General features: G+C 45.6%; 43 protein-coding genes, 6 tRNA genes and 1 riboswitch (2 of these 50 only partly in view). Of the genes, 14 read left to right on the top strand and 35 right to left on the bottom strand.

The genetic code is table 11. The features are described 5' to 3' along the window. The 19 genes from rpoC to DW205_RS04375 form a co-directional block, all read right to left on the bottom strand. Positions 1-737, bottom strand: partial view of a DNA-directed RNA polymerase subunit beta' gene (gene rpoC / locus DW205_RS04465; protein WP_005867246.1) — the start only. 3559 nt of this gene lie to the left of the window's left edge; the window shows 737 of its 4296 coding nt (coding positions 1-737); it begins with the start codon at positions 735-737; its stop codon lies beyond the left edge, outside the window. Between the two features lie 76 nt (positions 738-813). Then, a complete protein-coding gene (gene rpoB / locus DW205_RS04460) occupies positions 814-4626 on the bottom strand; it encodes a DNA-directed RNA polymerase subunit beta (protein ID WP_005854221.1) in 3813 nt (1270 codons plus the stop codon). A gap of 107 nt (positions 4627-4733) precedes the next feature. Further along, complete coding sequence (gene rplL / locus DW205_RS04455; protein ID WP_005854220.1) at positions 4734-5111, bottom strand: 50S ribosomal protein L7/L12; 378 nt, start codon at positions 5109-5111, stop codon at positions 4734-4736. A 50-nt stretch (positions 5112-5161) separates the two neighbouring features. Further along, positions 5162-5692: a 50S ribosomal protein L10 gene (gene rplJ, locus DW205_RS04450; RefSeq protein WP_005867245.1), complete on the bottom strand. Its 531-nt coding sequence runs from the start codon at positions 5690-5692 to the stop codon at positions 5162-5164. 14 nt (positions 5693-5706) lie between these two features. Continuing rightward, the gene (gene rplA, locus DW205_RS04445; protein WP_005854218.1) at positions 5707-6405 is read right to left on the bottom strand and encodes a 50S ribosomal protein L1; all 699 of its coding nucleotides are present in this window, start codon (positions 6403-6405) and stop codon (positions 5707-5709) included. 15 nt (positions 6406-6420) lie between these two features. Next, positions 6421-6864 carry a 50S ribosomal protein L11 gene (gene rplK / locus DW205_RS04440; RefSeq protein WP_005867244.1) on the bottom strand — a complete coding sequence of 148 codons (444 nt, stop codon included), beginning with the start codon at positions 6862-6864 and terminating at the stop codon, positions 6421-6423. Positions 6865-6931: 67 nt separating this feature from the next. Further along, complete coding sequence (gene nusG, locus DW205_RS04435; protein ID WP_005854213.1) at positions 6932-7474, bottom strand: transcription termination/antitermination protein NusG; 543 nt, start codon at positions 7472-7474, stop codon at positions 6932-6934. 11 nt (positions 7475-7485) lie between these two features. Then, the gene (gene secE / locus DW205_RS04430) at positions 7486-7680 is read right to left on the bottom strand and encodes a preprotein translocase subunit SecE (protein ID WP_005854211.1); all 195 of its coding nucleotides are present in this window, start codon (positions 7678-7680) and stop codon (positions 7486-7488) included. An 18-nt stretch (positions 7681-7698) separates the two neighbouring features. Next, positions 7699-7771: transfer RNA gene (locus DW205_RS04425), tRNA-Trp, on the bottom strand. 52 nt (positions 7772-7823) lie between these two features. Next, positions 7824-9011 carry an elongation factor Tu gene (gene tuf, locus DW205_RS04420; RefSeq protein ID WP_005854209.1) on the bottom strand — a complete coding sequence of 396 codons (1188 nt, stop codon included), beginning with the start codon at positions 9009-9011 and terminating at the stop codon, positions 7824-7826. Between the two features lie 49 nt (positions 9012-9060). Beyond that, positions 9061-9132: transfer RNA gene (locus DW205_RS04415), tRNA-Thr, on the bottom strand. Positions 9133-9142: 10 nt separating this feature from the next. Then, positions 9143-9215, bottom strand: a tRNA-Gly gene (locus tag DW205_RS04410). A 44-nt stretch (positions 9216-9259) separates the two neighbouring features. Then, positions 9260-9342 (bottom strand) — tRNA-Tyr (locus DW205_RS04405). 19 nt (positions 9343-9361) lie between these two features. After that, positions 9362-9435, bottom strand: a tRNA-Thr gene (locus tag DW205_RS04400). Positions 9436-9528: 93 nt separating this feature from the next. Further along, a complete protein-coding gene (hpf, locus tag DW205_RS04395; RefSeq protein ID WP_008778704.1) occupies positions 9529-9828 on the bottom strand; it encodes a ribosome hibernation-promoting factor, HPF/YfiA family in 300 nt (99 codons plus the stop codon). Next, positions 9818-10726: a tyrosine-type recombinase/integrase gene (locus DW205_RS04390; protein ID WP_005854176.1), complete on the bottom strand. Its 909-nt coding sequence runs from the start codon at positions 10724-10726 to the stop codon at positions 9818-9820. The genes hpf and DW205_RS04390 overlap by 11 nt, the downstream gene beginning before the upstream one ends. 73 nt (positions 10727-10799) lie before the next feature. After that, a complete protein-coding gene (gene rpsU, locus DW205_RS04385) occupies positions 10800-10991 on the bottom strand; it encodes a 30S ribosomal protein S21 (protein ID WP_005854174.1) in 192 nt (63 codons plus the stop codon). Between the two features lie 84 nt (positions 10992-11075). Next, complete coding sequence (mtnA, locus tag DW205_RS04380; RefSeq protein WP_005867240.1) at positions 11076-12113, bottom strand: S-methyl-5-thioribose-1-phosphate isomerase; 1038 nt, start codon at positions 12111-12113, stop codon at positions 11076-11078. Between the two features lie 14 nt (positions 12114-12127). Next, positions 12128-12985 carry a hypothetical protein gene (locus tag DW205_RS04375; RefSeq protein ID WP_005867238.1) on the bottom strand — a complete coding sequence of 286 codons (858 nt, stop codon included), beginning with the start codon at positions 12983-12985 and terminating at the stop codon, positions 12128-12130. Between the two features lie 401 nt (positions 12986-13386). On the opposite strand from DW205_RS04375, the gene DW205_RS04370 reads away from it, so the two are divergent. The 6 genes from DW205_RS04370 to DW205_RS04345 all read left to right on the top strand — a co-directional run bounded on the left by DW205_RS04370 (position 13387) and on the right by DW205_RS04345 (position 20317). After that, positions 13387-14022: an HU family DNA-binding protein gene (locus tag DW205_RS04370; RefSeq protein ID WP_005867237.1), complete on the top strand. Its 636-nt coding sequence runs from the start codon at positions 13387-13389 to the stop codon at positions 14020-14022. 44 nt (positions 14023-14066) lie between these two features. Continuing rightward, the gene (locus DW205_RS04365) at positions 14067-15854 is read left to right on the top strand and encodes an aminopeptidase P family protein (RefSeq protein ID WP_005867236.1); all 1788 of its coding nucleotides are present in this window, start codon (positions 14067-14069) and stop codon (positions 15852-15854) included. Positions 15855-15864: 10 nt separating this feature from the next. Beyond that, positions 15865-16380: a gamma carbonic anhydrase family protein gene (locus DW205_RS04360; RefSeq protein WP_005854163.1), complete on the top strand. Its 516-nt coding sequence runs from the start codon at positions 15865-15867 to the stop codon at positions 16378-16380. A gap of 157 nt (positions 16381-16537) precedes the next feature. Further along, positions 16538-17731, top strand: a complete 1194-nt coding sequence (locus tag DW205_RS04355; RefSeq protein ID WP_005867235.1) for a serine hydrolase — start codon at positions 16538-16540, stop codon at positions 17729-17731. 36 nt (positions 17732-17767) lie between these two features. Further along, positions 17768-18886, top strand: coding sequence for a carbohydrate-binding family 9-like protein (locus DW205_RS04350; RefSeq protein WP_005867234.1), 1119 nt, complete (start codon positions 17768-17770; stop codon positions 18884-18886). 27 nt (positions 18887-18913) lie between these two features. After that, positions 18914-20317: a C1 family peptidase gene (locus tag DW205_RS04345; RefSeq protein ID WP_005867233.1), complete on the top strand. Its 1404-nt coding sequence runs from the start codon at positions 18914-18916 to the stop codon at positions 20315-20317. A 134-nt stretch (positions 20318-20451) separates the two neighbouring features. On the opposite strand, the gene DW205_RS04340 is transcribed toward DW205_RS04345, so the two are convergent. Together DW205_RS04340 and gltX are read right to left on the bottom strand one after the other, a co-directional pair. After that, positions 20452-21687: a 3-deoxy-D-manno-octulosonic acid transferase gene (locus tag DW205_RS04340; RefSeq protein WP_121963060.1), complete on the bottom strand. Its 1236-nt coding sequence runs from the start codon at positions 21685-21687 to the stop codon at positions 20452-20454. 2 nt (positions 21688-21689) lie between these two features. Beyond that, positions 21690-23207 carry a glutamate--tRNA ligase gene (gene gltX / locus DW205_RS04335; RefSeq protein WP_005867230.1) on the bottom strand — a complete coding sequence of 506 codons (1518 nt, stop codon included), beginning with the start codon at positions 23205-23207 and terminating at the stop codon, positions 21690-21692. Between the two features lie 95 nt (positions 23208-23302). Between gltX and DW205_RS04330 the strand changes: the two genes are divergently transcribed. Continuing rightward, positions 23303-25342 (top strand): HD family phosphohydrolase, encoded by a 2040-nt coding sequence (locus tag DW205_RS04330; protein ID WP_005867228.1) that lies wholly within the window; start codon positions 23303-23305, stop codon positions 25340-25342. A 106-nt stretch (positions 25343-25448) separates the two neighbouring features. Here the strand turns inward: DW205_RS04330 and DW205_RS04325 are convergent, their stop codons facing one another. The 6 genes from DW205_RS04325 to mutA all read right to left on the bottom strand — a co-directional run bounded on the left by DW205_RS04325 (position 25449) and on the right by mutA (position 34676). After that, a complete protein-coding gene (locus tag DW205_RS04325; protein WP_005867226.1) occupies positions 25449-25940 on the bottom strand; it encodes a low molecular weight protein-tyrosine-phosphatase in 492 nt (163 codons plus the stop codon). A 59-nt stretch (positions 25941-25999) separates the two neighbouring features. Continuing rightward, on the bottom strand, positions 26000-28462 hold the full coding sequence (priA, locus tag DW205_RS04320) for a primosomal protein N' (RefSeq protein ID WP_005867224.1): 2463 nt from the start codon (positions 28460-28462) through the stop codon (positions 26000-26002). Between the two features lie 87 nt (positions 28463-28549). After that, on the bottom strand, positions 28550-29158 hold the full coding sequence (locus DW205_RS04315; RefSeq protein ID WP_005867222.1) for a porin family protein: 609 nt from the start codon (positions 29156-29158) through the stop codon (positions 28550-28552). Between the two features lie 291 nt (positions 29159-29449). Next, positions 29450-29653, bottom strand: a riboswitch (cobalamin riboswitch). Positions 29654-29672: 19 nt separating this feature from the next. Beyond that, positions 29673-30527 carry a type II pantothenate kinase gene (coaW, locus tag DW205_RS04310; protein WP_005867220.1) on the bottom strand — a complete coding sequence of 285 codons (855 nt, stop codon included), beginning with the start codon at positions 30525-30527 and terminating at the stop codon, positions 29673-29675. Positions 30528-30656: 129 nt separating this feature from the next. Further along, positions 30657-32804, bottom strand: coding sequence for a methylmalonyl-CoA mutase (gene scpA, locus DW205_RS04305; RefSeq protein WP_005854126.1), 2148 nt, complete (start codon positions 32802-32804; stop codon positions 30657-30659). A 12-nt stretch (positions 32805-32816) separates the two neighbouring features. After that, positions 32817-34676: a methylmalonyl-CoA mutase small subunit gene (gene mutA, locus DW205_RS04300; RefSeq protein ID WP_005867218.1), complete on the bottom strand. Its 1860-nt coding sequence runs from the start codon at positions 34674-34676 to the stop codon at positions 32817-32819. Between the two features lie 271 nt (positions 34677-34947). Between mutA and DW205_RS04295 the strand changes: the two genes are divergently transcribed. The 4 genes from DW205_RS04295 to DW205_RS04280 all read left to right on the top strand — a co-directional run bounded on the left by DW205_RS04295 (position 34948) and on the right by DW205_RS04280 (position 37903). Continuing rightward, positions 34948-35019 (top strand) — tRNA-Glu (locus tag DW205_RS04295). Between the two features lie 94 nt (positions 35020-35113). Continuing rightward, a complete protein-coding gene (locus tag DW205_RS04290; protein WP_005867216.1) occupies positions 35114-36607 on the top strand; it encodes an NAD(P)-dependent oxidoreductase in 1494 nt (497 codons plus the stop codon). Between the two features lie 126 nt (positions 36608-36733). Further along, a complete protein-coding gene (locus DW205_RS04285; protein ID WP_005854120.1) occupies positions 36734-36949 on the top strand; it encodes a winged helix-turn-helix domain-containing protein in 216 nt (71 codons plus the stop codon). A 105-nt stretch (positions 36950-37054) separates the two neighbouring features. Then, positions 37055-37903, top strand: coding sequence for a sugar phosphate isomerase/epimerase (locus DW205_RS04280; RefSeq protein ID WP_008778708.1), 849 nt, complete (start codon positions 37055-37057; stop codon positions 37901-37903). An 87-nt stretch (positions 37904-37990) separates the two neighbouring features. Here DW205_RS04280 and DW205_RS04275 read toward each other — a convergent pair whose 3' ends face one another. After that, positions 37991-39196: an ectonucleotide pyrophosphatase/phosphodiesterase gene (locus tag DW205_RS04275; RefSeq protein ID WP_005867211.1), complete on the bottom strand. Its 1206-nt coding sequence runs from the start codon at positions 39194-39196 to the stop codon at positions 37991-37993. An 81-nt stretch (positions 39197-39277) separates the two neighbouring features. Continuing rightward, positions 39278-42631 (bottom strand): TonB-dependent receptor domain-containing protein, encoded by a 3354-nt coding sequence (locus DW205_RS04270; protein ID WP_005867209.1) that lies wholly within the window; start codon positions 42629-42631, stop codon positions 39278-39280. Positions 42632-43067: 436 nt separating this feature from the next. Between DW205_RS04270 and DW205_RS04265 the strand changes: the two genes are divergently transcribed. Next, on the top strand, positions 43068-46358 hold the full coding sequence (locus DW205_RS04265; protein WP_005867207.1) for a TonB-dependent receptor domain-containing protein: 3291 nt from the start codon (positions 43068-43070) through the stop codon (positions 46356-46358). A 60-nt stretch (positions 46359-46418) separates the two neighbouring features. On the opposite strand, the gene DW205_RS04260 is transcribed toward DW205_RS04265, so the two are convergent. Continuing rightward, entirely contained in the window at positions 46419-48422 is a 2004-nt protein-coding gene (locus tag DW205_RS04260) for a tetratricopeptide repeat protein (RefSeq protein WP_005867205.1), read from the bottom strand. Between the two features lie 135 nt (positions 48423-48557). On the opposite strand from DW205_RS04260, the gene DW205_RS04255 reads away from it, so the two are divergent. Further along, a complete protein-coding gene (locus DW205_RS04255) occupies positions 48558-49508 on the top strand; it encodes an SPFH domain-containing protein (RefSeq protein ID WP_121963059.1) in 951 nt (316 codons plus the stop codon). A gap of 28 nt (positions 49509-49536) precedes the next feature. Further along, positions 49537-49737 carry an Arc family DNA-binding protein gene (locus tag DW205_RS04250; protein ID WP_005854106.1) on the top strand — a complete coding sequence of 67 codons (201 nt, stop codon included), beginning with the start codon at positions 49537-49539 and terminating at the stop codon, positions 49735-49737. A gap of 33 nt (positions 49738-49770) precedes the next feature. Here the strand turns inward: DW205_RS04250 and DW205_RS04245 are convergent, their stop codons facing one another. The 5 genes from DW205_RS04245 to DW205_RS04225 form a co-directional block, all read right to left on the bottom strand. Then, a complete protein-coding gene (locus DW205_RS04245) occupies positions 49771-50814 on the bottom strand; it encodes an SPOR domain-containing protein (RefSeq protein ID WP_005867201.1) in 1044 nt (347 codons plus the stop codon). A 90-nt stretch (positions 50815-50904) separates the two neighbouring features. Next, positions 50905-52437 (bottom strand): SusD/RagB family nutrient-binding outer membrane lipoprotein, encoded by a 1533-nt coding sequence (locus DW205_RS04240; RefSeq protein WP_005867199.1) that lies wholly within the window; start codon positions 52435-52437, stop codon positions 50905-50907. A gap of 11 nt (positions 52438-52448) precedes the next feature. After that, positions 52449-55826, bottom strand: a complete 3378-nt coding sequence (locus DW205_RS04235; RefSeq protein ID WP_005867197.1) for a SusC/RagA family TonB-linked outer membrane protein — start codon at positions 55824-55826, stop codon at positions 52449-52451. Between the two features lie 134 nt (positions 55827-55960). Further along, positions 55961-57040 carry a FecR family protein gene (locus DW205_RS04230; protein WP_005867195.1) on the bottom strand — a complete coding sequence of 360 codons (1080 nt, stop codon included), beginning with the start codon at positions 57038-57040 and terminating at the stop codon, positions 55961-55963. Positions 57041-57239: 199 nt separating this feature from the next. Continuing rightward, positions 57240-57671, bottom strand: partial view of an RNA polymerase sigma factor gene (locus DW205_RS04225; RefSeq protein WP_227793804.1) — the 3' portion only. The gene runs 150 nt beyond the window's last position; 432 of the gene's 582 nt are visible here — the last part of the coding sequence; the start codon falls outside the window, past its right edge; its stop codon occupies positions 57240-57242.

The following is a 57671-nucleotide window of genomic DNA, read 5'->3' as shown; positions in this document are numbered from 1 at the left end:
CATTCCGGTTTGTTACGACCTCTGGACGCACGAAAAGACTCAACCACCTGAAGGCGTTTCAAGGCCTCGTTCTTTCTCTGTTGAGATGTGTCCGTGTTCGCACGGTGACGCAACTCATAAGAAAGAGAATCCAAGTCCAAGCGAGCCAACAGATCATAAACAGCCTCAGCGCCGATCTTAGCGATGAACTTATTCGGATCCGTATCCTCTAGCAATTGATTTTCTCTTGGAAGGCTATCCAAAATATCCAGATATTCCTCCTCAGATAATAGGTCTAACTCACCGACCGTGTCTACGCAACCCGGCTGGATCACGACGTAGCGTTCGTAATAGATGATGGAATCCAGTTTCTTGGTAGGAAGACCTAGCAAGTAACCGATTTTATTAGGCAAAGAACGGAAATACCAAATATGGGCAACAGGAACCACCAAATGGATGTGTCCCATACGTTCACGACGAACTTTCTTTTCCGTAACTTCCACTCCACAACGATCGCAGACAATACCTTTGTAACGGATACGCTTGTACTTACCGCAATGGCACTCATAGTCCTTGATCGGACCAAAGATACGCTCACAGAACAAACCGTCACGCTCAGGCTTATACGTACGATAGTTAATTGTTTCCGGTTTCAAAACCTCACCGCTGGAGTTCTCTAGGATCTCCTCAGGGGATGCCAGACCGATGGTTATTTTTGAAAAGTTACTCTTTATCTTGTTTTCTTTTCTAAAGGCCATATTATTTATTTATAAAGAGTTATCAATAGATAAAGTAGACGGGCCGTAGCCCACCTACTTCTTTATTGTTATTGAATTAATCCAGAGTGAAACTCAAACCAAGTCCTCTCAACTCGTGCAATAATACATTCAGAGATTCAGGAATACCCGGCTGTGGCATCGGATCACCCTTCACGATCGCCTCATAAGCCTTCGAACGTCCTACAACGTCATCAGACTTAATCGTAAGAATTTCCTGAAGAACATGAGCGGCACCGAAGGCTTCCAGTGCCCAAACCTCCATCTCTCCGAAACGCTGACCACCGAACTGTGCCTTACCACCTAACGGCTGTTGCGTAATCAAAGAGTACGGACCGATTGAACGGGCATGCATCTTATCGTCAACCATGTGGCCCAACTTCAAGAAGTAAGTCACACCCACCGTAGCAGGTTGGTCGAAACGCTCACCAGTACCACCATCATACAAGTAAGACTTACCGTAGCGAGGAATACCAGCTTTGTCTGTCCATTCGTTCAAATCATCCAAAGTCGCGCCATCGAAGATCGGAGTAGCGAACTTAACGTCCAGCTCACGTCCGGCCCAACCCAACACGGCCTCAAAAATCTGTCCCAAGTTCATACGAGAAGGCACACCCAGCGGGTTCAAGCAGATATCCACCGGAGTACCGTCTTCCAAGAACGGCATATCCTCCTGACGAACGATCTTTGATACGATACCCTTGTTACCGTGGCGACCGGCCATCTTATCACCTACCTGAATCTTACGTTTCTTGGCGATATAAACCTTAGCCATCTGTACGATACCTGTCGGCAGCTCATCACCGATCGTCAAGTCGAACTTCTTACGTCTCAACTCAGCGTCAAGCTCCTTGTACTTCTTCAAATAATTCAAGATAACCTGCTTGATCAACTCATTTTTCTGAGCGTCTGCCGTCCACTTGCTTACTTGGATGGAGTTATAATCCAATTCTTCCAGAGATTTGCGGGTAAACTTAGCACCCTTAGCGATAATCTCCGTATTCATATAGTCTTTAACACCTTGAGAAACCTTGCCGTTTGTAAGCACTAACAACTTATCAACTAACAAAGTCTTCAAGCTAGCCATCTTTTCTTCGTATTCCTCGTCCAACTTCGGCAAGATCGCCTTATCAGTCAATCTGGATTTACGTTTCTTGACAGCCTTCGAGAACAAAGCGGTCTCGATAACCACACCGCGCAAAGACGGAGTAGCCTTCAAGGAAGCATCCTTCACATCACCCGCCTTATCACCGAAGATAGCACGCAACAACTTTTCCTCCGGAGATGGATCAGACTCACCTTTCGGAGTGATCTTACCAATCAAGATATCACCCGGCTCGATGCGAGCACCTACACGAACGATACCTCTCTCATCCAAATCCTTGGTAGCCTCTTCGCTGACGTTAGGGATATCGGAAGTCAATTCCTCCATACCACGCTTTGTCTCACGTACCTCAAGGATATACTCGTCAACGTGAACAGACGTAAAGAAGTCCTCGCGAACCATACGCTCGTTCAACACGATAGCATCCTCATAGTTATAACCCTTCCAAGGCATGTAAGCCACCTTCACGTTACGTCCCAAAGCAAGCTCGCCTTTCTGGGTTGAGTAACCCTCGGTAAGGATATCGCCGGCTTTCACACGTTGTCCGCGATGACAGGTCGGTTTCAAATCGACTGTCGTACTTTGGTTGGTCTTACGCCATTTCGGGATATTATATGTCTTAACCGCATCCTCGAAGCTAACGAATTCCTCGTCCTCCGTGCGGTCATATTTAATCTTGATACAAGTAGCATCAACGAACACAACCTCGCCCTCACGCTCAGCCATAATCTGAGTACGAGAGTCACGAGCAACCTGCGCCTCGATACCGGTACCAACGATCGGAGCGTCCGTACGCAACAAAGGAACCGCCTGACGCATCATGTTAGATCCCATCAACGCACGGTTAGCGTCATCATGTTCCAAGAACGGGATCAGTGAAGCCGCGATAGAAGCGATCTGCTGCGGAGCCACGTCCATCAAGTCAATCTCAGAAGGAGGGACAACAGGGAAGTCAGCCTCGAAACGAGCCTTCACCTTATCGCGGATAAACTTACCGTTATCATCCAATGGAGCATTACCTTGAGCGATTGTCAACTCTTCCTCTTCCTCCGCCGTGTAGTATTGCAAGCCTTCCTCAGAGAAGTCGACCTTTCCATCTGCCACCTTACGGTACGGAGTCGAGATGAAACCAAGATCGTTGATCTTAGCGTATACACATAAAGAAGAGATCAAACCAATGTTCGGACCTTCCGGGGTCTCAATCGGACAAAGACGACCATAGTGCGTATAGTGAACGTCACGAACCTCGAATCCGGCACGCTCTCTAGACAAACCTCCCGGACCTAGGGCTGATAAACGACGCTTGTGCGTGATCTCCGCCAACGGGTTCGTCTGGTCCATGAACTGAGACAAGGCATTCGTTCCGAAGAAAGAGTTAACCACGGAAGAAATCGTCTTCGCATTGATCAAATCAATCGGAGTAAACACCTCATTATCGCGAACGTTCATACGTTCACGAACTGTACGTGACATACGAGCCAAACCAATACCGAACTGGTTATACAATTGCTCGCCAACCGTACGTACACGACGGTTGCTTAAGTGGTCGATATCATCCACGATAGCCTTCGAGTTGATCAACTCGATCAGGTACTTGATGATCTCGATAATATCTTCTTTAGTCAAGACCTTAACATCAGCGCTTGTAGTAAGGCCTAACTTCTTGTTGATTCTGTAACGTCCCACCTCACCCAGATCATAACGTTTCTCTGAGAAGAACAGGTTCGTGATAACCTCGCGTGCGCTAGCCTCATCAGCCGGTTCCGCATTTCTCAACTGTCTGTAGATATACAACACAGCTTCCTTCTCGGAGTTACTCGGGTCTTTCTGGAGCGTATTATATATGATAGCATAGTCGGACAGATTCTGGTCCTCACGATGCAACAAGATATTTTGCGTGCCTGAATCCAAGATAGCCTCGATATTGTCACTATCCAATACAGACTCACGGTCGATGATTACATCGTTACGTTCAATAGAAACCACCTCACCAGTATCCTCATCTACGAAATCCTCCACCCAAGTCTTCAAAACACGAGCGGCCAGCTTACGTCCGATAAACTTCTTCAGGTTTGCTTTCGTTACCTTCACCTCTTCCGCAAGGTTGAAGATTTCAAGAATATCTCTATCGCTTTCAAAACCAATAGCTCTCAAAAGAGTAGTTACAGGCAATTTCTTTTTACGGTCGATGTAAGCGTACATCACATTGTTGATGTCCGTAGCGAACTCGATCCATGACCCCTTGAACGGGATAATACGTGCGGAGTACAACTTCGTTCCGTTTGCGTGCGTGCTTTGTCCGAAGAATACGCCCGGAGAACGGTGCAGCTGAGACACGACAACACGCTCGGCGCCGTTGATCACGAAAGTACCTCTGTCCGTCATATACGGGATCGGACCTAAGTATACATCTTGGATCACCGTATCGAAGTCCTCATGATCCGGGTCCGTACAGTACAGTTTTAACTTCGCTTTTAAAGGCACGCTATAGGTTAACCCGCGAGCGATACACTCATCGATACAGTAACGAGGCGGATCTATATAGTAATCTAAGAACTCCAACACAAAATTGTTACGGGTATCCGCAATCGGGAAATTCTCGGCAAATACCTTATACAATCCCTCCTTCTTTCTCTTTTCAGGAGGAGTGTCAAGTTGAAGAAAGTCTTGGAACGACTTCAATTGAACTTCGAGAAAGTCCGGATACGGGAACTGATTCTTTATCGAAGCAAAATTAACTCTTTGGTTTTCAGCTGTTGAAGACATCTAGTAAGGAATTTATTGAACTTATTGAAATTATAGACACAAAAAGGTTAAGAGTCTTCGTAGTCGGAGACTCTTAACCAAATCACCTGGAAACCAGGTTATAAATACTATTTAAGCTCAACTTCAGCTCCAGCCTCTTCCAACTGTTTCTTCAATGCCTCAGCATCAGCTTTAGCGATACCTTCCTTGATTGCACTAGGAGCGCTATCTACCATATCCTTAGCCTCTTTCAAGCCAAGACCTGTTAATTCTTTAACTAACTTAACGATAGCTAATTTATTAGCACCAGCTGCTTTCAATACAACATCGAAAGAAGTCTTCTCTTCTGCAGCGGCAGCAGCACCACCAGCAGCAGGACCAGCAACAGCAACAGCTGCAGCAGCAGGTTCGATACCGTACTCTTCTTTAAGGATAGTAGCTAATTCGCTAACTTCTTTAACGGTCAAGTTTACTAATTGTTCTGCAAAAGCTTTCAAATCTGCCATTTTTGTATGATTTAAATGATTATTTATCTGTGTAATGTTTTAATGAAAAATTATCTTTCTTCCAAAGTCTTCAACAGACCATGGATAGTTTGTCCTGATGACTGAAGAGCAGAGATAACGTTCTTCGCCGGAGATTCCAACAATGCGATAACATCGGCAATAAGTTCGTTTTTGCTCTTGATATTTACTAATGCCTCAAGATTCTCAGCACCTACGTAGAAGCTTTCTTGTACGTAAGCAGCCTTCAAAGCCGGTTTAACGACTACACCTTTTTTAGCGTCCTTAGTAAAATCCTTAATCAGGCGAGCGGGAGCATTAGCGACTTGTGAGAACATCACAGCCGTATTGCCTTTCAAAGCTACGTTAAGATCAGAGAAGTCACCCTCAATGTTCTCCAACGCTTTCTTAAGCAAGTTATTCTTTACAACGACTAACTTAACCTCACGCTTGAAACACTCTCTTCTCAATTTGCTGGTTTTCTCAGCGTCCAACGCCTCGATATCCGTCAAATAGAAATTAGGATATTCCTTTAATGTTTCAGTTAATTGACCTATAACAGTTCCTTTATCTTCCTTTCTCATTGTTCAATTGTTTTTTAGTTTTCTTCAACTGATTTGGGGTCAATTTTAATACCCGCACTCATAGTACTAGAAAGATAAATACTCTTTATATACGCACCTTTAGCCGCAGTAGGTTTCAACTTGATCAAAGTTGAAATAAACTCCTTAGCATTGTCACGAATCTGTTCCGGAGTGAAAGACACCTTACCAACAGATGTGTGAACGATACCGCTCTTATCTACCTTAAAGTCGATCTTACCTTGCTTAACCTCCTTCACCGCATTTCCGATCTCATTGGTAACCGTACCACTCTTTGGGTTAGGCATCAAACCACGAGGGCCTAATACGCGACCAAGAGCACCGATCTTACCCATGATAGAAGGCATAGTGATGATAACATCAATGTCAGTCCAACCGCCTTTAATCTTATTAATATACTCATCCAATCCAACATAGTCAGCTCCAGCGGCAGTAGCTTCAGCTTCCTTGTCCGGAGTACATAATGCGAGAACCCTAACCTGCTTACCAGTTCCGTGAGGCAATGAAACCACGCCTCTCACCATTTGATTGGCCTTACGGGGGTCAACACCTAAACGGACATCAACATCTACGGATGCGTCAAACTTAGTTGTAGTAATTTCCTTCACTAAAGCTGAAGCTTCTTTCAATGTATATGCTTTCCCAGCTTCAATCTTGCCCAAAGCCAACTTTTGATTCTTTGTAAGTTTACTCATCTCAATTGAAGTTTATTAATTATTACCCGGGAATGTCCCTTTAACAGTGATACCCATACTTCTGGCTGTTCCCGCAACCATTCTCATGGCTGACTCGACAGTAAAGCAGTTTAGATCGACTAATTTGTCTTCAGCGATAGCTTTCACCTGCTCCCATGTGATCTCAGCGATCTTAGCACGGTTAGGTTGAGCGGAACCGCTCTTCTTCTTAGTAGCTTCCAACAACTGGATTGCCACAGGAGGAGTTTTAACGACAAAGTCGAAAGACTTATCGGCATAGTAAGTAATTACAACAGGTAATATCTTACCAGCCTTGTCTTGGGTCTTGGCATTAAATTGCTTGCAAAACTCCATAATGTTAATACCCTTAGAACCCAAAGCAGGTCCTACTGGGGGAGAAGGGTTTGCTGCTCCTCCTTTAATCTGCAATTTGATTTGTCCAGCAACTTCTTTAGCCATTGTTTCTAAAATTTTTTAGATATATAACATCAATAACAGAAAGGTAGCACTTTTCGTAACCAGAGTACTATTCTTTCTCAACTTGCATATAACCCAACTCAAGGGGAGTCTTGCGTCCGAAGACCTTAACCATCACCTTAAGTTTCTTTTTCTCGGCGTTGACCTCTTCGATTATACCCGTGAAACCGCTGAACGGTCCAAAAGTAATCTTCACACTCTCGCCAACATAGAACTGGATATCCAGATCCTCTTGTTGTTCCTGCAACTCGTCAACCGTACCCAAAATACGATTCACTTCCGCAGGGCGTAATGGCACGGGGGTATCAGAACCACCCAAGAAACCAATCACGTTTGGAATGTTCCGCAATCGATGAGCAACCTCACCGACCAAAGCAGCCTCGACCAGCACATAACCCGGCAAGTAAGCCCTTTCTTTCATGACCTTCTTACCGTTTCGTACCGTAAAGGTTTTCTCGGTCGGAATCAAGACTTGAGATACATATTCTCCCAGATCCGTATTCTTCAGCTCAGCCTCTAGATATTCCCGCACCTTGTTCTCCTTGCCACTGATGGCACGCAGAACATAAAATTTCTTTTGGATATCAGACATACCTTAACTGATTAGAAAATTTGGTTGTAGAAGAAACGCATAACAGCCTCGAAGGCCCCGTCAACAACAAAGATCAATGCGGCGATGATAAGGGAAGCAAACATAACAACAACCGCACTATTGGAAAGCTCTGCTCTCGTAGGCCAAGAAACTTTATAAACAAGTTCGTTATAAGATTCCTTAATATAAGTAATTATCTTTTTCATCGAATCTATAGATTTTAGCACGGAAGGAGAGGCTCGAACTCCCGACACCTGGTTTTGGAGACCAGTGCTCTACCGACTGAGCTACTTCCGTAGAAATAGCCAGCCCTTAAAAAGACTGGCTATAACATTATCTAATGTTTGAATTAGTTCTCTAATTCTGTGATCTGGCCTGCACCTACTGTACGTCCACCCTCGCGGATAGCGAAACGAAGACCTACGCTACATGCTACCGGATAGATCAACTCAACCTCGATCGTTACGTTATCACCCGGCATTACCATTTCAGTTCCTTCCGGCAAAGTGATCTCACCAGTTACATCCAATGTACGGATGTAGAACTGAGGACGATATTTGTTGTGGAACGGAGTGTGACGACCACCTTCCTCTTTCTTCAAGATATAAACCTCAGCCTTGAACTTAGAATGCTCTTTAACCTGACCCGGGTGGCAGATTACCATACCACGCTTGATCTCGTTCTTATCGATACCGCGAAGCAACAAACCAACGTTGTCACCAGCCTCACCTTGATCCAATAACTTACGGAACATCTCAACACCTGTAACAACAGATTTCTTACCAGCAGCGCCAAGACCGATGATCTGAACTTCCTCACCAACCTTAACAATACCTGTCTCGATACGACCTGTAGCAACAGTACCACGACCCGTGATTGAGAATACGTCCTCAACCGGCATCAAGAACGGCTTGTCGATTTCGCGCGGAGGCAGAGGAATCCAAGTATCACAAGCTTCCATCAACTCCATTACTTTATCTTCCCATTGAGCATCACCGTTCAATGCACCAAGAGCAGAACCACGGATGATCGGAGTGTTGTCACCATCGAATTGATAGAATGAAAGCAACTCTCTCATCTCCATCTCAACCAATTCCAACATTTCCTCGTCGTCAACCATGTCACACTTGTTCATGAATACAACCAATCTCGGAACGTTTACCTGACGAGCCAAAAGGATGTGCTCGCGAGTTTGAGGCATAGGACCATCAGTAGCAGCAACTACGATGATAGCACCGTCCATCTGAGCAGCACCAGTTACCATGTTCTTTACGTAGTCGGCGTGACCCGGACAGTCTACGTGAGCATAGTGACGGTTTGCAGTCTGATACTCTACGTGAGAAGTGTTGATTGTGATACCTCTCTCTTTTTCTTCAGGAGCGTTGTCGATAGAATCGAATGAACGCAACTCTGAAAGACCTTTCTTTGCCAATACTGTTGTGATAGCAGCTGTCAAAGTTGTTTTACCGTGGTCAACGTGACCAATCGTACCAATGTTCACATGTGGTTTCGATCTGTCAAATTTCTCTTTTGCCATAACTTAATTGTTCTTTATTTGATTAATGATCATGTTCAATTTTCAATTGAGCCGGTGCCGAGACTTGAACTCGGGACCTCTTCCTTACCAAGGAAGTGCTCTACCGCTGAGCTACACAGGCAACTTATAAGAGCGGAAGACGGGGCTCAAACCCGCGACCCTCAGCTTGGAAGGCTAATGCTCTATCAACTGAGCTACTTCCGCAAGACCGAATGAACCAACCGATTCTCTCCTTTGTCTCATTCGTGTGGGCAGTGATGGATTCGAACCACCGAAGGCGAAAGCCAGCTGAGTTACAGTCAGCCCCATTTGGCCACTCTGGTAACTGCCCATTCCAATACATTCTTTTGAGCCTCTTGTCGGATTCGAACCAACGACCCCGAGATTACAAATCACGTGCTCTGGCCAACTGAGCTAAAGAGGCGATACTTCTAAAAGCAGCCGTTTCGTCACCACGGCGAAACGGCTGCAAATTTAGATATTATTTCTTACATACCAAATTTATCTACCGTTTTTTTTATTTGGCTCTGATTTTTTCTTTGAATTTAACCAGTTGCTTCTCCAAAGCCTCAACACAATCGTCTATCGCCCCTTCGAAAGTATCGTTTATTTTATCAGCGAAACATTCCCCGTTCTTCACGGACAACATTATACTGGCTTGCTTGTTCTTCACCGTCTCAGGCTTAACCACCTTCAATGTAACCTCTGCCAATATAATACCATCGAAGTATTGCTCCAATTTAGAAACTTTCTTCTGAATAAACGCCTCCAACTGTGCAGTTGCGTCGAAATGAATTGCTTGAATTCTAACGTCCATAATAACCTCCTTCTTTTTTTGCTCTTGGATGAGCATGATACACTTTTTTTAATTCCTCAAAGGTTGTATGCGTGTAAACACTGGTAGACGCTAAACTGCTATGACCTAATAAATCTTTCACAGCGTTCAGCTCGGCTCCGTTGTTTAACATACTCGTTGCAAATGAATGTCGTAACACGTGTGGACTTCGTTTCGCCAGCATGGGTATCTCCGACAATTGCTTTTTTACTATATTATAAACAATCCCCGTCGACAACTGGTTCCCGTTCTTTCGAACGAAAAACCATTCACCGGCTGCTTCAACCTCACGATCACGGACTTCCGTGTATGCAAGCATTAAGTTTTTTAAACCCTCCGCAAAAGGAATCAACCGCTGCTTGTTCCGCTTTCCGGTAACCTTGACCTGCATCGCCTCATAATCCACATCCACGTTTCGTATGCCGATTAACTCTGAGCGGCGCATCCCTGTATCGTATAGCATCTCAATGACCAACCGATTCCTCACACCTTCAAAATCCTCATCAAATCCGTCCCCGTCCAACAACGCCTCCAACTCGCTATCCTTAATAAAATAAGGTAAGGGTTTCTTCGTTTTCGGACCGCTCACCAATCTCAACGGATTCGCGGAGACAATCCCCCGTTTCATGAGAAACTTAAAAAAAGATTTCAAAGAACTTAATTTCCGGTTTACCGATACGGGAGAAAGCTTCTCGTCCATCAAACTGACGATCCAGCTTCTCACGAAATCCGAATCGATTTCCCCGGGGTTGAATACACCTTCTCGATGCTCTCTTACATACCTCTGAAATTGGTCCAAATCTTTCGAATAGGCACCAATCGTATAATTGGAATAGTTCCGCTCATACCGGAGATAGTTTAGAAAGTCATCGATCAGCATATTCTCGTTGCATCAACATTCATGCAACGAAAATAGGAATAAGAATTCAATAAAACAAGCCCGGAAGCTATAATTATTCTTCTACTTGTTGCAAATGCTGTACGTAGATAGCACGCATAGTCTGCTTTCTCTTCGTAACAGACGGTTTCTCGAAAGCCTGACGGCCTCTCAATTCCTTGACTACACCTGTTTTCTCGAACTTTCTCTTGAATTTCTTAAGCGCCTTCTCGATGTTTTCGCCTTCTTTTAATGGAACTACGATCATAATTTAAATTGTTATATTGTTTAATTATTTATATCCTCAAATTGAGCGGCAAAATTACTGATTGTTTCGGGATTAGCAAAACTTTCAGCGATTATTTTTATAAAAGATGCCTTTCTCCGTAATTATAGCCGTGATTAGCTCGTGGGGAGTAATGTCGAAGGCGGGGTTGTAGACTTTTACGTCTTTCGGGGCCATACGCCTTGAATACCACATCTCGGTGACCTCATCGGGGTTACGTTCCTCTATTACAATGGAATCGCCGTCCGGGCACGAGCTATCGATGGTGGATGTCGGGCCTAATACATAGAAGGGGATCTTGTAATGCCGGGCCAAGATAGCCACTCCGGACGTGCCGATCTTATTCGCCACGTCGCCATTGGCGGCTACACGGTCGCAACCTACGACCACGGCATGCACCCAGCCTTTCCGCATGACGATAGAGGCCATATTATCGCAAATCAGCATCACGTCCACGCCGGCCCTGCTTAGCTCATAGGCCGTGAGCCGGGCGCCTTGCAACAAAGGACGGGTCTCGTCGGCGAAGACCTTGAAACCATAACCTCTCTCCTGCCCCAGATAAATCGGCGCCAAGGCGGTGCCATACTCCGAGACCGCCAGATGTCCGGCGTTGCAATGCGTAAGGATTCCCATCCCAGGACGGAGTAGCGCCAGACAGTTCTCGCCGATCTGCCGGCAAGCGGCGGCGTCTTCCTCCCGGATCGCGATCGCTTCCTTATATAATAGCTCTTTCCATTCCGGGACAGACAAGGTTGGATGAGCGACCAATACCCGCTCCATCCGGTTCAGCGCCGCCACCAGATTCACCGCTGTCGGACGGGAACCGGCCAGATACTCCTTGATCTTCCGAAACTCATTCACGAAAACGGATTTCTCCGCCGTATCGATCCGACGGGCGCAGACATAGATACCATAAGCGGCCGCTATCCCGATAGCAGGTGCTCCACGTACCTTTAATTTATAGATGGCATCCCATATCTCCTCGGCAGTGGTAAGGGTCAGATACGCTTCCTTACCCGGCAGCAGAGTTTGGTCCAAAATGATCACACCGTCCGCTTGCTCGTTGAAACGCACGGTCTTTAAATCAGATAGAGTTTGTATCATTCGATATGAATATATTAATAGTTCACGGGACCCAGCGTAGCTTCTATCGCCACCCCTGCGGCGGTAACCGCTATCGCCCCTACGACAAGGCCTGCCGTAGCCCCATGAGTCTCTTTCACGTAAAAGAAATCGCCGGATTGCTGCTGTCCCTCATCGAAATACCGGGGAGCCACGTCGCCGACCTTGATCAATTTCGCCAGATAGAAGTTCCGCTCAAAAGAGGAATGCTTCAAGGGCTTCCCATTGGTCCCTCCGGCGAACAACGTCAGGTAGCTACGGAATCTCAGCGGAGAATCTTCTTCCGTAAAATCCTTCACTCGGATATTTACGGTGGTGTTTGCTTTCGTTGTCATTTGCTCCTTTACATACTCTTCCTTCGGGATCTCGTTAAACGGGAAGTTGGCTAATTGCAAAGGCGTATTGACTAATTTGGAATGCGGCGGGATAAACTCAACGCCCTTCGGCAAACTCACATCACCGGAGAAGGAACCTTCCGAGTAGCTCCACCCGCTGCTGCTCCTATCGCTCCAATGAAAGGAGCTACCGGATGCCACGTTAGAGCTCTCGCCTCTCACCGAGGCCACTTTCGGATCGTAGGTGGTAGCCACGTCATCGATAATCAGCGCCGACCGCCCCCAATCCACATACAAGGGTTCATCCAATTTATTATAAATGGTAATAGTAACCGGGGCGTTCTCTCCCCAGAAACGATAAGAGATACGTACCGTATCGTTTTCCTGCACAAAATCACCTCTCTCATTCTTCTCCCCAACGGGGTCATTCGAGTTCAACATCGAATAATAATAAGAAGAACATGCGCTCAAGCCGAGAAGCAGAGCCGCAAAGACAAAAAGATAAAGCAGATTCCTCATGGCACTTCTTATTTGTTTCTACAAAGCTAGCAAATTATTCCTTGATATCTATTGGGTGCCTTATCTTTAACTTGATTTAAAGGGATCGGTTCACAAGGTTGTGGACCACAAGGCTGTGAGCCCATACACGTTTATCATAACCTTTAGCTCTTTTATCCGGAATCCTTACCCTTTTCTCTTTTATATATTGTACCTTTGAAGCTGAAGTATTCATCATCTACCATCTGTTGGACAATCATCCAACAGATGGTAGATGATCGTCCAACAGTTGGTGCATGATCATGCAACGGCTGTTGAAAGATGAATTCTTCTTGAAGAAACCGCTAAGCTCGCCTATAAAAACGAGTAAGCGATCTAGAAAAATCGGACAAAAGATCTATAACCATTTAAACACAGCACAGATGTCAGCAAATTACAAGTTAGTCAGAAATCCCAACCCGAATCCAGAGGAATCCGGGAAGTCATTACCCCTACATCCTCGTTTGGTCTCTTGCGGGACGATACATACGGATGAGTTCATCAGCAGAGCGAAGTCCCGGTCTTCTTTCTCTCCCGCGGATATGAAAGGGATCTTGCAGCTTTTCCAAGACATGATGGTGGACTTCCTCATGTTCGGTTATAACGTGGAGCTAGAGGGGATCGGTACTTTCAGCGTCTCACTGAAAAGCCGGCCCGTGATGGAAAAGAATGAGATCCGGGCGGAATCCATCCATTTCAAGGACGTGAAGTTCAGATCGTCCAAGGAACTAAGAGACCGGCTGAAGACCATGCCGGTGTTTCGTGACGAGTACACGGTTAGCGATCCCGCATATCCCTCCGCCAAGGAATGCGAGCAAGAGGTATTCCGTTATCTGGAGACGAACCCTTTTATCCACCAGAAGAAGTATATGTCGCTCTGCGGATGCTCCAGAAGTAAGGCTTCCCTCGACTTGCGGCGGCTGGTAGAGGAAGGGAAACTGCGGTGGGAAAAGCTGGGTACTTCCCATCTATATTATAAGGTAGAAGAGCCGGTTTCCGGCGAGACAAATCCAAAATAATTCATTAACTTTGCGAGTATTAATGTTGACTAAAATAAAATGCGATGAAAACAAACATTCCTGAACGTATCGCCGCCCTACGGGAGGCTATGAGGCAACAGAAGGTTGACGCTTACATCATACCCAGTTCCGACCCGCATCTAAGCGAGTATCCGGCCGATCGCTGGAAATCGAGAGAATGGATATCCGGCTTCACCGGCTCGGCGGGAACGATCGTGGTCACCGCGGACAAGGCGGGCTTATGGACTGATTCCCGGTATTTCCTGCAAGCGGCCAGCCAGCTGGAAGGTTCCGGTATCGAACTCTATAAGTTGGCGCTTCCGGAGACACCGTCTATCACGGAATTCCTCTTGCATGAGTTACACGCCGGACAGGCCGTAGGGCTGGACGGGCAAACCTATAGCGCCGCCGAAGCGAGTGCCTTGGCAAATAAACTAAGCCGTAAAGAAATCAAGCTGGATACCTCAGCCGACCTGATCGAGGGTATCTGGAAGGACCGTCCCGCCGTTCCCGGAAACCCGATATTCGAGATGCCGGAAGCATTAAGCGGAGCCTCCGTGCACGAGAAACTAGACCTAATCAATAACCAGTTGCGGAGCGAGGGCGCCGACTGCTTGATCCTCGCCGCCTTAGACGAGATCGCGTGGACATTCAATATCCGGGGTACGGACGTGACCTATAACCCGGTCGTAGTCAGCTACGCCTTCGTATCGGAGGATGAGAGCGTGCTTTTCATCAAGCCGGAGAAGCTGACCGCCGAGATCACCGAGCATTTGAAGAAAGAAGGGGTTACGCTGGCCGAATACTCCATGATCCAGAGGTATCTGTCCCGCCTACCGGAAAATAGCCGGGTATTCGTGGATATGAACAAGACGAACGTCTCCTTATACGACGCGATCCCGGGAAGCTGTACGATCGTGGAAGGGATCTCCCCCGCCAACCACTTGAAGAGCATCAAGAACGAGACCGAGATCAAGGGATTCCAAAACGCCGTGGTAAAAGATGGTGTCGCCTTGACAAAATTCTATATCTGGCTGGAGAAACAAATGGCGGAAGGAGCCCAAGTTACAGAGATCAGCGCCGCCGAGAAGCTGACAGCCTTACGTGCGGAACAACCGCAATACATCATGGATAGCTTCGGCACGATCTGCGGCTACGCCGAGCATGGAGCGATCGTTCATTATTCCGCTACGCCGGAGACGGACGCGACCTTGAAGCCGGAAGGATTGCTTTTGATCGATTCCGGCGCGCAATATCTGGACGGTACGACGGATATCACCCGCACGATCGCCCTTGGAGAGCCGACGGAGCAGATGAAAAAGGATTTCACCCGTGTGTTGAAAGGTACGATCAGCTTGGCGAAAAGCAAGTTTCCCGCCGGTACACGAGGTTCCCAGATCGATATCCTTGCCCGTAAAGCGCTATGGGATTCCGGCATTAATTACTTGCACGGAACCGGTCACGGTATCGGCCATTGCCTGAACGTACACGAAGGCCCCCAAAGCATCCGCATGGAGGAGAACCCGGTGACCTTGAAGCCCGGAATGGTGATCAGCGACGAGCCGGCCATGTATCGTACCGGCGAATACGGTATCCGTACGGAGAACATGATCTTGGTACGTGAGGACAGCGAAACGGAATTCGGGAAATTCCTAGGATTCGATACGCTGACGCTTTGTTTCATCGACACGAGCTTGATTATCATCCCCATGCTCTCTGTCCGTGAGCACGCTTGGCTGAACAAGTACCACCAAATGGTATACGACAAGATCAGCCCGTTCTTGAACGAGGAGGAGAAAGCTTGGCTGAAAGAGAAAACAACAGAAATTTAAACAACTAAAAATGGCATTAATTAAATCCGTTCGTGGCTTTACCCCGAAGATCGGTAAAGACACTTTTTTAGCAGACAACGCCACGATTATAGGTGACGTAGAGATCGGTGAAGGTTGCAGTATCTGGTTTGGCACCGTGCTTCGCGGCGACGTGAACTCGATTCGCATCGGCAACGGCGTAAACGTACAGGATGGTTCCGTCCTTCACACCTTATATGAGAAATCGACGATCGAGATCGGCGATGATGTATCCATCGGCCATAACGTAACGATCCACGGGGCGAAGATTTGCAATGGCGCCTTGATCGGAATGGGCTCCGTGGTATTGGATCACGCCGTAGTAGGCGAGGGAGCGATCATCGCCGCAGGTTCCGTAGTACTAAGCAAGACGATCGTCGAGCCGGGCAGTATCTACGCCGGAGTTCCCGCTAAGTTCGTCAAGAAGGTTGATCCCGAGCAAGCGAAGGAGATCAACCAGAAAATAGCCAAAAACTACCATATGTATTCTTCTTGGTATAAAGAATAAGGACATGTATTTGATTATTTGAATTATAAACCATATATTTGTATCTATGAAAAAAAGGACAATAATATGGAGTTAGTAATCTTTCTTGGAGTTGTCGGGATTATTTGCCTAATAGGCTTAATTTACACGTATACCCCTTCAGGCAAAAAGTGGTTACATGAAAAATAATTCAAATAAAGGAATTCAAAACAATAAACACTATTTGTCTCGAAGCGTGAGATGGATAGTGTTTATTTTTATAGTAGGAATCGGAGGGTATCTAACGTTACCCTCCAATTATTATTTGCGCAGAGCGCTTACTCATTTATTACCCAAGATCGATCAATATCCGATTTTCGAGAACCGGGTCGTAAAAGCAGGTTCGCCCCGCCCTTGGGAACTATCGGAAGCTTACAATACGAAAAGTATTCCAGAGCGTTATCTTCCCCGGTTTGAGGAGCTGGGTACGGTTGCCTATGTAATCATCCAAGACAATCGACTGCTATTCGAGCAATATTGGGAAGATTATTCCCCGGAATCGCATAGCAACTCCTTCTCGATGGCGAAAAGCATCGTCTCGTTAGCGATCGGCTGCGCTATCGACGATGGATTTATCCGCGATGTCGATCAACCGGTAAGCGACTTTTTCCCGGAATTCAAGGGATACGACGGAAAGGCCCTAACGCTTCGCCATTTGCTGACCATGAGCGCCGGCGTGGATTTCGACGAGGCTTACAGCTCTCCTTTCTCTCCTACCACCCAGTTGTATTATGGCGATGACCTACAGGAAATCGCCTTCGGGATGAAAGAGATCGACGAGCCCGGCGTAAACTTTATCTACCAAAGCGGCGTGACACAACTGCTGGGCTTTATCGTGGAGAAGGCTACCGGGGAGAAACTCAGCGATTATGTATCCCGCAAACTATGGACTCCGATGCACGCTGAGGAAAGCGCCCTTTGGAGCCTCGACCGGAAGGACGGCATGGAAAAAGCCTATTGCTGTTTCAACAGTAACGCCCGTGATTTCGCCCGCTTCGGACAATTATTACTCAACAACGGTCAATGGGATGGCCAGCAATTGATCTCTCCCGCTTATTTGGCGGAAGCGACAAGCCCCGATACCCGTCTTGTCTATAAGGATCTCGGCAAACCCAACCATTGTTACGGATTCCAATACTGGATTCTCGATTACAAAGGGATGAAGATCCCTTATATGAGAGGAATCTTGGGGCAATATGTCTTCACGCTCCCGGAAAAGAACGCCGTGATCGTAAGACTCGGGCACAAACGCAGCGATACTTATACCGCCGACCAACATTATCCGGACGATATAAATACATGGTTGGACGCGGCGATGGACTTACTTCAATAAGAATCTATTTATCAAACGATCTAAAAATAAACGCACATGAGAAAAACGATTTTAACGACAGCGCCATTGGCGGCACTCCTATTGCTTTCTTGCGCACAGAAACCCAGTACGCAAAAGCCGGACATCACGTATATGCCGCAACCACCGTTCAATCCGCCGACGTATGTTTGCTACAAGGCCCCCGCTCCTATCAAGATCGACGGAAAGCTTTCTCCCGGGGAATGGGACGCGATACCTTGGACCAGCGACTTCGTGGATATCGAAGGAGACAAACGCCCGGCCCCTCACTTCCAGACCCGGGCCAAGATGACTTACGATGATAACGGAATGTACTTCGCCGTCCTTATGGAGGAGCCGCACGTATGGGCGACCATCACGGAACACGACGCCGTGATCTTCCATGACAACGACTTCGAGATCTTCCTGAATCCTACGAACGACACCCATAATTATCTGGAGTACGAGGTGAACGCCTTAGGTACGGAATGGGACTTGTTCTTAACCCGCCCCTACCGGGATAATCCGCAAGTATTGAATAACTGGGAGTTCGCTGGAATGAAATCCGCTGTTTATGTGGACGGTACGCTGAATAACCCGAAAGACACGGATAAATCATGGAGCGTAGAGGTATTCATTCCTTGGACTTCCGTATTCCAAATGGACAGAGGAAAAGAAAAGCCGGAAATCGGCGAGCAGATCCGTGTGAACTTCTCCCGTGTGGAATGGACAACGGACGTGAAAGACGGTAAATACGTGAAAGTCCCTATCCAAGGAGAGGATAAGATTCGCGAGTACAACTGGGTATGGGCGCCTACCGGGGTAATCAATATCCATATGCCCGAATACTGGGGTTATGTTCAAATATCGGATAAGATTGCGGGAGAAGGTGAGACTCCTTTCGTAAAACATCCTTCGGAGGAGACGAAATGGATCTTGCGTAATTTATATTACCGTCAGAATGAGTTCGCCGCGACCTTCGGGCATTATGCCGATAACATCAACGACTTGAAGGCAAACGAGTTATGCCCGCAAGAGATCGCCAATCAACTGGAAATACATACGACACCTTCCATGTATGAGATATCGCTACCCGCACCAGACGGTACGGTATGGAAGATCCGGCAAGACGGTCTGGTATGGCCTAAAAAGAAATAACACAATTTATTAATCAACTAAAATATCATGAAGCAAAAGAATTTATGGATAGCGGCCTTGGCTTTAGGCATCACGCTATCGGCTCACGGACAACAAAGCGGTGGAGGCATCTCACCCACGATGTTGCAGCAAATCAAACAGTCTTATCAGGGAACGCCGGCCGATAAGGCGATCCGTAACGCAATCACCAATAACGACATCAACAAGCTTGCCGTTAATGGGGAGAGCAAGAACAATTTGGATACTTACTTCTCCAATAAGGTAGAGAGCAAAGGGATCTCCAACCAACGTTCCTCGGGCCGTTGCTGGCTTTTCACGGGATTGAACGTATTCCGTGCGCAGGCGATCCATAAATACGACATGGGTGAATTCCAATTCTCCCAGAATTATTCTTTCTTCTGGGATCAATTGGAGAAAGCGAACCTTTTCTTACAGGGCATCATCGATACTCGTCTGAAACCGATGGACGACAAGATGGTGGAATGGTTATTCAAGAACCCGATCGGAGACGGAGGGCAGTTCACGGGTGTCTCCGATATCTTGACCAAGTATGGCGTGGTTCCCGCCGAGGTCATGGTAGAGACCAACAGTAGCAACAGTACCGGACGCATGAGCAACCTGATCGGATTAAAGCTGAAAGAATACGGCTTGCAACTTCGCGACCTGTCTACGACCAAAGGCACGACCGTAGCGGATCTGGAGAAAAAGAAAACAGAGATGCTAGGTACGATTTACCGTATGCTCGTATTGAACTTGGGAGAGCCGCCTACGAAATTCACGTGGACTCGCAAAGACGCTAAAGGGAATCCGGTAGAGACGAAGGAATATACGCCTCAGTCCTTCTTCCAAGAATATATCGGGGACGATTTGAAAAACAACTATGTCATGTTGATGAACGATCCGAGCCGCGATTATTATAAGCTGTATGAGATCGATTACGACCGCCACGCTTACGATGGCAAGAACTGGACGTACGTAAACCTTCCGATCGAGGATATCAAACAAATGGCTATCGCTTCCATCAAGGACAGCACCATGATGTATTTCTCTTGCGACGTGGGCAAGTTCTTCGATCGTGACAGAGGTATTCTGGATGTAAACTTCTACGATTACGGTTCACTGATGGGTACGACTTTCGGCATGGATAAGAAACAACGTATCCAAACATTCGCCAGCGGTTCCTCACACGCCATGACCTTGATGGCTGTTGACCTCGACGCAAATGGAAAGCCGAAGAAATGGATGGTTGAGAATAGTTGGGGCCCCGGAGCGAACGCCGGCCACCTCATCATGACAGACCAATGGTTTAATGAGTATATGTTCCGTCTGGTAGTCAACAAGAAGTACATCACGGATCAAGTAAAAGAGATCTTGAAACAAACACCGACTCGCCTTCCCGCTTGGGACCCGATGTTCGCTGAAGAGGATTAAAATAAAATACGGATGAGATAGACAACGCGAATCGTTCAATTACCAATCCGTACATCTATCTCATCCGTATTCCATTGCTATATCAAAAGAGTCTGGGCATACAATCACTCGAATAGCAAACCCGGCTTTATCTATTAACGGATATGGATTTGCCGCAAGATTTGATCCGTCGCTCCTACACTGTTTTTCACAAAATCACCGGCAGCTTGCCCGGAGGTTTCCAAGGCTGTCGGGTCGGTCAATAACTCGTCCATCTTCGTTCGGAAAGAGGAATCGTCTGTGATGGAGAAACCACCACCTACGGCGATCAGATCCTTCGCCTCCTTAAACTTATGGTATCTCGGGCCGAATAAGACCGGCATCCCATAAACGGCGGCTTCCAACGTGTTGTGGATACCCGCTCCGAAACCACCACCGATATAAGCGATCTGTCCATAGCGATAAATGGAAGATAAGAGTCCGAAACTGTCGATGATCAAGCAATCCTTATCGGCCAGATCATCCTCATGCGCCTCCGATAGACGGACGGACGGACGTTTTAGCATCGCCTCGATAGAAAGGAGATGTTCCCGGTGAATCTCATGCGGGGCGATAATCAACTTCATCTCCGGATGCTCATGGAAATAAGGGATAAAGATCGCCTCGTCTTGAGGCCATGAACTGCCGGCCACCATCACGATCGGCCTCTTACCCTCCTTGCTTTCCAAGAAACGTTTGATAAACGGAAGCTCACGAGCTTGCTTACGGACATCCAACACCCGATCAAAACGGGTATCGCCGGTCACCGTCACATTCGTGATACCGAACTCGTTCAAGAGTTTCATCGAACGCTCGTCCTGAACAAAAAGATGATTAAAATAAGATAGCATCTTCCGGTACGGCTTTCCGAACCATTGGAAAAATAGCTGGTCGGGGCGGAATATAGCGGAAATGATATAAACCGGTATTCCCCGCTTCCGCAACTCACGCAAATAGTTCCCCCAAAACTCGTACTTGATAAATATGGCGATCGCCGGGTTCGCCAAATTCAGGAACTTCTTCACCCGGAAAGGCGTATCGAAAGGAAGGTAGCAGATCACGTCCGCTCCCTTGTAATTCTTCCGTACCTCATAGCCAGAGGGAGAAAAGAAAGTCAGCAACACCTTATACCCCGGATGTTCCGCCTTGATCTTCTCGATCATAGGGCGCCCTTGCTCGAACTCGCCCAGCGAGGAGGCATGGAACCAGATGTATTTAGCGTTCCGGTCGATCTTCTCACGAAGTATGGAATTTGTTTTCCATTGCCCGAATCGCATCAGTCTCGCCTTTTTATGGAAAGGCGAGATCAAAGCGACTACAAAAGCGTAGAGATGTATTGCTAAACTGTACATGATTATTTTAATATCTCGATAGCCCGTTGGATACGGCGGATAGACTCCTCTTTACCTAAAGCCTCGGTGATATCAAAGATGCCGGGGCCCTTGCCCTCGCCAACCAAGGCCAGACGGGCGGCGTTCATGATATTCCCCAAATGATATCCCTTGCTCTCGATCCAAGCCTTGCACTCGTTCTCGGTACCTTCTACGTCGAACGGCTCACGGGCACGCAATTGCTCGATAAACTCACCCAATTGAACAGCCGAATCTTCCTTCCAGCGTTTCTTGCGAGTCTTCTCATCGTACTCCGTCGGGGCGATAAAGAAGAAAGAGCAAAGATCCCATAACTCACTCACGAAATTGACACGGCCTTTCATCATACCGACTACTTTCTCTACATAAGCATGGGTAGTCTGGATACCGTGGCTTTCCACGATCGGCAAGAATAGGTCAGCGATCTCCGTATTACTCTTCTCCAGCAAATAGTGATGGTTAAACCATCTGCCTTTCTCATAATCGAACTTAGCACCGCTCTTGCTGCAACGAGACAGGTCGAACAAACGGATCAAATCATCCATGCTCATCACCTCTTGATCGTTACCCGGATTCCAACCCAGCAAAGCAAGGAAGTTTACGACAGCCTCGGGGAAGTAGCCACTCTCACGATAGCCCGATGAGACATCACCCGTCTTCGGATCGTGCCATTCCAAGGGGAATACAGGGAAGCCCAGACGATCGCCGTCACGCTTGCTCAACTTACCATTACCTTCCGGTTTCAACAGCAACGACAGGTGGGCGAAACTAGGCATCGTATCTTCCCAACCGAAAAAACGATATAATAATACGTGAAGCGGCGCGCTCGGCAACCACTCCTCACCACGGATCACATGGGTAACCTCCATTAAATGGTCGTCAACGATATTCGCCAAGTGGTAAGTAGGCAATTGGTCAGCCGATTTATATAATACTTTATCATCCAAGATAGAGGAGTTGATAACGACCTCGCCACGGATCAAGTCATTCACATGGATATCCTCATTCGGCTCGATCTTGGCACGAACCACATACTGATGACCGGACTCGATTAGGTTCTGAACCTCTTCAGGGGAAAGTGTCAACGAGTTGCGCATTAGCGAACGGGTAGAGGCGTCGTATTGGAAATTGGCGATCTCCTTCCGTTTCTCCTCCAACTCGGCAGGCGTATCGAACGCTATATAAGCATGGCCATCGTTCAGCAATTGATCGACATACTTCTTGTAGATCTCACGACGCTCGCTCTGGCGATACGGGCCGTAGTTGCCGCCGAAGCTCACGCCCTCGTCGAACTTGATACCTAGCCAAGTCAAGGCCTCGATGATATAGTCTTCCGCCCCGGGAACGAAGCGTTGGGAATCCGTATCCTCGATACGGAGAATCATATCACCGCCATTCTGTTTAGCGAATAAATAGTTGTATAAAGCCGTGCGGACACCTCCGATATGCAGCGCCCCCGTAGGACTAGGCGCAAAGCGTACTCTTACTTTTCTTTGAGTCATAATACTTACATTCTATAATAATGCGGCAAAAGTACGCCTTTTTTTCCGCTTAGTGAAGTTTTTTACGTATATTTCGGACGCTAAAAGGAATCTATATGAAACAAAAGAATTACAATATACCGACCGTGGTCTACTTCGTGGTGACCGCATTACTTATCGCCTACTTCTTCCCCCGGGAGGGAAAATTCCGTTATCAGTTCTATGAAGGCAAGCCTTGGAGGTACGGATTGCTCACCGCCCCGAGCGATTTCCCGATCTACAAGACCGACGACGAGGTAAAAGCGGAGAAAGACAGCGTACTCCGTAAGTTCGAGCCTTATTACCGCATAAACCCCGGCATCCAAAAGGAAGAGATCGAGAAACTGCGCGCCAACTACAATAACGACAATAGCCTGCGAAGCAAAGTATCCCCCGCTTACATGCAGTACATCGAGAGCAGTCTAATTAACTTATACAAGAACGGTATCATCTCATCGCAGGATCTGGACGAGCTACGGAAAGAGGAATACTCACGTGTCAACCTCTTGGAGAACGCCGTCGCACAGCCCCGCTACGTGAGCGACTTCTTCACCGTGCGCACCGCCTACGAGTTCATTATCAACAACTGCCCGTCACGGCTGGACAAATCCATCCTGCAATCGTGTGACATCAATAACTACCTCACCGAGAACATATCCTATGCCGCTGACATGTCCGACAAGATCAAGGAGGATATGCTACAGGGCGTATCGATCGCCAACGGCATGGTACAAGCCGGAGAACGTATCGTAGACCGGGGCGAGATCATTGACAACCATACCTACAACGTGCTCCGTTCCCTAAAGGCCATACACGAGGCTAAGACCGGGGGCACGCAGACGCAAGGCATCATATTGGCCGGACAATTCGTGCTCGTCTTCGGGCTAATGTTCTGTTTCTGGCTCTACCTATGGTCTTTCCGCTTGAAGATATTCCACAACCGGAAGAACGTACTATTCTTGATCCTCTGCATATTCGTGAGTTGCATCCTTACGGAACTATGTGTTACCTACGCATTATTCAACGTATATATATTGCCGTTCGCCATCGTACCGATCGTAGTACGTACCTTCTTCGATTCCCGGACGGCGCTTTTCACGCACCTTATCATCGTGCTGATCTGCTCGTTGATGGTACCTTTCCCGCATGAGTTCCTGTTGTTGCAAATCGTGGCGGGTATGGTAGTGACGTTCAGCTTGAAGGAGTTGAGCGAACGTTCGCAACTGATCCGTTGCGCCGTCTTCATCTTCCTCTCCTACGCCGCCTGCTACCTCAGTCTCACGTTGTATCAAGAGGCGAACTTAAACAAGATCAACTGGATGATGATGCTTTATTTCGGTATCAACTTCATCCTGCTGATGTTCACCTACGTATTGGTATATATGTTGGAGAAGACGTTCGGATACGTGTCCAGCATCACGCTGGTGGAACTGTCCAACATCAACAACCCGATCTTGAAGAAGCTTAGCGAGACTTGCCCGGGTACGTTCCAGCACTCCTTACAGGTATCCATCCTAGCCTCCGAGGCGGCTGCCAAGATCGGTGCGAACTCGCAATTGGTCCGTACCGGCGCCCTTTACCATGACATCGGAAAGATGAGCAACCCAGTCTTCTTCACCGAGAACCAGACAAGCGTGAACCCGCATAACCAGCTGGCATTCGACCAAAGCGCGCAGATCATCATCAGCCACGTCACCGAGGGCGTGAAGATCGCCGAGAAGGCCCTGTTACCCAAGGCGGTTATCAGCTTCATCCGTACGCACCACGGGCGTGGCAAGGCGAAGTATTTTTACAACTCTTTCAAGAACCAATACCCGGACAAGCCGATTAACGACGAGCTATTCACCTACCCCGGCCCGAATCCCTTCTCGAAGGAGACCGCCGTACTGATGATGGCCGATTCCGTGGAAGCCGCCTCCCGCAGCTTGAAGGAACATACCGAAGAGAGTATCAGCGCCTTGGTGAACAAGATCATCGACGGGCAGATCGCCGACGGCTTGCTAAAGAGCGCTCCGCTGACCTTCAAGGACGTGGAGACCATAAAGAGCGTATTCGTAGACAAACTGAAAACCATGTTCCATACCCGAATCAGCTATCCGGACTTGAAAAAACAATAATTATCAAGCAGATAGGCATACAGCCATCGGCACAGAACCATAATGCCTATTGTAAGGTTCTTATAATCGCAGTTATAAGCATCTTACAATGGGCATTCTAGCAACCTTACGATGGGCATCGTAATAATCGGCAATATTCCAACAACCCGGCGCAAGCGTCTTCCAATAGATCCAAGACCAGCTCAAAGCCCTCGGCACCGCTATAATAAGGATCCGGGACGTGATCGTACAACTTATTCCGGGAGAACTCGGTCATCCGATGTATCTTAGCTACGGATTCCAGATCGGGAGCCATCCGTTTCAAATCCGTTATATTTTGGTCGTCCATGCCGATAATCAAATCGAAGTCATGGAAGTCCCACTGACGTACCGGACGGGAGATCGAATCCAACGAATATCCCCTGCGAGCCGCATGCGCCCGCATCCTTGAATCTGCCCGGTCTCCCTCATGATAGCCGGTGATCCCGGCGGAATCGATCTCGATCCGAGCTTCCAGCCCCGCATCCTTCACCAACTTCTTCATTACCGCCTCCGCCGAAGGGGAACGGCATATATTTCCCAAACACACAAACAACAACCGTATCTTTTCCTCCTTCATCCCTAAGCTCCTTTCCTTTAATTTTCAATTTTCAATTCTCAATTCTCCATTTTCAATTCTCAAGCCGGGTCCACATCATAATGAACCAACAACTGCTTAAATAGCGCATATCCCTGCATCTCCGCATGAATCCCCTCCAATATCTCACGAAGCGGAGCGATCCCGGCGGATATCTCGATCTTCAAGACGATCTTCTTGATATGAAGCGTCTGTACCCGAGTGATAGGCGGCGTAACCGGCCCCAACACCCGCTCACCCAAACGAGCACGAAGTTTCTCGGCGTATAAAGCAGACATTTCCTGCAAAGCCTCCTCATTCCGACTTCGAAGGATCAAGACGATCAAACGGTAGTAAGGCGGGTAACGGAACATACTACGCTCGCTCAATTGCAAGCTCACCATTTCCTTATAAGCAAAATGCTGCACCATACGGATCAAAGGATGCTCCGGCTGAGTAGTCTGCAAGATCACCGTACCCCGCTTATCCCGTCGTCCGGCACGTCCGCTAACCTGTACCATCAATTGATAAGCCCGCTCGTGCGCCCGGAAGTCAGGGAAATTCATCAGGCTATCGGCACTCAGGATTCCGACCACGCTGACATTCCCGAAATCCAATCCCTTCGACAACATCTGGGTACCAATCAAGATTTGTGTCTTCCCCTTCTCGAAATCCGAGATGATCCGCTCGTAAGCCGTGCGGGTACGGGCCGTATCGAAATCCAGCCGCTCCACCTTCGCCGCTGGGAATTGCCCAGCGATCTCCTCCTCTACCTTCTCCGTACCGAAGCCTTGCATCTTGAACTCCGTCCCCTTACACTCGGGACATACCTGCGGCAAGCGGTAGGTATAACCGCAATAATGGCAAACCAGCTGATTATGCGCCTTGTGATAGGTAAGGCTAACGTCGCAATTCACGCAACGAGGCACCCACCCGCACCCTCGGCACTCGATCATCGGGGCGAATCCCCGGCGGTTCTGGAATAGGATCGCCTGCTCGCCCCGGGATAGGGCCTCCCGCACCTTCTCCACCAACAGAGGGGAGAAAAGGGTATCTTTCATGATCTTCTTGCGCTTTAGCTCCTTCACGTCCACCGTAATAATCTCCGGCATCAAGCAATCACCGTAGCGGGTAGATAACTCAACCAGACCGTATTTCCCCGCCGTAGCGTTGAAATAAGAATCGATGGAGGGAGTGGCGGAACCCAATAAGGTCTTACCGCCGTGCATACCCGCCAAGACGATGGCAGCGTTACGGGCATGGTAACGGGGTGCCGGGTCCTGCTGCTTATACGTATTCTCATGCTCCTCGTCCACGATAATCAAGCCCAAGTCCTTAAACGGAAGGAAGAGGGACGAACGGACCCCCAATACCAGCATAGGCTCGTCGTTATGCAATAGCTTATTCCAAACTTCCACCCGCTCGTTATCCGAGAACTTAGAGTGGTAGACCAATAGCTTATCCCCGAATAATTTCGCCAGCCGTTCCGTGATCTGGGTCGTGATAGCGATCTCCGGCAACATATATAAAACCTGCCGCCCCAGCCGCAAGACCTCATGGATCAAACGGACGTATATCTCGGTCTTACCACTGGAAGTCACGCCATGAAGCAAGCAGACCTCTTTCGTCTTGAAAGCCTCATGGATCTCTCCATAGGCTTTCTCTTGCGCCGGACTGAGCGGATTCGGCTCTTGCAAGCGGCAGACAGATACTTGCAAACGACCCACCTCTTTCTCGTAACTCTCCAAGATACCCCGTTTCAGCAGCCCCTCCAATACCGCAGAGGTATAACCACTGCGTTCCAATAGCTCTTTCTTGGAAAGCTCCTTCGATAAAGCGGGATTCAAGGTATGGCTTAAATCCAAGAAGCTGACCAGCAGAAGCTCTTGCTTCTTCGCTCGTTTCAAATCCTCGAACACCGCCTGTAATTTCGTCTCATCCCGGTAAGCCTCGGCCAAACGGATAAACGCCTGTGTCTTGGGAACGAATCCTCGCTTTAGCTCCTCGCTCACCTCGACCGCCCCTTTCACCATCAAGGAAGAGACGATCGGGACAACATTTCGAAGACCGGTCTTCTTCTCCAACTCCGAGATCGTCAATTTCAAAACCCCGCTAAAAGCATCCAGTACCGCTTGCTCGTTCGGGCGCAAGGGGGCGGTGGCCTCGAAATCCTCATTATAAGTAACCGCCGTCTCGCTTTCCAACTTTAAGCCGGAAGGCAAGGCCGCCTTATACACGTCGCCCAGCTTACATATATAATAAGAAGATATCCATTTCCAGAAACGGAGTTGCGGACGGCGGAGCACCGGCGTGGCATCCAGCAAAGCGTAGATCTCCTTCGTCTCAAAATCGGATACCGGTTCCCGGTCGTGTACCTCCATGACGATAGCCGTATAATATCGTTTCTTCCCGAAATGCACGATCACCCGGCAACCGGGAGTCACGGCTCTCTCCAGATCTTCGGGTATCCGATAGGTATAGCTATTCTCCAAAGGAAGGGGAAGTATGACGTCCGCATATTTCATTCAAACAGGTGTTTCATTACGAGCCCAAAAATAACAAAAAAGGCCGGACTTCTAAAGCCCAGCCTCTCTCATTTTATTTTCACCTATTTAGAACAAGATCGCTGCCGTGATAGACCATCCACGGTTCTTTCCGGCACCGTCGGAGAGGTTCACCTTCTCAATGCTATAGTTATCAGTCAGTCCCAGACCATAATTGAAACCCACCTGCAAGTGACTGATCAGTTCCACGCCGGCACCGAAGTTAAGACCTGCGCTGAAATTCTTCGCCTTCACCTGATCCGCTACGGAACCCGGGATATCCCAAAATTTATCACCGCCTACACGGAAACCGATATACGGACCGGCTGCCAAATACGCCTTGACGATCGGTAAACCGAATTTCCATTTCAAGTTGACCGGAACATCGATATAATCCGTCTTCATCGAAGTCTTAACCCCGCCAGCCGAGGTCGTTTCCAAACCCTTTTGCGAATACAACACTGCCGCATCGATCCCGACACCCACCAACGGTAAGGTCGTCTCGATCATCGGACCCACTTGGAAGCCGGTTACGTTATCCGCTTTCAACACGTCCGAGTTGAAATGAACAGACGATATATTCACACCTCCCTTGATACCGAATTTAAGCTGAGCGTTCGCCGGAAGCGCCATCAACGCTAGCAAGGCAACCATAACAAGTCCCACAATTTTCTTCATATTCATACTTCTTTTGTTAATTACTCGTTGCAAATAAACGCACTTTTCTAATAATAAACAAATATTCTCTATAGAGTGTTCACGGAATACCCCAGTCCTTTAAACGCAAAGAAAGCATGCATCTTACACACGGAGCTCATCCCGTCGGTCAGATTCATGCTTCTTTCCCTAATTATTATGGCAAAATAATTATCCGAAACCATGAGACGACTTGATAAGAAAACCTTGGATAAAGAATAGTAAAAACCGGATAAGGTTCTTGCGTTCTCTTCCGGCCTTTCCTCGAAGCCGTCGAAAATATACACGCCTTGCAGGTCTTCTGACTTACTTCCGGTCTTAAGCGCCTTCCCATTCACTTGAATGAACAGTGGCAACAGTATTGCTCAACCCGTTTATGAAGCTTACAGCAGCGGGACTGTCCGGGATTCTCACCCGATTCCCTTTTAATCCCTATCCGGCGATTGCCGAAAGGGAACAAAGCATGTAGCAAAGATACATAAAGTTTTGATGTAGCCTAACACTTTCCACAAAAAATATCCTTATATTCCCGGTTCCTGATATAGCATAAAGCCGCCCCGATAGCCGTGCGATACTCGGCATACTCCGGTATCTTGAAATGGACATCGCACATCTCCTCCAGACGGGGGAAAATATCCGGGCATTGTGGCAAGCGAGTTAGGTTACCGATCAATACGATATTCTTGATATCGCCATTTAACGAGGCGAAAACAGCTCCTTGCCCGATGGTCTGCAAGACCATATGAACGATACCGAGAGCGATATCCTCAACCTTAGCGTTCGCGTCCACTTTTCCGAAAATAGAGGCTGTCACGTCCAGCGGCAGGCCGGGTAACGGATGCGGCGTAATATCCCGGATATGCAAGTCGATATCATTCAAGGAACCGTGCTCGGCCAAAGACGCTATTTGGTGAAAGTCATGCGTTTTCAATAATAGCTTAGACAAGCCGAGGATGGTTCCGCCACCGATACCCAATCCCCCGATATGCTCGATCGTGGAGCCTTGTACCTTGACAAAGGAGGTACCCGTTCCCATGCTGACCACCAATAGACTGTCCAGTCCCGTATTATATTGCGCCCCTAGCCCATTCGCAAGGAACTCATCCGTCTTCGCAGTTGGTAAGCCATATAAAGGTTGATCGATATAAGCACTACCTACACCTGTCAAGATCACTTTCTCTATATTCGAGAGCGAGATGTTATTATCATAAATATATTTACCGAAGGCCCCGAATAAAGAGGTTACCGGATCGGTAGCTTTCACGAACATCGGGTTCTTGATCTTCTTATCCTCCACGCCGACGATCTTGGTCGTGCTACCTCCCACATCTATACCTATAACGATTCCCATGATTCTTTCCCTTTTTAATTGAATAATCGCTACAAAAGTACATAAACCCGCATACAATACTAAAAAAGGCCGGACAAAATCAATTGTCCAGCCTCTCTTTATTTAAAAACCGTAAGGCCTAAACTCTATTTATTCGCCTAACAAGATCTCAAGGATCTGGCAAGCTGCCTTCGATACGGAAGTACCCGGGCCAAAGATAGCGGCAACGCCAGCCTTATACAAGAAATCATAGTCTTGAGCCGGGATTACACCTCCAGCAATAACGATGATGTCCTCGCGACCTAGTTTCTTCAACTCCTCGATAACCTGCGGAACCAACGTCTTATGACCAGCGGCCAAAGAAGAAACGCCCATTACGTGAACGTCGTTCTCCACAGCTTGACGGGCAGCCTCGGCCGGAGTCTGGAACAACGGTCCCATATCTACGTCGAAACCACAGTCCGCATAACCAGTAGCGACAACCTTAGCGCCACGGTCGTGTCCGTCCTGACCCATCTTAGCGATCATGATACGAGGCTGACGGCCTTCTTTCTTAGCGAATTGCTCGCAAAGCTCGCAAGCTTTCTGGAAGTCTGCGTCTTTCTTAGTTTCTGATGAATACACGCCTGAAATAGTTCTAATGATTGCTTTATAACGACCTACAACCACCTCGCAAGCATCGGAGATCTCTCCCAATGACGCACGCAAGCCGGCAGCCTTAACAGCCAACTCTAATAAGTTGCCCTTCTTCGTCTTCACGCACTCCGTGATATCAGCCAAAGCTTTTTGAACAGCGGCTTCGTCACGGTTAGCACGCAACTCCTTCAAAGCGGCGATCTGCTCGTTACGTACGGCTGTATTATCGATCTCTAGGATATCGATCGGATCTTCCTTCGGCAAACGATATTTGTTAACACCAACGATGGTCTGAACACCAGAGTCGATACGAGCCTGTGTACGAGCGGCAGCTTCCTCGATACGCATCTTAGGAAGACCTGTCTCGATGGCTTTCGCCATACCACCCATGCTCTCGATCTCTTGGATCAATGCCCAACCTTTATGTACCAACTCATTCGTCAAAGACTCTACATAGTAAGAACCAGCCCACGGGTCGATCTCCTTACAGATCTTAGTCTCTTCCTGAATGTAAATCTGTGTATTACGAGCGATACGAGCAGAGAAGTCGGTCGGCAAAGCGATCGCCTCATCCAATGCGTTCGTATGCAAAGATTGTGTATGTCCTAATGTAGCGGCCATAGCCTCGATACAAGTACGTCCTACGTTATTGAACGGATCTTGCTCGGTCAATGACCAACCGGAAGTCTGGCTATGTGTACGCAATGCCAATGATTTCGGGTTCTTAGCGCCGAAGCTCTTCACGATCTTCGCCCACAACATACGAGCCGCACGCATCTTGGCGATCTCCATGAAGTGATTTACACCGATAGCCCAGAAGAATGACAAACGGGGAGCGAACGCATCCACATCGATACCGGCGTTGATACCGGCACGAAGATATTCCATACCGTCGCACAACGTATAAGCCATCTCGATATCAGCCGTAGCACCAGCCTCCTGCATATGATAACCGGAGATAGAGATAGAGTTGAACTTCGGCATCTTCTGAGAGGTGTACTCGAAGATATCAGCGATAATCTTCATGGAGAACTCAGGCGGATAGATATAGGTATTACGTACCATGAACTCTTTCAATATATCGTTCTGGATCGTACCGGCCATTTCCTCCAACTTAGCACCTTGCTCCAAACCTGCGTTGATATAGAATGCCAATACCGGAAGCACACCACCATTCATGGTCATGGAAACAGACATCTTGTTCAAAGGAATACCATCGAACAACACTTTCATGTTCTCCAAGGAACAGATAGATACACCCGCTTTACCTACATCACCAACCACACGTTCGTTGTCGGCATCGTAACCACGGTGAGTCGGAAGGTCGAACGCAACGGACAAACCTTTCTGACCGGAAGCCAAGTTACGGCGATAGAAAGCGTTAGACTCCTCAGCGGTAGAGAAACCTGCGTACTGACGGATTGTCCAAGGACGCATAGCGTACATACCGCTGTACGGGCCACGTAGATAAGGAGGCAAACCAGAAGCATAGTTCAAGTGCTCCATACCCTCCAAGTCTTCTTTTGTATATACAGGTTTCACCTCGATATGCTCGGGTGTTTTCCAATTGGGCTCGATACCATTGGCTTTTGCCCATTCGGCAGCGTTTGTAGCTGCGAATCCGGCATTCTTTATATCTATGTTTTTAAAATTTGGTCTCATAATTGTTTATACTTAAGCGATTCCTAATTTAGCGTTGAATGCTTTCAATGTCTCAAGCACATTGCTCTTTACATTTACGAACTGGTCGATACCTTGAGCCTTCAAGTCGTCCGCGCAAGCAGGAGCTCCGGCTACAACGAATTCGGCACGTCCGGCCAAAGCCTTGTAAGCGGCAGGAGCGAATTCAGCATACTCGTCATCACTAGAGCAAAGAACCACGATCTCGGCACCAGCCTTGACAGCAGCCTCAACACCAGCCTCAACCGTATCGAAGCCTAAGTTATCAATTATCTTATATCCGGCACAACCGAAGAAGTTAGCGGAGAACTGTGAACGAGCCAAACGCATCGCCAAGTTACCTATCGTCAACATAAATACCTTCGGAGTCTTGCCACTCTTCTCTGTCGTCATACGCAAAGCCTCGAATTCAGAAGCGCCGCGAGAGAAATCTAGAGCCGGGATCGTTGCCTCACCGCAATGACCACCGCCACAACAGCAAGAACCTTTTTCTTGAATCTTATCGGCAGCTACTTCCGTGAAGTTAGGATACTGGTTAGAACCCAACAATATCTCACGACGGGTAGCAACCGCTTTCTTACGAGCTACATTCGAAGCGTTAACGGCATTCTGGATCTCACCTGCGTTCACGGCAACGGAGAATCCTCCTTTTTCCTCAACCTCCAAGAACAACTTCCAAGCGACATCAGCCAAGGAATTCGTCAATACCTCTACATAATAAGAACCGGCAGACGGGTCAACGACCTTATCCAAGTGGCACTCTTCCTTCAATAATAATTGTTGGTTACGTGCGATACGCTCGGAGAAATCGTCTGGAGTCTGGTAAATCTTATCAAACGGGCGAACCGTGATAGAGTCTACGCCGGCAAGAGCGGCAGACATAGCCTCAGTTTGAGAACGAAGCAAGTTTACGTGAGCATCGTAAACCGTCATGTTCCACTCTGAAGTCTGTGCGTGAGCAACCATCTTGCAAGCGCATTCGCAGGCCGGCTTATAAGCGGCTACGATCTCGGCCCACAACCAACGAGCCGCACGGAACTTAGCGATTTCCATGAAGTAGTTAGAGCTGATACCTAAATTGAATTTGATTTTCTTGGCAACCTCGTCAGCGGTGAAACCAGCCTCGGTAAGTTTTGCCATCAATTCGTTACCCCAAGCCAAGGCGTAACCTAATTCCTGAGAAATGTAAGCGCCAGCATTGTTGAAAAGGAACGCATTTACAGCCAATACACGGTAGTTAGGCAAAGCCTGTCCAGCTTTGAGCACAGCTGCGGCACCTTCTACCCACTCACTGTTTTCTTTACCTTTTACTAAAGGTTTCTTGAAAGCGTCATAGTTTACAGAACCGTAGCACTTCTCTGCGTCGACACCCTTGCCTTTGAAGTAGTCAGCCAAGATACCGATCAACTTCTCCGCTTTGCAGTTGCAAGTGTTGAAGTTCAATTCTACGGAAGCCGGACAAATACCTTCTAATAAAGTAGCTATATTCTCCTCGTTCACCTCATCACCTTTGATGATGAACCCAAGAGAAGTAACACCTTTCGTCAAAAGGTCAAGTGCTTTCTCGTTAGCACCCTTGAAGCAGCAAACTTCAATGTTCTGGCGTACCTTCCAATCGTTGTCTTTCTTCGTTCCACGAACATAAGGGAATTCACCGGGAAGAGACTCTGTAGTCTTTAAACCCTCGATGTCTTCTGCACGATAGAAAGGATTTACATTAAATCCTTCGCCTGTCTTCCAAACAAGCTTTTTCTCAAACGGTACCCCTTTCAGGTCGGCCGTTATCTTCGCCATCCACTCTTCAGTAGACACAGGAGCGAATTCTGAGAAAAGTTTTTCTTTAAGTTCTGCCATAATATTAGTTGTTTATTAAACTGGTATTAGTAATGTTCAATACTATTTTGTTCAATTACAGATGGCAAAGGTAGAATAAATAAACAGTACCGACAATGAAAAAACAATGAAATCGCAACTACTTTTAACGCCTTTTAGTGGTATTCTCCCCGTTTTCTTGGCATTTTGATAAAAAACACACTTTTTCTTCAAAAAAACTCGGTTCAACTATTGCAGAATTAAAAAATATATCTACCTTTGCATCGTCAAACAAAAACAATGACACCTAAATGGTGGATTCGTCTAACGGTTAGGACACATGCCTCTCACGCATGTAATACGAGTTCGATTCTCGTATCCACTACAAAAGCTCTCAATCTATTGGTTGGGAGTTTTTTTTTATATACCTTCGCTACCCGATAGTATCCTAAGTCTTTTATTATACACTAAATTATATCATGAAAAGTAAAAAGACCGTCTTTCTGACCGGAGCCACCGGGACGATGGGGCATGCCGGATTGGTCGAGTTGTCCAAGCGGCTAGATCGTTTTAATATAACACTTTTGGCTCGTCCAAGCAAAATCAATAAAGAGAAATTAGCCGCATATGAGGCCATGGCAGGGATCCGTATCGTTTGGGGAGACTTGACAAATTATCAAGATGTCTTAAATGGAGTAATGGGGGCGGACTACGTATTGCATGTAGGTGGAATGGTTTCCCCGGCAGCGGATTATTTCCCTAAAAAAACCTTGAAAGTAAACACGACCGCCGCCCAATATATCGTGGATGCCGTAAAAGCACAACCGAACTCTGACCGGATCAAGGTAGTCTATATCGGCTCCGTGGCGCAAACCGGCCACCGTAACGCACCTGTTCATTGGGGACGTACGGGAGATCCGATCAATATAAGTGTCTATGATCATTATGCCATCTCAAAGACAATAGCCGAACGTATTTTCGTGGAGTCGGGTATTAAACATTGGGCGTGCCTTCGCCAAACCGGTATCTTATGCCCCGAATTATTATTCAAAGGTTCGGACCCAATCACATTCCACGTACCGCTAGACGGCGTGCTGGAATGGGCTACCGCCGAGGATTCCGGTCGCTTACTAGCGAATGTATGCGAGGAGGAGGTGCCGGATGAGTTTTGGAACCGTTTCTATAATATTAGTAGCGGCCCGTCTTTCCGCCTGACGAATTATGAGTTTGAGAGTAAATTGTTAAAAGCGATTGGCTGTCCCGCCCCAGAGAAAATATTCGAACCGAACTGGTTCGCTATCCGTAATTTCCACGGACAATGGTATACCGATTCAGATCTATTGGAAGGATATCTGCATTTCCGCAGTAACCAAACTTGCGACGATTATTTTAAATGGATGGCCAGCCAAGTCCCTTGGTATTTCCACCTAGCAAAGATCGTCCCTCCTATCTTCATAAAACTGGGTATGGGAGCCATCGCTAAAAAGCCGGGACTGGGAACTCGTAACTGGATCAAGAACAGACACCAAGATCGTATATCCGCATATTTTGGCTCGTATGAGGATTGGCAAGCAATCCCGGGTTGGGATAAGATCCGGACAGAACGCCCCTCCGAAACACCCGTCTTTCTGGATCATGGTTATGATGAAAGTAAGCCTAAATCGGAATGGGATATCGAGGATATGCGTAAAGCCGCAGAATTCAGGGGAGGAAAATGCTTGTCACCGGCCATGACAAAAGGAGATTTATCGACTCCACTCGATTGGGAGTGCCAATTCGGTCACCGTTTTAAGGCCTCTCCCACATTAGTATTATTAGGAGGCCATTGGTGCCCGGAATGTTTACCTCTCCCTTGGAATTACGACGAGATCGCTAAAGGAAATCCGTTCTTTGCCCAAGTATGGTATCCATTCCACGATAAAAAGGAACACAATGTATACGATGAATCCATATTCACTGACTTCAAGGAATAAAATTCAACGCATCAAGAGATTTTTGTTTTTTAGATTATTTATCTCAACGCAACATACTTTTACCGGATATTATCTGTTATAACAATATAAGCACTATATACCATAAACATAAAAACAGATTTTATCATGACAAAAGGATCGATCGGATTAAATGCAGGAGCTATCTGGAATTTGCTTTCAGATGGCCAACATTGGAGTTTTGAGGCGTTGAGAGCAAAATCCGCTCTAACAGATGCGGATCTATGGTCCGCTATCGGTTGGCTCGCTAGAGAAAATAAGATTGAAATTGATAATACCAGCAGCCACCCTATCTTCTGTCCGGGTACCAACTTTTATTTTTAAATGACATTTATGATATTTCATTGCGAAGGATTTCACTTTCTTCGCAATGAAATCTTCAAAAAAACACTTACTTTGTAACCCTAACGAAATAAAAACAATACGATTATGAATCCTACTTTCGGAGCTTCCATTCTTTCTTGGATACCACCTATGTGGACACCAGAAGCCGGTCTTTTCGCTATCCAGCAAGCATCTGCCGCCGGTTTTGATTTACTGGAAATTTTGTTGCCTCCTTCCATGGAGTTCGATGCTCCAATCGTAAAGCGACAATTGAAACAACACGGATTGAAGGCGACTTGTTCTCTCAATCTTCCCAAAGAAGCGCATATTCCTTTTTATCCCAAGAAAGCGACTTGTCTGATCAAGGAGGCACTGGATAAAGCGAGCGAACTGGAGGTTGATTACTTGGGAGGTGTCTTACATTCCGGCATCGGGGTCTTTTCCGGCAAACAGCGAACACAAGAAGAAGAAAATACACTTTGTGAGGTATGGGCAGAGGTTGCCGAATACGCCGCCCGATCTGGAATCACGATCGGTATCGAGCCGATCAATCGCTATGAAAGTTATATGTGTACCTCTGCGGAGGAAGTCTTGCGCTTTATCAAATGCGTAAACGCACCGAATTTGTCTTTGCATCTGGATACTTTCCATATGAATATAGAAGAGACGAGTTTTTATGAACCGGTTATTGCGGCTGGCAGCCGGCTTCGCCATATTCACATGACTGAAAGTGACCGGGGAATGCTGGGTGAGGGAAACGTACGCTGGGATGATTTGTTCCGGGGACTACAGGAAATCGATTTCAATGGGAATTTAGTTTTGGAGAATTTCTCCAATTCTGTTCCCGGTATGGCGGAAGCCGTATCTTTGTGGCGTCCGTCTAAATACAATGCCGATGCCTTAGCCAAAGGCAGTCTCGCCTTCATGCGTAAGATGGCACGCAAATATCAATAAAGCATCAATTACCGCAAGACCGCCGCAGTATTACCGCACGGCGGTTGCAGTAATGTCATGTCAAATGAGATGGTAGCATCAATCTTATCATTTAAATAGCTGCTGAACGACAGCGCTATCCCCGTCATTCGGAGCAGGTTGTATATTCAATAAACGGGCAATCATCAAGTAAAGGTTCACGTTCGCCATTTGCGGGACCTCCGCATGTCTCTTGAACGAGGGACCTGCCGCATAGAATATGGCCTCCATCTCCGGCGTAAAATTATCGTAACCATGTGTCGCCGCATAACGGGGAGATGATTTCTCTCGGAATTCTACATACGTTCCAATATGTGGAGAAACAACTAAGTCACTAACTCGAGGATTCTTTCCGTAAACAAATTTCTCAGGAATCTCGTTTTTCTTCCATACGGTTATATTCGGCACTTTCTGTAAAATCGCATAGGCAGTATCCACATAGGTTTTCTTGGGATATAATAATGTAGGAACGCCATCAAAAACACAATCGAAACTATCCCGGGGTAGATAATCATTCAAGTTCACATATTTCTCGGGATAATAGGTGGCCATTCCATGATCCGAAAGAACGATAAAATCGATCTTATCGAAAATATCCAACTGACGGGCTTCCGTGAAAAAATGATTCAAGACTTTATCCAAGTTCTCCACCACATCCAAGGTCGCCGACGAATCCGGGGTAGCGGAATGACCTATCGCATCCGGTTCTTCCATATACCACATAATCAAATGAGGACGCACATCTTCCGGCAACTTCAGCCAAGAGATCACGGAATCAGCACGATCTGAAAAAGGAACCGATTTATCAAACGGCTTCCATATTGAAGGCTGGCCACTCTCTAAAGGCACCTCACTACCTACCCAATAGAACGAGGCGGTACGAACCCCTTGGCGTTCCGCCGTATTCCAAATAGGTTCTCCACCATAAAATTGCGGATCAAGATTTCCCATCCGGTATGAGCTATCAAGCTCCGCGTCATAAAAGAAATTATTTACCAAACCATGGTGATCCGGATGCAATCCGGTAGCCATGCTATAATGATTCGGGAAAGTCACGCTGGGATAACACGGGCGAAACGTGGAGCGAACCCCCACATTCGCCAAAGAATCCAACGTCGGAGTATGAGCACGTGACGGATAATCAGAGCGGAAACCGTCCATTGATAAAACTACGACATAACGATCCGATTGTTTTTTCGTTTGGCAACCGGTAAAAGCCAATGAACAAATACAAAAGAAACTAACGAGTAAGAACTCAATACGATTATTCCACATATCATTAAATTAAAAAAGAGGTCCACAAAGATAGTGAACCTCTTCTAATTATTAAATTTTATCTAATGAAAGATTTTTCTCTTAGAAGATATACTTGATACCGAATTGCATCTGCCAACGAGACACATCGTTCAAATTATCCTTGAAGGTTTCGTCCAAATCTTTCGCCATCGTATATTTCAACGTATAGTTGTTCGCCGCACTCGGGCCTTGTCCTTTCGGGATCGTCAAGAACTGATATTGCTGATTACCCAAAACGGTTGTTTGTACCACACCCCAATTACGATTCAACAAATTCAAGAAGTTAGCGATATTGAAACTAAAGCGCAAAGTATGTGAGCGACCATTCTTCTGGTAAATCTTTATATCATGAGAAACGCTCAAATCCAATTGATTCGCAAACGGAGCGACAGCACCGTTACGTTCGGCATACTCACCTCTATGTTTGCTCAAATAAGGATCTTGCTCGATAAAGGCATTCATCGCTTTCCATGCATCTTCTTGGCTATCGAAATCGCCCGGTAACAAATGATCTTTTACCTCGTCAAAATTCGCAGGGATATACATCAAGTCATTGGAGAACTGAGAATCGCCATTCGCGTCACCATTATAACAATAAGAATAACGGAACGGACGATAACGCTGATAAATCAAGCCAAAACTTGTTGCCGCATATTTACTCCAGTTAGCCGTATAAGAAGCGGACAATAACAAACGACCATCAAAAGAACCTGCCGTATAACCTACTTCTTCCGCATTTCCGTCCAAGGCCGCACGGTACTTCCAAGCGGAAGTCGCCACAGACGATGTTCCGTCTGTTACACCTCTAGACTGCCCGAAAGAGTAAGATCCATTCAAATACAATCCCTTCAGGATTCCATCAACAAAGTTTTTCTGCAACTGGAAGGTCGTATAAAGCGAATGTCCTTTGCTGGTATTACGCAGCATCACGACATGATTCGCAGCCTTTTGATTTCCTTCTCTATCGCTATAATAGCCATTATAATATGGACGTGCATTACCCGCTCCACCGTCATTTACAAATTGCTCGGTCCGATACAATCCGATATTGTCATGATAAATAGCGTTAATGTCTTTTGAATACAGCAACTCTACGGTAGCGACCCAACCATCACCAAACTTATAATCAGCAGCGATATTACTTTTCCATAAGCTCGGATATTTAAAGTCCGGATCCGTAATCGCTATATCCGAACGTGTAGCGCTACCTTCAGCCGGTTTATAAGTATCCATATTTCCGGTGAAACCTAGTGAAGGTCTGCCGTCGCTAATGATATTGTCATTTTTATCCTTTACCGCCCGAACATTTAGGTCACCAAACAAAACACCATTGTTGCCGGCTTGATTACTGATCCATACATAAGGAGGAGTACCCGTGAAGAGTCCCGTACCACCACGTATCTGTAAGCTTCCATTCTCATCGTCAAACGGTTTGTAGTTAAAACCGAATCGAGGAGAAAACTGAGGTTTGGCGTTCGGATATTTAGAAACATCGATCTTGATGCCATCCCGATAGGTCTCGGCGGCGACTTTATCATTCGACTGCAAATCAGTCATAAAGAACGGAACATCGATACGTAAACCTAACGTCAAGTTCAATTTATCACTTACCGTCCACTTATCTTGGGCATACAAACCTAACTGGAATACATTTATCTCGGCGAATGGAAAATCATCCGTCATCGAATATCTTTGCGCATAGTATTGATACCCCGTAGAAGAAGAGTTCGTTATACCCGTCACATTGGAACCAAATCCAAAATCTTTCGGATTAAACTCACGGATATCAAATCCTTGTACACTTCCGTTATGAGCGGCCATGTATTGTTTTGTAGCCAATACGTTGAACTTGAAATCATCGACAGAATTAAACACCCAAGAACCCGGATAGTTTTGAGCGAAACCATTCTTAAAGGCACGATAGTCACTTTGCGTTCCAACCGTAATCTGATGTTTGCCAAAATTCATCAAGAAGTTATCCTGTATCTGCCAGATATCAGTGTTCAACTGGTTATTATAGGAGTTTGCCTCGGTTCCGAAAGTTGTATAAGCATTGTTACCACCATCCAAGATATCCACTTGCGGGAAGTAACCGCCATCCATATCGCGATAATCACGCAAACGGGAATAACCGATCTTCAAATAGTTAGACATACGGTCATTAATGGTCGTATTCAAGTCGGCCATCCAAATATTGAAGTTATTATTCGTCCGGTAGAAAGAAGAAGAGAACGGAATAGCGAACGCATTCGGTCCACGTCCGTTATTCGGCGCACCGGAAGTAGAAGGGTTATTCGTATTAAACGATTTCAAATAATAATATTTTAAGCTCAACACATTATTTGAGTTGATATTCCAGTCTAAACGAGCCGTGATTCGATCCGCTTGAGTATTTGTCTTATTCACGTCGAATTTACCCGGATTATACCCAAGCTCATCACCTAAGAAATCAGATAAACCCTGCAAGACGGTCGCATCCGCCGCTGAATTAGCGGTCGTATAAGAAATCGGTTCCTCCTGACGATCCATCTCACCATTGATGAAAAAGAATAATTTATTTTTAATGATCGGGCCGGATAAGCTGATACCGTATTGGTGGTTAGAGAACTCAGAAACACCAATCGTCTCATCCTTCACACGATATCCCATCATAGACGGACTCTTCGTGTACATATATACAGAAGCATGAAACTCATTCGAACCGGATTTCGTTACGGAGTTAATACCCGCACCCGTAAATCCTCCATTTCGAACATCAAAAGGAGCGATCATCACCTGTACCTGCTCGAGCGCCTCCAAAGAAATCGGTTCCGTACCGGAAGCTCCAAGAGCAGAAGCCAGACCAAACGAGTTATTAAAGGAAGCACCGTCCACCGTTACATTATTAAAACGGTAAGAGACACCGCCAAAATTCTTACCGCTACTCATCGGAGTTAATTTCACGAAATCGTCCAAAGAACGGTTAATCGTAGGCAGCTTATCCATCTTCTCACGAGTGATGATTTCCTGCGCACCTGTACGACTTCCTGAAATAATGGGGTTCTTATCCGCAACCACGACTACCTCGTCGAGAGCTTGGGTATCTTCCCGCATTACTACATTCAGTTTCAGATCCTCACCCAAAACCAAGTTTATTCCTGTCCGGCTCTCCGTATTGTATCCAATATAAGAGAACTCTACCACATAAGGGCCTCCGATACGAAGGTTGTTAAAAGAATAAGAACCATTCGGCTGGGTAATCGTGTAGTATTCGGTACCCGTTGGCGTATGCGTAGCCTTGATATTCACTCCGATCATCGCTTCCGATGATGTATCCGTGACTTTACCACTCATACTCGCCGTCGTCACCTGAGCATGTATGGATATTCCCACGCACAACAAAAGTAACGTTAAAAGTAGATAAGTTTTCCTCATACAAGAAGTATTTATATTTAAAATAATTATAACATTTTTGTATATCGCCGCAAAGATAGGGATTAGATATCTCTTTTTGTCACAAACTATATATAATATTCATAGCATTAACATTCCTCACACAGATCTCCAGATTATTATTTTCAACCAACCACATCCATAATCCAACAATATGCAGGAAAAGCGTCTATAATTCTTTTAAATCACCGCCCAACAGGGAATGTTAGTTAAGAATCATCAAATTAAAAATTTCATAAAGAACCCTCTTGTTTTGCCAATACAAGCCATCCATCTCCGAATAAGGACATTACTCAATTCCGCCCCGTCACAGCAACTTCATGAATATGAAACAAGTATTAAATAAGAAACATACAATGATATTAAAAAATAACCCATAACTTTGCGAAAGTTTTTATTACATTAACTATTTTAAATTATGAGCAGACATTTACAGACGCTATTCCTTTTAGCTGTACTGAGTTTCTTGTTTGTCATCCCGACACAAGCGCAGGTAACAACAGCCAGTATGAGTGGAACAGTTATGTTTCAAGATGAACCCGTTATTGGTGCGACCGTTTTGGCGGTTCACGAACCTTCTGGGACAAATTATGGTACGATCACGAACGTTGACGGACGCTTTTCCTTACAAGGTATGCGTACAGGAGGTCCATACAAAGTTACGATCTCTTACGTTGGTTATCAATCTGCCGTTTATTCCGGCATTACCCTGCAATTGGGAGAGAACTACAACTTGAATGTTAAGTTGAAAGAATCTTCCGAGACCTTGGACGAGATCGTAATCACAGCGGCGAAAACGAAGTTCAATACGGAAAAGACGGGTGCGACAACCAATATCTCCTCGTCACAGATCACCTCTTTACCCACCATTAACCGTAGTATCTCCGATATCGCACGCCTTTCTCCTTATGCCTCCGACATGAGTTTTGCCGGTGGCGATGGCCGTTCCACGAACTTTACGGTAGATGGAGCGAACTTTAATAACAACTTCGGCCTTTCGGATAATCTTCCCGGAGGCGGTAACCCGATCTCTATGGACGCTATCGAGGAAGTACAAGTGGTAATCGCCCCGTTCGATGTCCGCCAGACAAACTTCATTGGTGGCGGTATCAACGCTATCACCAAATCCGGTACAAACACATTCAAAGGTTCCGCTTACACTTACTTCCAGAATCAGAATATGCGAGGAAACTCAATCGATGGAGAAGACTTGGGCGCACGTGCTAAGGAATCCAAAACGATTTACGGAGCTACGTTCGGCGGTCCAATCATCAAGAATAAATTATTCTTCTTCGCCAATGTAGAAGTGGAAAAACAACCGCAACAAGTGATCAAATGGAGAGCTCGTACTGAAGGAGAGCAACCGGACGAGAATAACTACATATCTCGCACTACACTCTCCGACATGCAAAAGGTATCCGATTTCTTAAGAGATAAATATGGTTATGATACAGGATCAGCCACGAACTTCCCCGCAGACGAAAAGAATTTGAAATTGCTAGGTCGTATCGACTGGAATATCACGAATGGCCATAAATTGAGCGTACGGTACAACTATACAAAGAATACCGCATGGAACGCTCCCAACGCTAACTCTATGGATGGTGGTTCCGGCTCTCGTCTGTATAATACAAGCCGTGTAGGTTACCAATCCATGTCTTTTGCCAACAGCATGTATTCCCAAGACAATAAAGTGTCTTCCGTATCCGCTGATTTGAACAGTCGCTTCTCTGATAAGATTTCCAATCAGTTACTTTTCACTTATACGGATATCGAGGATATGCGCGGAACCAACTCTTCCCCTTTCCCCTTCATTGATATCTTGGCAGGTAAAGATGCGGAAGGTAACCAAATCATGGAGCCTTATATGAGTGCCGGATATGAATTATTTACTTACAACAACGGCGTGAAGAACAAGATCACAAGTGTTATCGATAACTTCACTTACTTTGCCGGCGACCATAAGATCACAGCTGGTATCAGTTTCGAGCACCAACTTGCTAGCAATGCTTATATGCGCAACGGCACGGGATATTATCGTTACAGCAGCTTAGATGATTTCTTGAACGGTGCCGCTCCTGAAACGTTCGCATGGACATACGGTTACAACGGTGTTTCCGACCCGAAAGCTCAGGTTACTTTTAACCAGATCGGATTCTACGCACAGGATGAGTGGAACATTCGCCCGAACGTGAAGTTAACTTATGGTATACGTTTCGATGATTTAATTTTCGACAATAGCGATCTTCAAAGAAACGACGCAATCTACGATCTTGATTTCGGAGGCAAACATATCGACACCGGCAAATGGCCTAAGTCTAGAATGCAAATATCCCCTCGTGTAGGTTTCGTTTGGGATGTGTTCAAGGATAATTCCTTAAAAGTACGTGGTGGTACAGGTATATTTACCGGACGTTTACCCTTGGTATTCTTTACGAATATGCCGACAAACTCGAATATGGTACAAAATGCCGTAGTATTCGGCACAAAATATGAGAATGGAATTGCGGTAAGTCATGATTCCCGTCTGGATCAATTGGCTGGCGGCATGATTACGAATGTAGACGATGCGATCAAGAAATTCGGCCTTCCTACCACGATAGAGAATCCGGTTGCCGGTTCTAAGATCTCTGGCGTAAAGGACAACTTCAAGATGCCACAAATATGGAAAACCTCCTTGGCTGTAGATTATCAGCTCCCAACTTCCTTCCCATTATCCGTAACCGGCGAGTTCATCTATAACAAGAACATCAATGCCGTAACCCTTGAGAATATCAACATCAAGGACCCGTCAAATTGGGAACATTTTAACGGAGCGGATAACCGTTTGATTTATCCATCTGATTATACGTATGTATCCGGTAAGAATGCGGTTGTATTAACTAACACATCCAAAGGACATGGTTATACCGCCAATGTTACGGTTAACGCTCAACCCGTAGAGGATTTGAACATGATGTTGGCTTATACGCACACGGAATCCAAAGAAATTTCCGGTCTTCCGGGTAGCGACCCTGTATCTACATGGCAGGGAATGTTAACGATAGACGGACCGAATTTCGCGACCGTACAACGTTCACGGTATGTAGTGCCCGACAAGGTAATCGCAGCGGTCAATTATAATCTGCCCTTCCGCCATAAAGGTCTGCTCAGAAAAACAAGCTTAAATCTGTTCTATTCCGGTTATTCCGCTTCCGGATATAGCTTCGCTTATACAAATGATATGAATGGTGACGGTATCAATAATGATATGATGTATATCCCGAAAGATGATAGTGAAATCAAATTCAAGAATGAAGCAGATAGAACCGCTTTCTGGAACTTCGTAGACCAAGATTCTTATTTAAAGAATCACAAGGGAGAATACGCTGAGGCTTATGCCGCACGTGCACCTTGGGTACATCGTTTCGACCTTCGTATAACGGAAGATTTCTCATTCAAGGCAGGTAAAACCGAACATCATTTCCAATTGAGCCTTGATTTCATGAATATCGGTAATATGATCAACTCGAAATGGGGTGTAATGAAGAACGCATCTTCTTCCAACGGTTGCCGTATCTTGAAATATGAAGGTATGGATGATAATAAGACTCCAATTTTCTCCATGTATAAGATCAATGGTGAATATCCGACCGAGACTTATTCTTATAACCGTATCTATACTGAATGCTGGAAAATGCAGGTTGGTATCCGTTACATCTTTAATTAATCAAGAGATATAACTCCATAAAAAAGGCGGGGAACAAATTTTCCCGCCTTTTCTATTTCATCATATATCCTCTCCTCCTCGCAAGGCATCCGCTATATCTTGATGCCGCTGGGCTAATTCGTCCTCTCCGATCGCCCGGAAACCCTCTGCCAGATATTCGTGGGAAGCCGCATGTTTAGGTTTGATACTTACCGCCTGCTGGAAATCCAGAATAGCTTCATCGTAATATTTGAGCTTCAATAGGCATTTTCCACGGTTATAGCGGGCCTTAAAAGATTTCGGACTTAATTTTACCGCTTTGTTTAAACAAACCTGAGCGTCGTAGTCCTCACCTATATCCAATAAAGTAACCCCTTTGCGCACCCAAGCTTCCACATAATTCGGATTCAAATTCAAGGCTTTATCAAAACAACGAATAGCGGCATTCGCGTCATGGGCCTTCGTTATGCACTCGTTACCCATCAAGTAATATTCATGCGCATACTCTTTCTGGGTCTCACGAAGCGAATGCAACTCTTCCCGCAAAGCCTTAATCTGTGCCTTTTGACTATTCAACGCTTGCAATTTCAAACGAAGCAGCCGTTGTACCATCGGATTATCCAATTCATTCCGTTTAGATACGGCGGCGGCAAAAGCCTCGACCGCCTCTTTCATATTACCCTGCCGAAAACCCTGAGCCGCCCGACCATATTGCAATTCCGCCTCGCTCTCTTTGATACTTTTCTCTATTAATGCTTGGTTATTGAATATTTGGCTGAATTCTACGATCTCTTTCCGGATAAAGATATCCCGGGAAGAGATCTTGCTTTTTAGCACCAATCCTTCCAATGAAGTACAACGACTCAACGCCACATAGGTTTGTCCCCCGGCAAATACCCCTCCGGTCAAATCAACTACCACCCGGCTAAAAGTCAAGCCTTGACTCTTATGCACCGTGATCGCCCAAGCCAAACGAATCGGCAATTGTTCGAACGTACCGACAATCTCTTCCTCGATCCGTTTCTCTTTCTCGTTATATTTGTATTTATAATTTCGCCATGAGGTAGGTTCGACCAAATGTTCTACACCGCTCTCCAGCAAGACATAAACATTTCCATTCTCATCGATACCCGATACCATACCGATCGTCCCGTTCACCCAACGACGCTCATAATCATTATCGATAAAAATAACCTGCGCCTGTTCCTTGATGGATAAATTCAGCTGGGTAGGTAGTGAGGATTCCGGAAAATCCCCCTCGATCTTTCCCACGGAGACGTACTCTTCTCCGGGAAGCTCGGCCAACTTCTTCTCATTGATAAAATCAACCTGATCCCGGCGAGTGGCCAACGTGATATACATATCCTCATTCTGAGGCTCGAAAGACGGAAAATAACGACCGTTCAACGTATCCAACTCCTGTTTTCTAGCGGCATTATTACGAATCCGATCCAATATATTGATAAAAACAGAATCGGTCTGGCGATACACTTTTTGCAACTCGATCGGCACTAAATTAATGTCCTTGAACACACGAGCCGAGAAAAAGAAAGGGCTCGCATAGAACAAACTCAATATCTCTTTTTGATCCGACGGAACAACCGGTTCCAACTGGAAGACATCTCCCACGAACAATAGCTGCTTTCCGCCAAAAGGCAATCGCATATTACCGGAATAGACCCTCAAGATACGATCTACACAATCAATAATATCCGCCCTCACCATCGATATCTCGTCAATGATGATCAAATCGACCTCCGCGATAATTTTCCGTTTCTCCTTCGGATACTTAAAAAACTCAAAGATACGACCATGAGACAAACTTAAATCCGGATCATCCGGCAACATCGGCCGAAAAGGGAGCTTGAAAAAGGAATGCAAGGTAACGCCGCCCGCATTTATGGCCGCTATTCCGGTAGGAGCCAGCACCACATACTTTTTCTTCGTATGATTGCAAATATACTTCAAAAAAGTAGACTTGCCGGTCCCTGCTTTCCCTGTCAGGAAAACAGACTGGCGAGTGTGGGTGATCAGTTGCAAGGCATCCTGAAACTCCTTATTGTTCGTGTCTAACTGAAAGTCCAAGTATATAATTTTTAGATGAGACAAAGCTATGAAAATATTTACAGATCACTCTAATAATATCCCTCAAAATATTTGGCAGTCTCCATAAAAATCACTTATTTTGTGATATCAAATTAATATCAAAAACAAATCATCATGAAAGCAACCGAAAAGACATTCAACGGACTGAGAATCTCGGGGTTTATTGCTCTTTTTCTCCTATTGGCTCTATCGGGTCTCTGCTGCTATTTAATCGCAGACACCAACGAGACTTGGAGCGTAATCACCGGCATCGTCGGACTCTGCCTGTTAGTGGTTTGTTTATTGGGATTCATGGAAATCGAGCCCAACAATGCCCGAGTAATGCTCTTTTTCGGAAAATATAAAGGGACAATTACTGATAACGGATTTTTCTGGGTCAATCCACTTTACAGCAAAAAGAAAATCACGTTACGTGCCCGTAACTTAGATGTCCCTCCTATCAAGGTTAACGATAAGGTCGGTAATCCGGTTATGATCGGGGCCGTGATGGTATGGAAAGTCAAGGATACTTATAAAGCGATGTTCGACATCGATTCTTCGTCCATTAGTATCTCCTCGAATAAATCATTCATATCACTGGGAGAATCCTCTGAATTATCCCAACGAATGCAGAATTATGAGAATTTCGTGCAGATACAAAGTGACGCCGCCATCCGTAAGATAGCTGGCATGTATGCCTATGATTATAACGAGAGCAAAGATCCCGTCACCTTACGATCCGATGACGGGGAGGTCGCTCAAAAACAGGAAGAGGAATTAAACAGTCGTTTGGCGATAGCAGGCATTGAGGTATTGGAAGCTCGTATCAATTACTTAGCGTATGCTTCCGAGATCGCCGGAGTCATGTTACGCCGCCAGCAAGCGGAAGCCATTATCGCCGCAAGAGAACGGATCGTGGAGGGAGCGGTCAGCATGGTTCGACTCGCCTTGAACAAACTGGATCAAGACAATGTTGTGGAATTGGATGAGGAACGGAAGGCTGCGATGGTTAGCAACCTGTTGGTGGTCCTTTGCGCTGACGAGGCAGCGCAACCTGTCGTAAATACCGGGACCCTACATCATTAATGTAAGAATTTAATATTAATACTAGTATATGGCCAAAAAAGATAATACTGTCAAAAGCTTCATCCTTCGGGTGGACGCTGATATGATGGAAGCTATCGAAGCTTGGGCTGCGGACGAATTTCGCAGCACCAATGGCCAAATCCAGTACATTCTGGACCAAGCCTTACGAAAGGCAGGACGGTTGAAGAAGAAAAGACTGCCCCGGCCACAAAACGACGACAAGTCATAAAAAAAAGCCTGATCTTTCGATCAGGCTTTTTTATTAACGGCTAATGAACAGCCAAGCATCTTTATACTTTTCTATTTTTCGAAGTGTCGCCATGTAGCTCTCGGCATCCGCCCGGTTATTAAACTTATCCGCATAAATACGATATTTACCATCACGAACCACCTTGCTTACATTCTTACATTGCGTGCGGTCTACACCGGATATATACTCATTCGCCTGCTCCTCTGTCGGGAAACTCGCTATTACGATATGATACATCTTTTTCGTCGCCACGAGTTCCGCTTTCGGAGCGGGGACAGCGACTTCTTTCCTTACCTCAGGGGCAGAAGGCGCTTTGGCAATCTCAGTCTCCTTAGTCGCTTCTATTTTGGGAGTTACCTCCGCTACCATCTCGTCCACTTGAGATATTTGAATTTCCTCCGGCTGAGAAATAGGTTCCTCGAACCTATAATTTATCATCTCCGTAGGAACAAAACTAGCTGTATAAGCGGACAGGTTTACTTCTTTCACCGGAGTTGAAACCACAAAGAATAATGCGACAGCAGCAGCTGATGCCGCGACAACCCGGATCAACTTACGACTAACCGGGATATAGAACACATCTTTCTTTTTCTTACCCGCAAGTAAAGCAACCTCTTCCCGCTCCTCCTCCAATGATCGCAAAACCGGAAAATGAAACGATGGTAAACCATACGAATCCGCATTGAATACCCCAGAATCGCCCGGCGTAAAAATGGTCTGCCCTTCCTCTCCTATAGAGAAAGTCCCGATTCGCCCCAATGTTATCCGCTTGTCTTGTTCCAAAGAAACATTCAAAGCCTCGATATCCTCTTCCAGCATCAACTGAGCTTTCCGGTAATCAACGCCATACGTCTGCATATATGACTCGGAGAGCAAGCCGTCTGTATGCTGTAGCGTGACATTAAACATAACCTCTTTACGCATCGGCCGGAACAAATGTTCCTCTTCCTGATACGTCGCCGGCAAAGTTTGCAGCACGAAACCACCAAACTTCGGCAAGATCACACAATCGTGCGTCAGCAACAAGCGTTCAATATGTGTTATTATCCTTAACATAGAGACAAAGGTAAATATCTTTATAGAAATAACAAAAAAAGAGCACTTTTTTCCTTTGAAATGACCCGGAAAATTATATGCATGACATTCTCATTTCAAAATCCACATGACACCCATATAGTCATCCGACCCTCCATACTGGTCGCTAATTGATTTTGAGACATTATCCATATTGTAATCCAACTCTTCCGATGGATACATCCATCTTAACGGCATTTTATCAGAAGGTATATTCCTATTCGATTTCGGATTTATCGGAATATTCGGTACACCTGTCCTACGATATTCAAAGAAAGCATTGTAAGGTGTTTGAAGAAACGTCAATATGTACTTTTGCCAAATAATCTGACTCAACTGTTCTTGAAAATCACTAGCGAATTTAACGCCTTGGTTTCCGAGATATTCTTGAATATAGGCATCTGTTATTTTTCGATTATGATGGAACATAACATCATCGGGGGTATTATCCGCCACAAACCGCATTGAAGAACGAACGCCTTCCTCATAATACTCTTTGGGACTTTTTGAGATAAAACCTCTCAGAGCCATCTCAGCCAGTATAAAATTTTGTTCTTGATAACTCAAGAAAAATACAGGCTCGCCCTCCGGCAGTTCCTCGTAGCGATCATTTATTTGAGAAACAGTTCCCCCACTCACAAAAGTCAAGATCTCAGACTCCGGTAAGGTCGGGTCAACTCCACCATAAGCATCCCATTCCGAGGGATCCAACTTGGCCTCTTCTGAGCTCGGTGTCGGTTTCGCATAATAAAATAAACGATAATCTTTCAAGGCTTTCAATTTATCAACAAAAAGATTAGTCATCCTGTCATTATTCACAAAACTATTAATTTCCTTAAAATAAGGATATTTCTGTCCAGCCTTATTAGAGTACACAACTTGGAAATTATCCGCACTCGACTCAAAAACAGGTCTGTTATTGATAATCTCATTGATTCTTTCCCGAACCTTTAAATCCGGATCATCGACCTTTTTATACAAATTAAGAAGCAACTTCAATTGCATAACATTCACAGCCTTACGCCATTTCGTCACATCCCCTCCATAAATATAATCACCCTCAAAATTAGTGCCAGCACTAAAGAGACGGTCCGCCTCATCCAATTCATTCAATAACCCGAGAAAAACATCTTTTTGAGAGTCATATTTCGGGAAATACACCTCTTCATCCTCAGCTCTTAAAGCTTCAGAATAAGGTATGTCCCCCACTTGCATTGTCAAATTGAAGAAAAAGAAAACCCGTACGAAATGAGACAATGCCGTATAGGAGTTTTTCAACTCATCATTCGTCGCAAAATCAATCATCTTCGAGGCATTCCGCAAATCTCTCAAAGCATCATAATTCGCTCCACCCAACAAATTGAATGCCAGATCTATATCATTAGCCTCTGTCCACGACAAATACTTAGCTAACAATTCATCCCGGATAAAATCCTTTCCATTCCCATTTTTATAAGTGGTAATATCACGTAACAGTTCTGTTGCCAACATCGCAGATGTTACTTTGTTAGTTGAGTCGGGATTTGTATTTACGCTTTCGAAATCATCACATCCAACCATACCCAACAAAACCAGTCCGCATATCAATATATTTTTAATTTTCATACGTTTAGCTTTTAAAATTCAACTTTCAAGTTTACACCTACATACCTTATAGATGGAGAAGATATATCCTCGCCCTCAATATCCTCAAAGCCATCCGGATCCGAGAATCTAAAATCTTTGGTCAACACAAATAAGTTCTGTCCGATAAAGCCTACATAACAGCTATTCATACTTAACTTACTAATAAACTTCTTCGGCAAATTATATCCGATTGACATTTCCCTCAATTTCAAGAATGTCTTTTTCTGAACTAATTTATCTGGATTATTATGGCTGCTTCTTACAAAATCCTCATAAGAAGTCTCGATGTCATTCGGAGAGAATACCCGCGTATCTGATGTAATCCTGCCATATTGATCATATTTGACCTCACCTGATACAATCTTGACACCTTCACCCACATAGTTTTTCTTGCCATTCACCACCTCATCATATCTCCATTGATTGTCCGTATCCGGATGAGCGCCGGTTTCCAACATGTGGAATTCCGTATTCGACCATGATTTTCCACCAATACGGCCATCAAAATTGAGTGTCAGCGTAAAATTCTTATACTTGAATACATTCGCTAGACCATACTCTAAATCCGGATCCGTATAACCAATCAAAGAGCTATATTGGCTCCTAGACATCAAGCCATTCGTATTAATAATATAATTACCATCCGGATCTTTGTCATAGCCTTTATATGAATAAGAATCCGTACGAGCGCCCACGTATGTCCACAAATTATCCGGGCTGAAGTTCTCATCCAATTTAGCGTAATACCTCTTGCTCGTCGAAAGATTCAACGACACATCCCATGAGAAATCACGGACTTGCACCGGAGTAGCGTCAATAGAAATCTCCACCCCCCGACGAACATATTCTTCGTCAATATTCATCAATCTCGATTTATATCCCGTAGCGGAAGATATCCTTTGGCTGATCGTATTATTATAAGTCAACTTATTGAAATAACTCACATCTAATTTCAAGCGATGTCCTTGCAAGAAGTGAATACCCGTACCGATTTCCCATGTACGATTCGTGATAGGCTTCACGTCGCCACGCAAATAATCCGGATAACTAGCCGTATTCAAGCCATCCCAAACATTCTGTTTAATCGTATAGGCCCGATCTAAATCATAAATAGCTAAATCGGTTTTAGAGACAGTCCACGATCCTCTCAATTTCCAGAAGGGTATCCAATCCGGCAAGCTTATTATATTAGAAGGAATAATACTCACTCCCACGGAAGGATAAAAATATGATTTATCATTTGAAGGCAAAGTAGAAGACCAGTCATTACGCCCTGTAGCCTCCAGATAGTAAGTATCCTTATACCCCAATGTCAACGTGCCGAACAGACTATTTACTTTTTTCGTCTTAGTCTCCGCATCCACGATCGGACTTTCTACGGAAGCTTTTATCGAATAAAAACCGGGAACAGACAAGCCATTCTTCGTGGAAGCTTCCAGATTCTTTGTTTTCGTATAATAAAGAGAACCTCCCAATAAACCGTCAACACTAAAATCACTCAGCTTCTTATTAAACAGCAAGAAGAAATCATAATTCATGGTAAAACCAGTCTTCTTGCCCTCTTTATAATAACCCAGCGCTCCGTCTTCCCAGCCACCACGGCCTTTAGAGATCGTTCCCACCGAAGAACGAGTCACATTATTATTCGCATAAGCGACTCCTCCCGCACGCAATTGCAATTTCAGCCAAGGGAGTATCTCGTACTTAAAAGACAATGAACCATTCGTCGTAAAATTATTTATCGACTTAATCTTCTCATAAGCCTCAAAATAAGGATTATCATACCAATCCGTATAATGCCAATTTTGCTTTTCATTTGGGACAAGCCAATAATCCTTGTAATCCCGCAGATCATACTCCGGACCAGTCCATAATAAAATATTGTACATATATCCGGTACCATATCCATACCCAGCCGTATTCGGCGCAGATTCCTGCGTAAAGTTCATACTACCTTCCACGCTCGCCTTATTGCCTAGTTTCAGCTCTCCACCAATATTATACCAGAATTTATTCTTACGTGAATTCGGATATTGATTCTTATCATACAAATAAGACAAAGAAGTGCGGATGCTTCCATTCTTACCAGAAGATGATACACTGACCGTAGTATTACTGATCATACTAAACTCCAAGAAATTCTTAAAATTATTCTTACCCCTCGAAGTCAACTCCATTTCCCGATACTCTTTCTTAATAGGATCCCATTGCGTATAAACACGACCAATATCCAACTTATCGCCCCAGACATAATCTATATTATCAAATTTACCTCCAGACCCGGCGCTATAAGCCGTCTGCACCTCCGGTATTTTTAACTGTCCGGCATTAAACATATTACTGGTATTTACCTCTATAGAAAAGCCCTTATCACCCCCTTTCTTGGTGGTAATCATGATCGCTCCATTACCACCTCGGGAACCATACAACGCAGAGGCCGTAGCCCCTTTCAACACAGTGATATTCTCAATCACATCCTGGTTGAAATCACTAAACGCTTGATTTGTAGGAACGCCATCCACGACGACCAAAGGCTCCTCTCCACGTAATTTTATCTTAGGAGCGACCCCAAATTCCGTAGAATTATACACTCGCATGCCCGAGATCCTACCACTTAAACTCGTCGCGATATTCACGCCCTTAACTTTCTCCAATTCATCCCCCTTGAACTTTTGTGTAGCATAACCTAACGCTTTCTCTGAACGAGTAATACCCAAAGCGGTAACGACAACTTCCTCCAAGGCTTTTGAATCTTCATCAAGCACTATCTGGAGAACTTTTTTATCCCCAACAGGAACCTCTTTTTCTTGAAAACCGACATAAGATACCATTAGCACATTCCCAGCGGAAACATCCAAGGAAAAGTTTCCATCCAGATCACTAATAGTGCCGTTAGTCGTTCCTTTTTCTACTACATTCGCACCAATCACTGGATCCCCGTGAGCATCTTTCACGACACCTGTTATTTTTACCTTTTTCGTCTGTTGATTAGCAATCGGTAAATCCTCTTTTTTCGTGTCTCGACGTACGATTATTTGACGATTATTAATAATATACTCAATATCCGTTCCGCTGAATAATTTATCTAATATTATCTCTACAGACTGATCCCGAACATCCAGATTAACTTTCCTATGCAAATCAATGTTAGAACCATGATACACAAAAATAAACTCACTGTTTTTCTCAATGTATTCAAATACATCTTCTACCGTACGATCATTCATTTGAATGCTTAGCATAGTCCGCTGCGCATATAGGGAAGACGCATATATCGCAGATCCTCCAAAACTTACCAGACATAAGGCTAAACCAAGACTTTTGAGAAAATGATTTGATTCTCGGCAGAAATCTTCTTTTTTCTTCATACCTTTGTAATGTTTTTTCTTTAGTACGTAATTATTGATTAAACAAAGCTCTTGAGCCGGAAGATATGGCAGTATCTTCTGGCTCTCTTGTAAATGCAAACACGCTTACAGATCATTCCTTTCCCATAGGCAAATTATTTTAATAAAATTATATTATTCTCCCCGTCTCTCTCTTGGCGTAGAAAAAGAGATTGACAAATAATCTCAACAACTTCCTCCAAGCTCTCTCTCAGGTCCAATTTTCCTGAAATAGGTATTTCACCTATCTCTTTGCCAAATAAAATAGTCCGGCCATAATAACGAGACAACCGATTTAAGACCTCTCCAACCTTACGATCATTTAACAGCATCAAGTTATCTTTCCAACAAATATGTTCAAAGACATCTACCTTTTTGATCGATATTTCTTTACCCTTTAACTCAAGCATATCATCAGGGCTCAGCACATTCTTACCATTATCGCCATTTTTCACCTCGACCTGTCCTTCCACTAATACAACGGAAGCCGCAGGTTCATCCCGATAAGCACACACATTGAATCGAGTGCCAAGCACTTTTACCTCGATCGTACTCGTTTTAACAATAAAAGGGCGAGAAGGGTCCGCAGCAACTTCCAAATAGACCTCTCCATCCACTAATATCTCCCGCTTATCTTTAGCAAAAACCGTAGGAAAAATCACCCGAGTCTCTGCATTAATATACATTTTAGTACCATCTGAAAATACGATATTCGCACGCCGTCCTTTCGGTACTATTATTTGATCCGGCTCATCAATTTTAGTTTCTTGCTCATTCTTTTCTATTTGGTGTTCCTCTACATTTGATTTGCCTACCGTATCATAAATTACCGTAGCTTCATCTTTCAGTTGAACCCAACCTTGATCCTTCACCAAGAGAATCTCATCCCCCGGCAAGGCGCCAACATTCTTTTCCTCCAACAAGGCAAAAGGCAATGAAGATTTATCATGCCCCATTATCCAAAAATAACATCCCACGGCAAGAAGCAACATGACGGCGGCCGCTACGGAAGAAACAAGATAGCGTATACGTAAAACAGAGGTCTTACGGGGAGCATTCAAACGTTCCTCCAACTTCTGCCAAGAAGAAAGTGCCAGTCGCGAATCCACTCGCTCCTCTTCACGAACTTTACGCAACAAATCTTCTCCGGCTTGCCGAAATGAATCCTTCTCAACCATGTCCTGTTTCTTATTCACGAGATACCTGTTTACTCTTATTACGGATGGAATTCGTTTTGGTACTCACTTTTTACCGGGAAAAATAGCGAATCCGCCATTTTTTTCATTCTTACAACCTCTTTTGCCATCCCTAGGGCACGGCTGTGCCATCAAGGTGAAAATTATTGGCACAATATATCTTTGATATACTGCGACATAAAGAGAGTCCAAGAATACATTAAAGCTCCAACGAGAACCACCGCCTTAACTTACGGAGTGTTCTAGACAATAAATTTTTACTGGATTGGTAATTTATGCCTAAAATACCAGCTATCTCATTATGCCCCAATTCATTTACATAATAAAGATAAATGATCTCTCGCTGATGGGGAGAAAGTTTTGTCAAGGCTTTCATCAAAAGTTTAACCCGGTCGTCCATATCTGTCGTATCCAATGCGATACGGGAGAATAACTCATCCACTTGAAACACGTCCTCATATAAGGAGACATCCTCCATTTTCCTGTTTTTCTCGATCGTATCATACAGCTTATGTCTTAAAGCCTTAAGCAGATATCCTCTGACATTCGCCGTCGGAGAGAGGGAGGTATGGTTTTGAATCAAATTGATAAAAATATCCTGTACGCAATCTTCCACCAAGTTCTTGTCGGG

The sequence above is a fragment of the Parabacteroides sp. AM17-47 genome (assembly GCF_003434625.1).
GTDB lineage: Bacteria > Bacteroidota > Bacteroidia > Bacteroidales > Tannerellaceae > Parabacteroides > Parabacteroides distasonis.
This window is presented reverse-complemented; position numbering and strand designations above follow the sequence as displayed.

Bases quoted from the DNA above. Each gene is read 5' to 3' on its own strand.
- DW205_RS04330 (WP_005867228.1), top strand. From the start codon at position 23,303: ATGAAACAAAAGAATTACAATATACCGACCGTGGTCTACTTCGTGGTG.
- DW205_RS04340 (WP_121963060.1), bottom strand. From the start codon at position 21,687: ATGTACAGTTTAGCAATACATCTCTACGCTTTTGTAGTCGCTTTGATC.
- rplL (WP_005854220.1), bottom strand. From the start codon at position 5,111: ATGGCAGATTTGAAAGCTTTTGCAGAACAATTAGTAAACTTGACCGTT.
- DW205_RS04290 (WP_005867216.1), top strand. From the start codon at position 35,114: ATGAAAAGTAAAAAGACCGTCTTTCTGACCGGAGCCACCGGGACGATG.
- DW205_RS04235 (WP_005867197.1), bottom strand. From the start codon at position 55,826: ATGAAGAAAAAAGAAGATTTCTGCCGAGAATCAAATCATTTTCTCAAA.
- secE (WP_005854211.1), bottom strand. From the start codon at position 7,680: ATGAAAAAGATAATTACTTATATTAAGGAATCTTATAACGAACTTGTT.
- DW205_RS04255 (WP_121963059.1), top strand. From the start codon at position 48,558: ATGAAAGCAACCGAAAAGACATTCAACGGACTGAGAATCTCGGGGTTT.
- DW205_RS04375 (WP_005867238.1), bottom strand. From the start codon at position 12,985: ATGAGGAATCTGCTTTATCTTTTTGTCTTTGCGGCTCTGCTTCTCGGC.
- rplJ (WP_005867245.1), bottom strand. From the start codon at position 5,692: ATGAGAAAGGAAGATAAAGGAACTGTTATAGGTCAATTAACTGAAACA.
- DW205_RS04360 (WP_005854163.1), top strand. From the start codon at position 15,865: ATGGCATTAATTAAATCCGTTCGTGGCTTTACCCCGAAGATCGGTAAA.
- hpf (WP_008778704.1), bottom strand. From the start codon at position 9,828: ATGGACGTTAGAATTCAAGCAATTCATTTCGACGCAACTGCACAGTTG.
- nusG (WP_005854213.1), bottom strand. From the start codon at position 7,474: ATGTCTGATATCCAAAAGAAATTTTATGTTCTGCGTGCCATCAGTGGC.
- DW205_RS04325 (WP_005867226.1), bottom strand. From the start codon at position 25,940: ATGAAGGAGGAAAAGATACGGTTGTTGTTTGTGTGTTTGGGAAATATA.
- DW205_RS04350 (WP_005867234.1), top strand. From the start codon at position 17,768: ATGAGAAAAACGATTTTAACGACAGCGCCATTGGCGGCACTCCTATTG.
- DW205_RS04365 (WP_005867236.1), top strand. From the start codon at position 14,067: ATGAAAACAAACATTCCTGAACGTATCGCCGCCCTACGGGAGGCTATG.
- rpsU (WP_005854174.1), bottom strand. From the start codon at position 10,991: ATGATCGTAGTTCCATTAAAAGAAGGCGAAAACATCGAGAAGGCGCTT.
- tuf (WP_005854209.1), bottom strand. From the start codon at position 9,011: ATGGCAAAAGAGAAATTTGACAGATCGAAACCACATGTGAACATTGGT.
- DW205_RS04370 (WP_005867237.1), top strand. From the start codon at position 13,387: ATGTCAGCAAATTACAAGTTAGTCAGAAATCCCAACCCGAATCCAGAG.
- priA (WP_005867224.1), bottom strand. From the start codon at position 28,462: ATGAAATATGCGGACGTCATACTTCCCCTTCCTTTGGAGAATAGCTAT.
- rplA (WP_005854218.1), bottom strand. From the start codon at position 6,405: ATGAGTAAACTTACAAAGAATCAAAAGTTGGCTTTGGGCAAGATTGAA.
- DW205_RS04280 (WP_008778708.1), top strand. From the start codon at position 37,055: ATGAATCCTACTTTCGGAGCTTCCATTCTTTCTTGGATACCACCTATG.
- DW205_RS04250 (WP_005854106.1), top strand. From the start codon at position 49,537: ATGGCCAAAAAAGATAATACTGTCAAAAGCTTCATCCTTCGGGTGGAC.
- DW205_RS04270 (WP_005867209.1), bottom strand. From the start codon at position 42,631: ATGAGGAAAACTTATCTACTTTTAACGTTACTTTTGTTGTGCGTGGGA.
- coaW (WP_005867220.1), bottom strand. From the start codon at position 30,527: ATGGGAATCGTTATAGGTATAGATGTGGGAGGTAGCACGACCAAGATC.
- DW205_RS04390 (WP_005854176.1), bottom strand. From the start codon at position 10,726: ATGCTGATCGATGACTTTCTAAACTATCTCCGGTATGAGCGGAACTAT.
- scpA (WP_005854126.1), bottom strand. From the start codon at position 32,804: ATGAGACCAAATTTTAAAAACATAGATATAAAGAATGCCGGATTCGCA.
- DW205_RS04315 (WP_005867222.1), bottom strand. From the start codon at position 29,158: ATGAAGAAAATTGTGGGACTTGTTATGGTTGCCTTGCTAGCGTTGATG.
- rplK (WP_005867244.1), bottom strand. From the start codon at position 6,864: ATGGCTAAAGAAGTTGCTGGACAAATCAAATTGCAGATTAAAGGAGGA.
- DW205_RS04285 (WP_005854120.1), top strand. From the start codon at position 36,734: ATGACAAAAGGATCGATCGGATTAAATGCAGGAGCTATCTGGAATTTG.
- DW205_RS04275 (WP_005867211.1), bottom strand. From the start codon at position 39,196: ATGTGGAATAATCGTATTGAGTTCTTACTCGTTAGTTTCTTTTGTATT.
- DW205_RS04245 (WP_005867201.1), bottom strand. From the start codon at position 50,814: ATGTTAAGGATAATAACACATATTGAACGCTTGTTGCTGACGCACGAT.
- rpoB (WP_005854221.1), bottom strand. From the start codon at position 4,626: ATGTCTTCAACAGCTGAAAACCAAAGAGTTAATTTTGCTTCGATAAAG.
- DW205_RS04345 (WP_005867233.1), top strand. From the start codon at position 18,914: ATGAAGCAAAAGAATTTATGGATAGCGGCCTTGGCTTTAGGCATCACG.
- DW205_RS04355 (WP_005867235.1), top strand. From the start codon at position 16,538: ATGAAAAATAATTCAAATAAAGGAATTCAAAACAATAAACACTATTTG.
- DW205_RS04265 (WP_005867207.1), top strand. From the start codon at position 43,068: ATGAGCAGACATTTACAGACGCTATTCCTTTTAGCTGTACTGAGTTTC.
- mtnA (WP_005867240.1), bottom strand. From the start codon at position 12,113: ATGATACAAACTCTATCTGATTTAAAGACCGTGCGTTTCAACGAGCAA.
- mutA (WP_005867218.1), bottom strand. From the start codon at position 34,676: ATGGCAGAACTTAAAGAAAAACTTTTCTCAGAATTCGCTCCTGTGTCT.
- gltX (WP_005867230.1), bottom strand. From the start codon at position 23,207: ATGACTCAAAGAAAAGTAAGAGTACGCTTTGCGCCTAGTCCTACGGGG.
- DW205_RS04240 (WP_005867199.1), bottom strand. From the start codon at position 52,437: ATGAAAATTAAAAATATATTGATATGCGGACTGGTTTTGTTGGGTATG.